Genomic DNA, 55,164 nt, shown 5'->3' with positions numbered 1-55,164 from the left:
CTTGCGAAACCCACCAGTGCCCGGTATCACAACACCCATTTCAGGGTTGTCCATCAGTTTGTGCTGCAATTCGCGGTAACTATCATCGGTCAGGTAGTCCCTGAGGTGCCGAGTGAAAGAGGGTGTCTCTAGGAAAACCAACTTCATGCGATGAATGGTACGCAATTTGCGTATATTTGCAAGGTCCAAACTGACGTTAAAACGTTTAACCGCTAAACTGAGTATTAAGGCTAATCAGGAGGTGAGTCATGACGGACTCCGCGCGGCGCTCAACCATTTACTTCGATCCACAGTTGCATGCTGCCCTGCGCATCAAGGCGGCTCACACGAATCAAACGGTCTCGGAGATTGTTAACGAGGCCGTGCGTTTGTCTTTGGCGGAAGATCAGGAAGACCTCGCCGCTTTTGAGGATCGAGTTGCAGAACCGACCATCTCCTACGAAGCGTTGTTGAACGATCTGAGGGCGCATGGAAAGATATGAGCTGCTTTTCAAGCGTTCAGTCGCAAAGGATCTGCGGCGAATCCCAAATCCCGACGTTGCAAAAATTCTTGAGCGTATTTATGCGCTAAGCAATGAGCCCCGACCGTCAGGGAGTCAGAAGCTGACTGGTGAGGAGCGGTATCGGATCCGGCAAGGCGTTTATCGGATTATCTATGAAATTGCTGATGGCGCTTTGATTGTTACTGTAGTTAAAGTTGGCCATAGGGGCCAGGTCTATCGGCGCTGAGGCATCAACAGATTAATGAGCTGGATATTGGCGTGTCTCGCTAGAGATTGTAGTCTCCTACTTTGATCCTAAATCTGAGGTTCAATTCATGCCCTATGTGAATATCAAGGTCACCCGTGAGGGTGTGACGTCCGAGCAGAAAGCGGAGCTCATCGAAGGTGTTACCGATTTGCTCGAACGCGTACTTAACAAGAATCCGGCAACCACTATGGTGGTCATCGACGAGGTCGAAACGGATAATTGGGGCATCGGGGGCGAGCAAGTTACCCACCGGCGCAAGCGAGGCGAGTAGGTAGCCACTTCCCATGTGCGGCCGCTACGTTATTAATACCCCAGGCAATCAAATCGCGCGGGTGGTGGGGGCGGCGGAGGCCGCAGCACCGGAGGTCACGCCGTCGTTTAACATCCCGCCTGGTACGCAGCAGTGGGTTGCGCGCACGGGTGCCGATGGCGATGTGGCGTTCAATCAATTGTGGTGGGGTTATCGGCCGATTTGGGCAGACAATAAGGCGCCGCAGCCCATCAATGCTCGAGCAGAAAAGGTGGCGGCATCGCCGTTTTTTCGCGATGCGTTTGCGCGCTATCGCTGCGTGGTGCCTGCCACAGGCTGGTATGAGTGGCAAAGTCACCAGGGCAAAAAGCAGCCGTACTACATCAGCAGTGATGCCGGTTTAATGCTGTTTGCAGGCATTTATGACCCGCCGCGGGAGGATAGCGACGGGTGCTTTGCCATCATTACCCAGCCTGCAGCTCAATCCATTGCGCAAATCCACTCTCGCATGCCCGTGGTACTAGACCCCGCTTGCGTGGAAGGGTGGCTCGATCCATCACACAAGACCCGCGATGAGGTCAAAGCCGTTACACAGGCGCTGGACCCGGCTCATCTGCTGGCCTGGCCTGTTGACCCGCGAGTCAATCGCCCAGCCAATGATGATGCAGGGTTGGTTGAGTCGGTATAGCGCACAAGTTCTGCGGCGTTTACAAGGCCAAGCTCTAGGCCGATGGCGTAGCAGCTGGTAATCGAGAAGTCGCTAATTTTGCTGTCTGTATGTGCAATTGTAATGCCTCCGCAGACCAAGCGATGCGAGTAGGGTACTCAAGAATCACATTACTCCGATCAGCATCGCGCGGGTGATAAGGAGCAATGTGTTCATCCAAACATTCAAGGCCTTCATCACGTAACCGCAGTGGCAATCACGCCTTCGCCAAGGGCGGGATCGTTTTGTAAAGCATCAATTAGCTTTTCCAGATGCTCGGAAAGTGTTGTGTCGGGCATGATGTTTTCGTTTTGTGATTAACCAATTGGTTTCCAAAAATCCTTTTTAAAAGGATTTAGTGCGTTTTTATTTTTGCCGTAGTTAAGCTGGGGCTCTATTTTTTGTAATGCGTAAGCGGTGGCGCCGAGCCAGCCGCCACTCACCTCATCCAGCGCTTCATCCGATAACGCATCGTCTGACAGCGCGTTGTTGAGCCATTCAAGATCCTCCGCACTGATATCAAACCCAGCCTCAGTGGCAAAGGCGATAACCGTCTCAGAGGTGGCGCTGTCTTCGACATTGGCCAGTGTGGCTGAGAGCTGCTCGCGCAGTGTGGGGTCATTGCTGAGTTGACTCAGAAAGGTTTTAACGGTTTGTTCGGACATGATGTTCCCCTTGTTTGCAGTCGGGTGGTTGAATTTAAGGATGGTTCCATGGGTTCTTTTTCTCGTCCTTCGAGATCCGGTGTGGCAGAAACCAATCTTTCAGCGAACGCCCCGCATCGGTTAAGAAAGATCCACCCGTCACGCTATCTAGCGCTTCATCAGATAGCTTGTCGTTCAGTGCGAGAAGGTCGTCAGCCGTGAATTCAAACCCGGCATCTGCAGCAAAAGAGATGATGGTTTCGTTGATCGTTGCGGATAAACGCGCTTGCATCGCCGAGTCATCGGCGAGGGTATTTAAAAAGGTTTCGATATTTTTCTCTGTCATTGCGAGCACCTCTTAGCTTTGATTACCACCAAAAATCCTTTTTAAAAGGGTTTAGTGCGTTTTTTGATTTGGCCGGAGGCTCTGTCCGGTAGGGATGGAGTTTGTCGCCGAGGTAGGAAATCGCGCCCATCACGCCGCCACTCACCTCATCCAGAGCTTCATCCGGCAAGGCATCTTCTGACAGCGCGTTGTTGAGCCATTCAAGATCCTCTGCACTGATATCAAACCCCGCCTCAGTGGCAAAGGCGATAACCGTCTCACCGGTGGCGCTGTCTTCGACATTGGCCAGTGTGGCTGAGAGCTGCTCGCGCAGTGTGATGTCATCAGTGAGTTGCTTAAGGAAATTTTCGACGTCTTGCTTAGACATGGTGATCTACCTCAGTCATCTCCAGGCCCAGGCGGCCGTAGTCCACAGCATGGTATCCAGATGGCATCACCATCACGGCTTCAGGCATCACCTCGGCCACTTCGTCGGCCATCACACCGCGAAAGCGGCGGGAGGGATGGCTGCGATAAGCAAACTCGTACTGCATCAGGCCAGTGCGCGCATCACGGCCCGCTTCGGTAATGGATACCTTTAGCCGCCGATCTGAAACAAGTGAGGTGGCCAATTTTCCTGTTGCCCATAAATTACGTGGCAAATTACTGAAAAAGTTGCTCCCGCCACCTGCCACTAAATCGAGCTCGGCATCACTCAGGGCATCGCCCACAGCGTTCTTGCGGGCGATCTCCAGTGCGATGAGTTCCTCAGCCGTTACGGGATAGCCGGCTTTGTTGTAATAGCTTGCGGCAGCTTCAGCGGCAGCGGTGCCTTCATGATCACCCACCGCGGCAATCACGCCTTCGCCAAGGGCGGGATTGGTTTGTAAAGCATCGATTAGCTTTTCCAGATGCTCGGGAAGTGTTGTGTCGGACATGATGGTCTCCTTGTTGGCTATTGCCAAAACTCTTTCTTAAAGGGGTTCAAGTAGTCTTTTTCGTTGGTGACCCCTGTACGGAGCGTGGCGCCTGAAAAGTAGTTAAAGGGCCCCGTAAAGCCCCCACTCACCTCATCCAGCGCTTCATCCGATACCGCATCTTCTGACAACGCGGTATTGAGCCATTCAAGGTCCTCAGCACTGATATCAAACCCGGCCTCGTTGGCAAACGCGACAACCGTTTCGCCGATGGCGCTATCTTCGGCGTTCTTCAGGACGTTGGAGAGTTGCTCGCGCAGTGCCGGTTGATCAGTGAGTTGGTTGAGAAAGGTCTCAACGCCTTGTTCAGACATTGTTGGCTCCTTGTCGATCTTGTTCAGTTTCAGCTCAGTGTTACCGCTGAGTTGTCCGCACATTTGATCGTTTGTCCTGCATTGTTGGTAGGACGTTTTTGATTAGCTCAGATGGGATTTGGTGGTTTGCATTCCCATAAATTAGGGGCTAGCGTCAAGTTAGCTGTCGTCAGTAGGGAGGGCGGGATGGAACATAACCGTACTACTCAAAATAACGCCAAGGCCCAGGCACTGCCGCATACGCGCTTCCAAGTGGATGAGGTGCCTAATAAAGAGCGCTATGATGTTTGGCACGAGAGCATCTCCTGTATTTTCGAGGTTAATGCAGCGCGCGAACGGCGTGAAAAAGACTTTTTTGCGCAGGTTGATGCGCACATGCTTGGGCCGCTGATGCTGGCGCGCGCAGCCACCACAGCGCATGACTGGCAGCGTAATGAATCTGTGATGGCTCGTGATGGGATGGATCATTTTATGATTCAACTCTTCGAGCGGGGACAGATGACGTGGCAAACCGCTCAGGGTCGTTTTGACCTCCCACGGGGTGGACTGGTTGTTTTTGACTTGACTCGCTCGGCCGTCAGTCAAACCTCTGATTTTTCTAATCTCTCACTCATCATTCCTCGCGATCTGCTTGAACCGCATCTTAAACAACCCGAGAAGCAACATATGCGGATGTTGGCGCCTGGTCAGCCAATGGTGCAAATGCTCCATGAGCATATGTGTATGCTCAAGCGCTTTGCCGATGTGCTGTCTTTCCAGCAGGTTGGTGAGCTGGTGCCTGTAACGGTGGGTATGGTCAGTGCTTGTTTGAACAATGCCGTCAATCAGGAGTCATCGACCGAGCCTGATGCCATCGCGCGGGTGCGGCTAGCCGCTGTTCGCCGATTTATCGAAGCGCATCTTGCCAACCCACAGCTTGGCGCCGATTGGATTGCTGGGCAGGTGGGTATGTCACGCTCAAAGCTTTATCAGCTTTTTGAGCGTTTGGGTGGGGTGGGAAGTTATATTCGGGAGCGTCGTCTGCGTTTGGCCATGCTCGCGTTAACAAACCCAAATGAGGCGCACCGCACGCTGTTAGACATTGCTTTGGTCAGCGGTTACGCCAGCGATGCAGCCTTTAGTCGGGCTTTTCGGCGCCGTTATGGGGTATCACCAAGCACCGCACGTCGCGAGGGGTTGGGGGTTGTGGGCGCGCAAATTGGTCAGGATCGCGTTGATCGGCGCTATGAGCGCTGGCTGCACCACCTTTCGACCTGATGTAAGCGATGACCGCCTATGCCTAAATCGGGGATCTTTCGCCAACAAGCGCTTGACCAGCTTTCTGCGCCTGAGCAGTTAGACGCGATGATGGTGGCCACCTCGCGCCGCGGTTGGGTGGCGCTCACTGCAGTCTTATTGCTGCTGACCAGCGTGGTGCTGTGGGGGTTTTACGGGGTTGTACCTACGCGGCTGGACGGCGAAGGCGTCTTTATTCGCACCGGCGGGGTAGAGGCGGTCACGGTCACTACTGCGGGCCGGATTAGCGAATTAGAGTTGTCGGCTGGTGATGAAGTGGAGCAAGGGCAGGTGATTGCGCGGCTTGCTCAGCCTGAGTTGCGGGCCGAGTTGCGTGTACAGCAAACGCGTGTTGATGCGTTAACTGACAGGCTGGAGCAGTTGCGACGTCATCAAGCGCGGCAGGCCGATTTACAGGCTGCGTTTAGCGAGCAGAGGCAGACAAACCTAGAAGATTTGCTGGCAATTAATGAAGAACGCTATGCGATGCAAAGTGATCTTGAAGCCAAGGGGTTGATTCCGCGGCGCAATCGCATTGAAACCGCAGAGGCTATCGCCAATACCAAAGCCGATCTTAAAGAACTGGCCCTGAACAATGCGCAGCAAGCACAGGAGCGAGCAAACCGGATTGAGACGGCACAGCTTGAGTTGGATCAGGCCCGCGCTGAGCTAGAGGGGATTGCCGCGCGGTATCGCGTGGCGGTGGAGGTGCTCGCCCCCCAAGCGGGCCGGGTAGTAGAGCTTAAGTATAACGTTGGCGCTTCAGTAAGTGCGGGCGCGGAGATTCTTAGTCTGGAGCGCAGCGGGCGTGACATCAATGCACTTGAGGTTGCCATGTTTTTGCCTGCGAAAGATGGCAAGCAACTCAATCCCGGGATGACGGCATTGGTATCGCCCACCATTGTCGAGCGCGAAGAGCATGGCTATTTGGTGGGTAAGATTACTTGGGTGTCGGAATTTCCTGCCACCTTTAATGGAATGATGCGTTTGCTCGATAATGAGTCATTGGTGCGTCAGTTGATGCGGGAGGGCGCAGTTTTTGAGGCAAGCGTCAATCTGATTCGCGATGCTCACACCCCCAGTGGGTATCGCTGGACTTCTGGCCAGGGCCCAGAGATGCAAATTCGCACGGGTGGTTTGGCTGAAACCCGTGTGACGGTGGCCGAGCGACGCCCGATCACATTGGTGATTCCCACACTACGTCGGTGGTTGGGGCTTTGAGTGGCCGGCCACGCAATTGGCGGGTGCGCACGCCCACGCTTTTGCAGATGGAAGCGGTTGAATGCGGGGCGGCGGCTTTAGGGATCATACTGGCGTATTACGGGCGCTTTGAGCCGCTTGAGCGTTTGCGGATTGACTGTGGTGTTTCCCGTGACGGTAGCAAGGCGAGTAGCGTTGTGCGCGCTGCGCGCGCTTTTGGTTTGCAAGCGCAGGGCAGGCGCTGGCAGCCCGAGGCGGTTCGTGACTACGGTAGGCCCTGTATTGTTTTTTGGGAATTTAATCATTTTTTAGTGGTGGAAGGGTTTCGTGGAGATCGGGTTTATTTAAATGACCCGGCAACCGGTCCACGCGTCATCACGCAAGCCGAATTCGATGCTGGCTTTACTGGTGTTGCCCTTGAGATGGCGCCTGATGAGGGTTTTGAACGGGGTGGGCGTGTTCGCGGCGCCCGCGAGGCCATACTTGACCGCCTGCCCGGGAACTGGGGCAGCGTGGGCTTTTTGGTGCTGGCTGGCTTGGCCTTGGTCATTCCCGGATTACTCGTGCCGGTCTTCAGTAAGGTGTTTGTGGATGAGGTGCTCATTGGGGGGCTTGACGATTGGGTGATGCCGCTGCTGGTTTTTATGGCTGGTACGCTGGTCGTGATGGCGCTGCTGCACTGGTTGCAGTTACAAGTTTTATTGCGCCTGCGCAGCAAGCTATCCATTAGCCACTCGGCGCGTTTTCTCTGGCATGTGCTGCATTTGCCGCTGGCATTTCATAACCAACGTTCCGCGGGCGAGATGGGTAATCGCGTCACCATTAACGATGCGGTGGCCGATGCGCTGGCAAATGACCTTGCTAAGAGCGTGCTGGCGATTATTACCGTGGTGTTCTACACCGCGTTGATGATGCTTTTCGATCCATTGCTGACGTTAGTGGCCGTTGCCATTGGCGCTTTTAACTTGGTGGCGCTGCGAGCGGTTGCGCGCCGGCGTAAAGATGGCAATCAGCGTTTGCTCATGGATGAAGGAAAGCTCATTGGGACTTCGATGAGCGGCTTGCTGGCCATCGAATCCCTAAAAGCAACCGGCGCGGAGGATGACTTTTTTGCGCGCTGGGCAGGTCAGCATGCACGCACATTGGCGGCCCGGCAAAGTCTGGGCGCGTCCGGGGTGGTTTTGTTATCTGTGCCGCCATTTTTAATGGCCCTGAATGCAGCGCTGATCCTGTCGGTAGGTGGGTTGCGGGTGATTGAAGGCGTATTAACTATTGGCGGATTGGTGGCTTTTCAGGCACTTGCAGCCGCTTTTATTCAGCCAATTAATGAGTTGGTGGACAGTGCTGAGCGTTTGCAAAAGCTTGGTGGCGATATGCGCCGTTTGGATGATGTGTTTGATTACCCCGCGACACGAGAGACTGACGAAGCAATCGATACAGGGCCTGTGCGCTTGACAGGTGAGCTTGAGCTCAAGGATCTAACCTTTGGTTATAGCCCCCACCAAGCGCCCTTGATTGAAAACTTTAATTTAACGCTTGCGCCCGGCCAGCGCGTGGCCCTAGTGGGTGGTTCGGGCAGCGGTAAATCTACGATCGCGCGGTTGGTGATGGGGCTGTACACGCCCTGGTCGGGCGAGGTTCTGCTTGATGGTAAGCCCCGAGATTTTTGGCCCCGTGCCGTATTAGCCAACTCGCTAGCGATGGTTGATCAGAGCGTGGCGGTGTTTGATGGCAGTGTGCGCGATAACTTAACGCTGTGGGATGACACGCTGCCTGAGGAGCGCATGATTAATGCCGCCCATGATGCGCTGATTCATGAAGAAATCGCTGGCCGGGCGCATGGCTATGAGAGCCCCCTGCGCGAGGGCGGGAGCAATTTTAGCGGTGGGCAATTGCAGCGGCTTGAGATTGCCCGTGCGCTGGTGACTGACCCGAGTCTGCTGGTACTTGATGAGGCCACCAGTGCGCTTGACCCGGTCAGCGAAGCCACCGTCGAATCAAATTTGCGCTGCCGCGGTTGTGCCGCGCTGATCGTGGCCCATCGGCTCAGCACGGTTCGGGATTGTGATGAGATTATTGTGCTCGATGAAGGGCGCGTGGTGGAGCGGGGCACGCATGCCGAGTTAATGGCAATGAACGAAGCCTATGCCGCATTGGTCGGAGAGATGGCATGACCGACGCGGCGCACGATCGGCTGGCACGTCGCCAAGCGCGAGAAAAGGCGCGCATGGCAGATCATTTGGCTGAGTTGGCGGGGCTAGTCCGTCCGCTGCCTGGGCAGGCAAGTGTGGCCAGTCATAATCCTCTGCAGGCCGCGATCAGCCTTGTCGCCGAAGCGTTAGGCTTTACCTTGCGCGTGCCAACCTTGCCCGATAATGCGAGTGTGCGGGTGATCCTACGGGCCGCCGGCTGCCGGTATCGCCGCGTGGCGCTGGTGGGGGATTGGCCTGCACAGGCTGCTGGGCCTTTATTGGCATTTTATGGCCCTGAGGCGCAGCCCGTGGCGTTGCTGCCGGCGCATCGCCCCGGTGCGGCGTGGCGCATTCACGCACCCAACCAAGCACCAAGGGCGCTCACCGCGGCTGATCGGGCGGCTTTGCAAAGCGGTGCGGTGCAGATCTATCGCCCGTTGCAGGCGCGCCTTGGGGGGATGTTTGCGATTTTGGGTTTTGCCTTAGATGGGCGCCAACTCGACCTCACGCTGATTGGTATGCTGGCACTGGCCGTGGGCCTGCTTGGGCTGGTGGTCCCGGTGGCCACTGGGTATTTAGTGGATACGGTAATTCCGAGCGCAAGTCACTACGAGCTGTTGCAGCTTTCTTTAGGGTTGATTGCTATTGCCATTGCTTCCGCGATGTTTCAGTTAACGCAACGCTTTGCCCAGTTGCGCTTGGAAGGTCAGGCCGATGCGCAGTTACAGTCAGCGGTGTGGGATCGGATGCTGCGCCTGCCGGCCACCTTTTTCCGAGACTACACCGCGGGTGATCTTGCTGGCCGGGCCAACGGGATATCACAGATTCGCGAGGCACTCTCAGGCACCACCCTGAGTAGTGTGCTGACATCGGTCTTCGCGTTGCTGAGTTTGGGCTTGATGTTTCTCTATAGCCCAATGCTGGCTCTGGTTGGCCTGATGCTGGCGCTGGTTTTATTGGTAACTAGTGCGGTTTTTACACTAGCAGCGCTTCGTCATGAGCGTGAGTTGGCGGGTATTGCCGGGCGGATTGACGGGATCTTACTTCAGTTGCTCAGCGGTATTGGCAAACTGCAGGCCGCTAATGCTGAGCTCCGTGCTTTTTTGTGCTGGTCACAGGTCTTTGCTCGGCAGCAACATCACGTGATTGCCGCTGGGCGCATCCAAAACATCACAGAAACCATTCAGGCGGTCTATCCGGTGCTGGGGAGCATGGCGTTATTCGCCAGTTTGGCGTTTTTGTTAGGTGATGATGCGATCACGACTGGTGGCTTTTTGGCCTTTAACGCGGCGTTTGGGGTTTTCTTAGGCGGGCTGCTTGGTTTGAGCCAAACGCTGATCGGCGTGCTGAATATCGTCCCCCTCTATGAGCGCGCCCGTCCAATCCTTGAGGCTGAGCCGGAGGTTGATTTCAATAAGGCGGATCCGGGCGAGCTTACTGGCGATGTTGAGGTCAGCGAGCTGCGTTTTCGTTATGAGCGGGACGGGCCGCCAATTTTAGATGGAATTTCCTTTCGCGTAAGCCCGGGGGAGTTTGTTGCCATCGTGGGCGCCTCAGGCGGAGGTAAGTCGACCCTACTGCGCTTACTGTTGGGTTTTGAGCAGCCTGACAGCGGCGGGGTGTATTTTGATGGACAGGATCTGGCTGGCTTGGATGTGAGCGCGCTGCGCCGGCAATTAGGCGTTGTGCTTCAGCAACAGCACGTGATGAGTGGCGATATTTTGCGCAACATCATTGGCAATACTGGGCGAACCCTGGCCGATGCAGAGGAGGCTGCCCGCCGCGCTGGGTTGGATGCGGATATTGCCCGCATGCCCATGGGAATGCATACGCTGGTGGGGGATGCCGGCGATACTTTATCGGGCGGGCAACGGCAGCGCTTATTAATTGCCCGAGCCATTGTTGATCAGCCGCGATTGTTAATTCTGGATGAGGCCACGAGTGCGCTGGATAACGCGACTCAGGCGCGGGTGAGCGAGAGCCTTGCGGCATTAGACTGCACCCGAATCGTCATTGCGCACCGGCTCAGTACGGTGCGGGAGGCGGATCGGATTCTGGTGCTGTCTGACGGGCGTTTGGTTGAAGAGGGCAGCTATAGCGTACTCATGAAGCAAAACGGGCTTTTTACGCACATGGCAGAGCGACAGATAAGCTAAAAGGAGATTTTGTGATGCCGACAAAACAGTTGTGGATAGCCTTTGGTGCAATGCTATTAATGCCCGGTGCGATCTCACTGGCACAGGCCTTACCCCCGGTGCCAATGGTTGTGCTTGAAGAAATCGACTGTCCATTTACACCCCCGCTTGGCGAGACACCCACTTGCTTAATGGCTGAGCTGCCAATGGACCATGGGCTGGTGCAGGCGGATGGAAGTCTGCCGGCAGACGCGGCAATGATTGGGGTGCATCTAACGATTCTGGATAATCTCTCCTCAAGCCCCGACCCCGATCCCTTTGTTTATTTGAGTGGTGGCCCAGGTCAAGCTGGCTCAGAGGCAATCGCTGGGTTTGGGGGTGCGGTTGAGTTAAGGCGAAATCGCGGCATGATTTTGGTTGATCAGCGGGGCACGGGGCTATCTGAGCCGGCGCTTGATTGCCCGGAAATCGCGCCATCTGAGCTTGATCAAAACCGCTTTAATGACCCCAGTACCGAAGAGGCCGAATTTGACGCAGATCAGGCAGATCGAAGACGTTTTACCGCTTGTCATGACCATTGGGTAGAGGCAGGGGTCGATCTCTCATTGTTTGATACGCGGGCGGCCGCTTTGGATCTGCGTGCGATCCGCCAAGCGCTGGGGTTGCGGCATTGGAATGTGCAGGGCACCTCTTATGGGGGACGGCTTGCGTTAGATTTGCTGCGCGTTGACCCCGCTGGGGTTCGCGCTATGGTGCTTAACTCTCCGCTAACACTCGGATCACAGGCAACAGCCGAGGCGGTTGCTGAGCGTCCGCGGCTTTTTAAGCAGCTTTTCGCCGACTGTGCTGCGGATGCTAACTGCACGGAGCGCTATGGCGACCTCGAGCAGAAATTCAAAGCGGTGGCCGCGCATTTTCAAGAAGAGCCGGTATTGTTGCAATTTCAAGATCCCCAATCCGGTGAGACGGTTCGCGAAGCGGTGAGCTGGCCGGATGTGATCGAGGCGCTATCTGGGCATCTGGCATTTAGCGAGACTGCAACCCATTTGCCGCGTTATATCGCCGAACTGCACGATATGGTGCAAGGCCGCTTGTCACTAGATGATCAAGAGGTATTGGCAATTTTTTCAGCGGCACTCAATGATGTGGTTGCTGGGTTGAAGCTTGGGCAGCATCTTTCAGTCAAATGTCGTGAGGACTTTCCTGTTGACGACCCAGCGGCGCTTGAATCGGTGGTTGAGGCTAATCCGCTCTACTACCCGGCCGGAGATGGTTTTCAAAGTTATCGTTTAACCTGCCCCATTTGGGATGTGGGGCAGGCACCTGAGTCTTTTGAAGTGCCTGTGGCAACTGACCACCCAGTACTCATCATGAGTGGTGATGCGGATGGGTTAGTCCCCCATGCTGTTGCGCAGCGGCTTGCAGAACAGTTTTCGAATAGTCAGTTTGTTGCCTTTCGAGGCATGGGGCATGATGTGCATTTGAATTTACTCTGTGGTCGCAGCGTCGTTGCTAACTTTCTAGATGCTCCGAATGAGCCCATAGATCGCAGCTGCGTTGATGACGTCGGGAGACGATTTGAGTAGTACACGAGGCCTTCATCACGTAACCGCAGTGGCGGCTGACCCACAGCGCAACCTCGATTTTTACACCCGAGTGCTCGGCTTGCGGCTTGTCAAAAAAACCGTCAATCAGGATGATCCGTTTACCTATCATCTGTATTACGGTGATGAGTTGGGCCGGCCCGGTACGGCCATGACGTTTTTTCCCTTCCCCGGTGTGCCAGCTGGTAAGCCGGGGCGAGGGCAGCCCATTGAGACCCAGTTTTCTGTGCCGCTAAACACACTGGTTGAGTGGGAGGCGCGCCTGCGGGATGCAGGCGTGGCCTTTTCCGGCGGCCCCTCTAGCGGCCAGTCTGATCGTTTGCAATTCACTGACCCTGATGGCCTGCCGCTGGCTTTAGTTGCCGAGGCGCCTGAGCCAGCAGAGGCAGCAGAGCCAGCCTCTGCGCTTGCGATTCGTGGCTTTGCAGGTCTGACGCTCGCCAGCCATCGGCCGGATTCCACAGCGCGCGTGCTTACCGAGTTGCTGGGCTATACCCCCGTTGATTCAAACGCTGGCGTGGTGGGGCGGTTCAAAAGCCAAGGCAGTGCGCGGGCGGATCATATCGAATTAATTGAATCATCAGCGATGGGCCAGCCTGGCTATGGCACGGTCCATCACATTGCGTTTCGGGTGCCCAATCGCTCTGCATTGCTGGAGATGCTTGATCAGGTGCAAGCAGCTCGCCTGCCATGCTCTGGTGAGGTAGATCGATTTTATTTTCGCTCCGTTTACTTTCGTGAACCCGGCGGCATGCTCTTTGAGATTGCTACCGATGCCCCCGGCTTTACCGTAGATGAGCCCGCCGAATCACTAGGGCAGTCACTCAAGCTAACCGCCGAGCATGAGCCCATGCGCGCGCGCATTGAGGCGGCGTTGCCGGTGTTGGAGGGGTGAGCGGCTGTCATCGCCTTGTAAGCTCCCCAATCTAGGCTATGTTTTAAGAACTAGCCGCGTGCAAGGAGAACACCCATGGCTGAAATGATGAAAGCGACCATTTTTGTGGAGCCCGGCCGCGTTGAGGTAGAGGAAAAGGCCATCCCCAATATCGGCCCGAATGATGCGTTAATGCGCATTACCACCACCACGATATGTGGCACGGATGTTCATATTCTCAAAGGCGAGTACCCCGTTGAAAGCGGGCTAACGATTGGGCATGAGCCGGTGGGGGTGATTGAGAAGCTCGGTGCGAATGTTCAGGGTTATCAAGAAGGTCAGCGGGTGATTGCGGGGGCAATTTGTCCAAGCTTTAGTTCGTATGCTTGCCAAGACGGTTGTAGCTCGCAGGATGGCGGGCATCACGGGCACGGTTATAAGCCCATGGGTGGCTGGCGGTTTGGTAACACGATTAACGGGGCGCAGGCGGAATACCTGCTGGTGCCTGATGCACAGGCCAACTTGGCGCCTGTGCCGGATGGTCTAACTGATGAGCAGGTGCTGATGTGCCCCGATATTATGTCGACCGGGTTTGCGGGCGCTGAGTCGGCCAACATTAAAATTGGCGACATTGTAGCGGTGTTTGCGCAGGGCCCGATTGGTTTGTGCGCTACAGCCGGCGCAAGACTCCGCGGCGCGGGCATGATTATTGTGGTGGACGGCGTAGACGCCCGGCTTGATATGGCTCGTCAAATGGGCGCAGACATTGCCTTGGATTTTAATAAGGTGGATGTGGTTGAGGAGATTCTGAAAATTACCGGTGGCCGGGGTGTTGATGCCTCGATTGAGGCGCTGGGGCTGCAGTCTACCTTTGAGGCGGCATTACGTGTGCTTAAACCCGGGGGCACCCTATCGAGCTTAGGCGTTTACTCCGAAGACCTGAGCATTCCGCTGGGCGCTTTTTGTGCGGGCTTGGGCGATCATAAAATCGTGACTTCCCTATGCCCCGGGGGTAAGGAGCGAATGCGGCGGCTAATGAACATCATCGCGCATGATCGCATTGATCTGGGCCCACTGGTTACTCACCGCTACGCGCTGGAAGACATTGTTGAGGCCTATGATCTTTTCTCCCATCAGCGTGACGGCGTACTGAAGGTGGCGATTACGACTTGATCAGTCGCTCCTTAATGGCTTCGATGTGCCGCGGGCCGATTTCACAGCAGCCACCAATAATGGTGGCGCCTTGGGCAACCCAGCGTGCGGCATAATCAGCATACGCGGTGGGGGTGAGCTCTTGACGCGCGCTGAGCGCATCAACGGTACCGCCGGCCGGAAGGTTGGCGGCGGCTTCAAAGCCGTTGGCATAGGCGCCAAAAGGCGTGTTTAGCTCGGCGAGCATGCTCAGTGCAGTGGTCACGGCTTCAGGCGTGGAGCAATTAATGAGGACGGCGTCCGCACCCGCAGCAACAACTGCATTAGCCGCTTGTGCGAGCGATTCCCCTGAGCGTAAGTGAGTGCCGTTTTGATCATCAACGCTAAAGGCCGTCCACACCGGCAGGCCACTTTCTTTAGCCGCGCGGGTGGCGGCCATGGCCTCGCGTGTCAGGCTCATCGTTTCGCAAATAAAAAGATCAACGCGTGCCGCTTGTGCGGCCACTAAACGGCGATAGTCCCGTAAGCAGGTGTCATCATCCGGCACTAACCCTGCGTGGTAGCTGGCAACCAGCGGCGGTAGGCAGCCGGCAATTTGCACCGGATGTGGGCTGTCTTTGCAGGCTTGATGCGCGGCGTCGAGTGCGGCGGTATGAAGGCGCTCGAGCCATGCTTCTTGACCGTCCCGGGCTAAGCGCGGCGGCGTGGCTACATAGGTGTTGGCGGTGATGACTGCTGCACCGGCACCAATAAAGTCGCGATGCACCGCAACGACTAACTCCGGTTCATCTAGCATGACTTGTGCTGACCAAAGCGGGGTGGCGGGGCGAGCGCTGCGGCGACGCAGCTCCTGGCCCATGCCGCCATCAAGCAGGGTAATGTTTTGGGGTTTCATAGTCGTCCTATAACGGTGTATTCGCCATTTGGCTCAAGCCGCAGCACGATGCCTTCTCCGGAGCCTACGCTTTGCCCGGTGATGGCACGTATGTTGACGAGGTGGGTAACTAGCACGGCACTCGGGCCACCCTCTAGGGAGGCAAGTAAAGCCTGCAGGTCGTTCACAATTGCGTCTTGTTGGCTGCGGTTTTGAAAAAAGCTGTTTAAGCCGATGTGGGTTGCCGGGGTGCCAATCTGCATTTCTATGGCGGTATCCCAGCATCGACACCACTGGCTGGAGTAAACAACCAAGTCATCTAAGCCAGCATCGTGCAGGGTTTTACCTAATTCGCGGGCTTGCTGGCGTCCTTCAGTAGAAAGGTTACGCTGGGTGCTGCAATCGCCAATGGTAAATTCCGGCGGATCACCAAACCCAGGTGCAAGGGCATGTCTTAGCAGCAGCACGTGGCTGTCTTGCTTCATGGCGGCAAGTGCGGTTTCTGATGCCGTGCTAGCGGTGGTAACACACAGCAAAAAAACACTCAGGACTATGAGTAAATATCGGCGCATGTTGCCTACGATAACCCAACAAACACCATGGCTGTTATCCTTTAGGCATGCTGCATAGCATCGCGCCATCGCTGCGGGGTTGGTCTGCCGGTAAAGGCGGAATGGGCAGTATAGCCCTTGTGGTATTAGCCGCGTTTTTTTGGGGATTGTCCGGCGGCATTGGCGGGTATCTAACGGGCCAAGGTTGGGATCCGATTGTTGCGGCGTTTTTCAGAGGGTCGGTTGGGCTTTTCTTTGCGGTGGCCTGGTTGTTGGCAAGGCCTGATGGTAGCGGCCTTCGCAACATCCGGCTTTGGTTATTCTCGGCATTGGCAGGGTTGGGTGTTGCCGGCAATTTCACCTTTTACTATCTCAGCATTGCCGAGGGTAGTGTAGCCGTTGCCGCTACGTTGATGTATTCAGCGCCGGTTTTTGTTTATCTCGTTTCGTTGGTTTTTGGTTTTGAAACAATAAGCGGGTCAAAAATCGGGGCCATTGGGTTGGTGTTGCTCGGCATGATTCTGCTAACCGGGGCTTACGATCTGAGTGTCAGCCAAGTCACCCCAATTTCCGTTGCGGCGGGCTTAATGGCGGGTGTCTCTTATGCAGTTTTTATCTTTGGTTTTAAATCAGCAGCGCCGCGTGGTAGCCCGCAAGCTATTTTGGTGATCGCATTTGGGGTGCTGAGTGTGGTGTTACTAACGGTTAGTAGTACCGACGCGGTGGCGCGAGTTTTTGCCGCACCAATCTGGCCGCTATTTGTGGTGTTAGGCGTGTTTGGGGCGGGGCTATCGTTTATGTTTTATATTGTGGGCCTGCGGCAAATATCACCGGTCATCGCTTCGATTATTGCCATGGTAGAGCCCATTACCGCAGCGGCATTTGGTGTGGTGTTTTTGCATGAAATACTTACGACGATTCAAATCCTCGGTATGGTGATGATTTTGCTGACAGTCACGGTAATGGCAACAAGTTTTAAATGAAATACGGCGCATTTATTTTTTTAAGTTGGATCTTGCTGGCCACACCGGCAGTGGCATCCGAGTGCCGCGCTAATCTGCCGGAGATGCCTTTTGATTCGCTGCGCACCCTGCATATCGCCATAGACGGTGAGGTTGTGGTGGCCAACGGTTATCGGGGGGTGTCACCCACGGCGGCGGCGAATGTGAAGTCGGTGTCTAAAACACTGATGGGCGCGATGGTGGGGGCGGCAATTGCCAAGGGTGTAATCAGCGATGTCAATGCGCGCGTTGCTGATTTGCTGCCTGATGCGCTGCCGGCAGACCCCGATCCACGGCTCAGCCACCTCACGGTAAGTCATCTACTGAGCATGCAATCAGGGTTACGGCGCACATCGGGGCAAAACTATGGCGCTTGGGTGGCAAGTAACGATTGGACGCGCTCGGCACTGGGGCAGCCGGTAGAGCAAGCCCCTGGCGGCCAAATGCGCTACTCCACCGGCAATACGCATGTGTTATCTGCCATTCTTGAGGCGCAAGCGGGCCAAGCGAGCTATGCCCTCGCTAATGAATGGCTGGCGCCGGCCGACATTCGCGTTGCAGATTGGATGACAAGCCCCGAGGGCGTGGCTTTTGGTGGTAATCAAATTGCCATGCGGCCAGAGGCGCTGATTGCACTGGGTGAGCTGTATCGTAACGATGGCGTTGCACCAAACGGTCAGCGATTGCTGCCAGAGGGCTGGGTTACCGAGAGCTGGCAAGTGCGCGCGCATTCGCGCTGGACCGGTGATGGCTATGGTTATGGGTGGTTTACCCGGTCCTTTGCTGGCTATGCCGGTTATTATGGTTGGGGTTATGGTGGGCAAATGCTTTATGTCATTCCCGATTTAGCCATGACCGTGGCAATTACCTCAGACACTAATCGCCCATCCGGCCGCACCGGTTATCGTGACGCTCTGCATGACTACGTGGCCAATTTAATTCGAGTAGGAGTGTGTTGATGGAAAGAGTTAAACCCGCCGCAGGCCAAGAATCGGTATGGGATTATCCGCGTCCGCCGGCTCATCTGCCCGATAACCGGCCCGTTGAGATTTGGTTTGACAACCTTTGCATTGCCAAGTCTGATCATTCCATTCGTGTTTGTGAAACCGGCAGCCCACCCGCGTTTTATGTGCCGCCGGATGCCTTTGATCAGAGCGTGTTAAAGGCTTCAACCGCGCATACCTTTTGTGAGTGGAAGGGCCATGCGCATTACTTTGATGTAGTGGGGCCGCAGGGCGTGGCTGAAGCGGCGGTTTGGTATTACCCCAACCCCTCGGCCGAACCAGCTAAGGTAATTGCCGGTTGGCTTTCTTGCTATCCCGAAAAGCTCAATTGCTTTGTGGCGGGTGAGCCGGTGCATGCACAGGCAGGCCGTTATTACGGGGGCTGGGTGACTAACGAGATTGTGGGCCCTTGGAAGGGCGAGCCGGGCACCGAGCATTGGTAGCGTCTGCGTACCAAGCGCAGCTTTGGGTAGATGCAGATGCCTGCCCCGTCGCTATTCGGGAGATTTTATTCCGCGCCGCCGAGCGTGTTGGCATTCGCCTAACACTTATTGCTAATCAGCCGGTCCGATTGCGGCCTTCGCCACTGATTAGCCAAATTCAGGTCGGTGCTGGGTTCGATGTGGCGGATGATGAGATTGTGCGCCGAGTAAACGCTGGCGATTTGGTTGTCACGAGCGATATTCCGCTGGCTGCTGAAGTGATTGAAAAGGGCGCGCTTGTGCAAACCCCTCGCGGTGAGGCGCAAACCAAAGAAAATATCCGTGCCAAGCTGCAAATGCGCGACTTTATGGAAACCCTGCGCAGCAGCGGCGTTCACACCGGCGGCCCGCCGAGCTTTAGCACAACAGATCACAAGCGCTTTGCCGATGCGCTTGATCGGTATCTTGCGAGGTTGGTCACAGAGTAATCGCTCTAGTCTCGATAACCTCTCCTGCATGGAACAGTCAGGCCACGATCACAGCTACAAACTATTGTTTAGCCACCCAGAGATGATTGCGGATCTTATCCGCGGGTATGTGCGGGAGCCGTGGGTAGAGCGCGTTGACCTAAGCACCCTCGAGAGAGTTAGCGGTAGTTACGTCACTGATGATTTGCGTGAGCGACAGGGCGATATGATTTGGCGTCTGCGCTGGGCTGATGATGAGCGGTGGGTTTATGTGTATCTGTTGCTGGAGTTTCAGACAACCTCAGAGCCCTTTATGGCCTTACGTGTGCTCACCTACTTGTCTCTCCTTTATGAAGACCTGCGCCGCCGCAATGAACTGACGGCCAACGGATTATTGCCCCCCGTGCTGCCAGTCGTACTGTATCGAGGCTCCAGACGATGGAGTGCTTCAGCGAATGTCGCAAGCCTTATTGAAAGTGTGCCAGGTGGGCTCGAGGTCTATCGTCCGCATTTGCGATATTTATTATTGGATGAGCGCCGATACAGCAATCAAAAAATGGGGAAGGCCAAAAATCTGGTAGCTGCCCTTTTTGCCCTTGAAAATAGTCGTGACCCATCTGATGTAGAGTCTGTTCTGGATAAACTCATTGAGTGGCTTCAGACGCCTGATCAAACAGAGTTGCGCAGAAACTTTACGGTTTGGATAAAAAGAGTGTTGCTACCGACCCGTGTGAGCGAGGTACACTTTAAGTCGTTAGATGACCTTCATGAGGTGCGCAGTATGTTGTCTGAAAGAGTGGAAGAGTGGACTAAATCATGGGAGGAGCAAGGCCGTGAGAGAGGCCGCCAGCAAGGCCTCCAAGAAGGCCGCCAAGAAGGCCGCCAAGAAGGCGAGGCACTGCTCCTTATGCATCTGATAGAAAAGAAGTTTGGTGCGGAGGCGGTAGAAACCTACCGCGAGCGCGTTGACCTTGCTCAGGCCGATCAGCTTTTGGCATGGTCAGAGCGGATTTTAACGGCAGGGTCAATTGAGGAGATGTTTGACCCTGCAGACTGATTGGCCGTTACGTTAAAACTCGTAGCGGTAGGCAATAGCTGTACTTGTGGCCTCTGAGTCATCAGCACAGTTCGTTAGATTACAGACCTCAACTTCACTGCGAATAAAATTCACCGAAGCCGAAAAGTCTGTTGCCCCGCTAATGGGAGTTGCGAAACCAACACTCAATGACCCGCTTGACTCTTCAACCTCGGTGCCGAGCTTGCTATCTGATAAGTAGCTGCTGCTCAGGCCAAGAATCAGATTGTTTTCTAATTGTAGTGATCCTGAGACGTTTGCACCGGTCAGGCTGGAGTAGCTCACAAATCGGTTGGTGAATCCGCCCTGAGGCACAACAATATCGTCGAAGGTAAAAATTAACTGCATGAGTAGAGGAACACTTGGAAGCGACAGAATGTGTCGGAGGAATTAACCCGTGAGCTGCCTCACCGCATAGTCGGCAGCGTCATCAAAGGGGCGGAGCACAACACTGGCGCCTTGTTGGAGAAGATAATCGGCGTCGGCCATTTTTTGCACGGAAAGAAAGACACGCCCTTGATAATTAGCCGAACGCAGCCCGTGTAAAAGCGTGAGCTGCGGATCAGCTTCGGTTAATGCGCCGCGGTCTCGTGGTACCGCTGAAACAACAGCCTTTACATCCGCAAGATTAAGACGGGAGACGAATTCTGGATCGGTTGCATCACCGTAACTGGCATCCATGCCCATGCTGCGCCAGTGAGTGAGTGCCTCTGGATCGAAGTCGATACCAAGGACGCGATAGTTCAGCTCTTTAAGTCGGGCGCCGATACGACAGCCATAGCGGCCTAGGCCGAAGATAATAAAATCGTGGCCAGTGGCGTCTTCAGCGCCATCGGTGTCAGCCGCCTCGCGATGCGCATGGCGTCGCTCAAAAATGCCCAACCAAGGCTCCAGCCAGTCAAAGAGCTTATGCGAGAAGGTGATCATGTAGACCGATAGCGCAATGGTGACTAGACCTACGAGGGTCACTAGGCCCATTGCTTCTTGGCCAACATGCCCGATGCTAATGCCCATTGCCATAAAGATTAGCGAGAACTCGGAAATTTGGGCAACCGTTAAACCGGCAAGAAAGCCGGTGCGTTTTCGATACCCCATGTAGCCCATAATTGCGAGCACGATTAGTGGGTTACCGATTAAAACAAAGAGCGATAAGACAATCGCCGGACCAACCTGATCGCCCATGGTAGAGAGCTGCAGACTTGCGCCAAGATTAATGAAGAAAAATAGCAGCAGAAAATCACGCAATGAGGCCAACCGGGAGCCAATTGCCTCTCGATATTGGGTTGATGCCAGTGATACGCCTGCCAGTAACCCCCCAAGTTCTTTGCCAAAGCCTAGGGCATCGCCCGCGGCAGCTAGACTGATGGCCCAGCCAACGGCAAAGATCACCATAAGTTCTGAGGAGCGAGCAATTTGACCGAGCAGCGGATCTGCAATATAGCGGATGAATAAGACAACGGCGGCAACCATGGCCATGCCGCCTAAAAAGACCTGTGCGACTTGCCAGAGGCTACCTGTGTCTTCGCTCATGCCCACACCAATGGCGGAAAGGGTAACCATGGCAAGGACCACGAAGATGTCTTGAACAATTAAAAAACCGAGTGCGATTTTGCCGTGAAGCGCCCCAATCTCCTGCTTATCTGATAACAGTTTGACGATGATGATGGTGGAGGAGAACGTCAGGGCAACCGAGATATACAGCGCGGTGAGCGCGTCAATGCCGAGCATGAGGCAAATTAAAAAGCCGAAAAATGCGGTAAAGGTAACTTGGCCCAGGCCAGTGGCTACGGCCACCTTGCCTAAGTTGCGGACTAAGCTCACATCAAGTTTTAACCCCACTAAAAACAGCAATACGGCGATAGAAATCTGGCTTAATGTCTCAATAAATTCTTCTGATGAAACAAGGCCGAGCGCGTCGGGGCCAACCAGCACGCCCACGGCGATAAACGCTACAACAAGTGGCTGACGCAGTAATAAGCCAACAAAACCCACCCCTGCCGCTAGCAGCACTAGCAGGGCAATTTCGTAAAAGATGGTGGCAAATGCGCCGTCCACGGTCGTTTTAAACTCCTTGTTTTTTCAACCTATGGAGATAAGCGTAGCAGCTCTCCGTTACGCTGGTCAGTCAACAGATAAAGTAAGTTATCGGGGCCTTGGGCGATGGCGCGTATCCGACGATTAAGCTCGCTCAGCAGTTGGGTCTCCTGCGTCACCGTCTCACCATTGAGCTCAAGGTGTGCTAGGTGGGTTTGGACTAACGCGCCAACAAAAAGATCACCCCGATAAAACGCCATACCAGAGGGTGCGATGGATGGGGTCCATTGATAAATTGGGTCAACCATGCCGGGGATTGATTCCTCGCCAATTTGAGGCCCCCAGTACTCACGACCATAAGTGACCTTTGGCCAGCCAAAGTTGCCGCCAGGCACCGGCAGATTGATTTCATCGCCGCCTCTTGGGCCATGTTCATGAATCCAGAGCGCACCGGTGTCGGGGTAAATGGCCACGCCTTGGGGATTGCGGTGTCCGTAGCTGTAGATCGCATCCGCGCCACGTGGGTCATCCACAAACGGGTTATCAGAAGGGATACTGCCGTTATCATTCAACCGCAGCACAGCCCCATTATGGTCGGTGAGGTCTTGAGCCCGATCGCGCTCGCCCCGATCGCCAGTGGTCATAAAGAGATAACCGTTGGTGTCAAAAACAATGCGTGAGCCAAAATGCCGCCCGCTGTCCACGCAGGGGGTGGCAACAAATAAGGTCTCAAAGTCTTCGAGGGCATTGCCTACTAATCGCCCACGGCCCAAGTGAGTTGCGGTGCCGGTTTCGCAGTGCCCAGCCCAGGTGAGATAAACCCAGCGGTTATCGGCAAAGTTAGGATGTAAGGCGATGTCCAAGAGCCCACCTTGGCCGCTGGCGGATACGGTGGGTGTGCCTGGAATGATTGTTTGCCGACCGGTAGCGAGCTCAATGCGCTGCAATCGCCCGGGGCGCTCGGTTACAAGCACATCGCCCTCAGGCAGGAAAGCCAACCCCCAGGGGTGCTCTAACGAGTCGGTGAGTACGCTGATAGTTGGAGAGGCGATCGCTGGAGTGGCGATCATGCCAAGGAGTAGAAATAACCGTCGTATACAAACCATCATTCAATCCGATAAAATTCGCGCTGCTTTAAATATTGCACTGCGTCATTCAGCCGCGGTCTCGGGCGGCAAAGGACGCATGATCTCAATTAAAAATACTTGGTTTTCAAATACACGCAACGACCTCATTGCTGGCGTGGTTGTTGCGCTTGCCCTCATTCCAGAAGCGATTGCTTTTTCCATTATCGCGGGTGTTGATCCAAAAGTCGGACTCTACGCCTCGTTTTGTATTGCCGTGGTTACCGCATTTGCAGGCGGCAGGCCAGGCATGATTTCTGCAGCGACGGGCGCCATGGCGCTGCTGATGGTGGTGCTTGTGCGCGACCATGGCCTGGAATATTTGTTAGCCGCCACCATTTTAACCGGTGTTCTGCAAATTATCGCGGGCTGGATTCGGATGGGATCTTTAATGCGGTTTGTTTCACGCTCGGTGATTACGGGTTTTGTGAATGCCTTGGCAATCCTCATCTTCTTGGCGCAAATTCCTGAACTGACTAATGTGGGATGGCCCGTATACGCGATGACCGCTGGGGGTTTGGCGATTATTTACCTATTTCCTTATCTCACACGGGCTATCCCTTCACCGTTGGTGGCGATTGTGGTGCTCACGGGTCTAGCGATGTTTCTGGATTTAGAGATTCGCACCGTGGGTGATATGGGCGCTTTGCCAGATACCTTACCGGTATTTCTATGGCCTGATATCCCGTTAACACTTGAGACGCTTTGGATTATTTTGCCGGTCTCGCTCACTTTAACCGTGGTTGGATTGCTGGAATCTTTAATGACGGCATCCCTCATCGATGATTTAACCGACACCAAAAGTAACAAGAACCGCGAGTGTGTGGGGCAGGGCGTGGCGAACATTGGCTCTGGCTTTTTGGGTGGAATGGCAGGTTGCGCGATGATTGGTCAGTCGGTGATTAACATCAAATCTGGTGGGCGAGGGCGGTTGTCGTCGCTAGCGGCTGGCGTTTTCTTGCTGGCTATGTTGATTTTTATTGGAGATTTGGTGGCTCAAATTCCCATGGCGGCATTAGTGGCTGTCATGATTATGGTGTCGATTGGTACGCTCAATTGGCAGTCGCTACGAGATCTTAGAACTAACCCCAAAAGCTCAAGTGTGGTGATGCTCGGTACGGTGGTGGTCACAGTAGTTACTCACGACCTCGCGATGGGTGTGCTAACCGGCGTACTGCTCTCTGGCTTTTTCTTTGCCCATAAGGTCGGCCGTGTGTTGGTGATTCGTTCGCGTACAGATGATCAAGGGCACGCACGGCATTACCACGTGGTAGGTCAGGTCTTTTTTGCCTCTGCTGATCGATTTGTCGATTCCTTTGATTTTCGGGAGGTGATCGACAAGGTGGTCATTGATGTGAGCCGGGCAAACTTTTGGGATATCACCGCCATTAGTGCTCTCGACAAGGTGGTTATCAAATTTCGTCGTGAGGGCACTGAGGTAGCCGTAGAGGGCTTGAATGAAGCGAGTCGCACCTTAGTGGATAAATTTGCGATGCACGATAAAGACGGGGCAGAGGATATTCTACTTGGCCATTAAAGAGGAAAAAGTGCTTGCCTGTGTAGACCGGTCGCAGTTTGCCGAGCATGTAACCGACTATGGCGCGTGGGCAGCCCAGCGTATCGGCCTTCCCTTAGAGCTATTGCATGTGATTGATCGCCACCCTGAGGTAGCAAGAGATACCGATCATAGTGGGGCCATTGGCATTGGTGCTCAGGAGCAGCTATTAAATACGCTATCGGACAGCGATGAGGCGCGCAGCCGCAGCGCGCGTGAGCAGGGCCGTGTGTTTTTGAATGCCTTACGTGAGCGGGCCGAGGCCGCTGGTGCAAGGCAAACGGACACAAGGCAACGCCTAGGTGAGTTACAAAGCACGCTGAGCGAGCAAGAGGCATTGGTGAGTCTGTTTGTGTTGGGTCGACGCGGCCGCTCGGCGGAGGCCACTCAACGTGATTTGGGCCGCAATGTCGAACGGGTAGTCAGAGCGCTGCGTAAGCCAATTTTGACCGTGACTGATCAATTTAAAGAGCCACGTCGTGCCTTAATTGCCTTTGATGGCGGCAGCATGACGCGGCGTGGTGTGGAGATGATTGCCGGCAGTAAGCTCTTTCGCGGTTTGCCCATGCAATTAGTGATGTCAGGAAAGCCCGCGCGCGATGCCGAAAAGCAGCTGGAGTGGGCAAAGACGACGCTAGAAGCTGCCGGCTACGAGGCTGAATCTGCAATTATTCCAGGCGATGCAGAGCGGATTATTGCCGAGGAGCTGATCGCGCGCGAGGCGGATATTTTGATTATGGGTGCTTACGGGCATTCTTTTATGCGTGCGTTGTTTATGGGCAGTAAAACATCGGATTTGTTGCGCTCTGCACGAGTGCCTACGCTGCTATTACGTTAAGTTGACGGGGTAACTATGAACCACCCAATCGAACCTGATGTGTTTGCCGCTTACATGGCAGTCAGCCAGCGACTGCCAAAAGCGCCGCGTGCCGGTGCATGCCTTACGGCCAATACGCTGGCTGAGATTAGCGAGCATTTTGATGCCGTACTACTAGATGCTTATGGTGTGTTGAATGTGGGGCAGCAAGCGGTGCCGGGGGCCCCTGAGCGTATTGCAGCACTGCAGGCGGCTGGTAAACGGGCCATCGTGGTGTCGAATGCTGCCGGTTTTGCGCATAGCGCTATTGAAACGCGGTTAGCACGGCTGGGTTATACCTTTGCTAGTGATGACATTATTACCAGCCGCAAGGCCTTGCTGCGCGCGTTAAGCGCCGAGCCACCGCGGCATTGGGGCGTGGCTGCAGGCGATCAATACGGGCCCGAAGAATTTTCAGGCCTGCAATTTACGCGATTGGGTGAAGACCCTGAAACCTACGATGTGGTAGACGGATTTTTGTTTGTTGGCGCTAGCAGTTGGACAGAAGCACAACAGGCACACCTAGTTGCCAGTCTGCAGCGTCAGCCGCGCCCAATTTGGGTGGCCAACCCTGATTTGATGGCGCCCCAGCCCGTGGGTGTATCCATTGAGCCGGGCTATTACGGGCATGACATCGCAGAGCGTGCCGGCGTGATGCCGGTTTTTTATGGCAAGCCGTTTCCCAATATTTATGAACTGGCGCTTGAGCAGTTGGGTCCAAAGTTCGATCCACAACGGGTATTGATGGTGGGCGATACGCTGCACACCGATATTCTAGGGGGCTTGGTTGCAGGCGTTAAAACCGCGCTGGTGGTGGAGTCTGGCGTGATGGCGGGCAGCGATGTGGGGCAAGCTATTGCGCAAGCGAGTATTGCGCCCGATTGGATTTTAAATCGGCTGTAATGAGGTGAGGTAATGCGTAGATTAATTTGGCTAGGTTGTGTTGCGCTCTTAGCGTTTAGCACCGCTGCACTGACGCATTCAGAAAAGCGTGAAACAACGCCGGTAGAGGGAGAAACGCTAGCAGAATCGCCAGCAGTTATTGAGCTTGCATTTGATTCTCCCATGCGGATTATTAGTGTCAGTTTAACGAGTGATACGGGTGACGATTACTCGGTGTTACCGGAAGCAGGGCGCGCAGCAAGCGATACCCTCACGGTTAATCCCCCTGAACTTCCAAAAGGTAATTACACATTTGAATGGCGCGGGATTTCTGATGATGGGCACACCCTGTCCGGGCAACTTAGTTTTACTGTTGTTAGTGATTGATGTTTGAGATTCTTGAGATTGCGGCGCGTGCAGGTTTTTATCTCAGTGCCTTGCTAGCGGTTGGGTCAGTATTATGCTTGCGGCTTTTGCCCCAATGGTCGGCTGCAGAGCAGCGAACATTGCATGTAACTGTTTGTATCAGTTCACTCATCGCATTGGGTTTAGCAGCCGCGGGGGTAGCCTTAGAGGCGGTGTTTCTGGCGGGTAATCATTGGGCAGCGGCCGGTGATTTAGAGCTGCTAGGGTTCGTGCTGGAGGGTCCTCGAGGGCTTTCATTTGCAGTGTTAGCTGCCGGTCTTTGTTTGCTTTTTGCTGTTTTGGTGCCCATTCGTGGCGCAGAGATCGTTAGCCTTGCAGGTGGCGTTTTGGTGGCAATCAGTTTTGGTTTAACCGGGCATACAACGTCTGCACCGGGCGGGCTGCTCAGTGTGCTGGTGATTGTACATGTTCTACTGCTAGCGTTTTGGATAGGGATTTTTATTCCGCTTTACCGCGTGAGCTATCGCAATCGAGAGATAACAGCCCAAGTGGCTCATCAATTTGGGCGCATTGCCGTGTGGACTGTGCCGGCATTGGCTGTGTTTGGCATCGTGGTGCTGCAGCAACTCACGGGGGGGTTGGTTGCGGCGCTGAGCACGGATTACGGTCGGCTATTTGCCCTTAAGGTGTCACTATTTGCCGTGGTGCTTGGCTTTGCGGCATATAACAAACGCGTGCTTACGCCGGCGCTGATGCAGGGTGAATCTTCTGCAATGGATCATTTGCGGCGATCACTTAGGCTTGAATCAGGGGTAATTTTTGCGATTTTGCTGGTAACAGCGACCACCGTAACACTGACAGGGCCTTAAGAGCCATTTGCCCCTAGGGCAACGATTCAAACCACTAATGGTGCCCAGGAGAGGACTTGAACCTCCACAGGGTTTCCCCTACTAGCACCTGAAGCTAGCGCGTCTACCAATTCCGCCACCTGGGCAGGTGAGCCGCAGGAGAATACTGCCGCTTGTTATAGGTGTCAAATGACGGTGCATGCCGTATCCTGTGACTCATGTCTAAAGAGCAAAAAACCGCTGATCCCGGCAACGATCCTTTTCTTGAGCGCGAACGTGATAAATACGGCAGCCCCGTACCCAGCCGCGAATATATTCTTGACCAACTTGAAGCGCAGGCAAAGCCCATGGGCCGCAAAGAGCTGGCTGTGCTATTTGGTCTTGATGAAGACGAAGAAGCCGTTGAGGGCCTACGCCGCCGGCTAAAAGCGATGGAGCGAGACGGCCAGTTAGTGCGTAATCGCCGCAACGGTTACATGATTGTTGATAATGAAGAGCTGATTCGTGGCCGCGTACGTGCCGCGCCGGATGGGGCAGGCTATGTTCACCCTGACCGTGCTGGAGATCCGGTGTATCTGCCGCCCAAGGAAATGCGCCGTTTGCTGAATGGTGACCGAGTTGTTGTACGACTCACTGGCGAGGATGAGCAGGGGCGTACGAGCAGTGAGCTGGTTGAAATTATCGAGCATGCCAATAAGACCATCGCCGGGCGATTTTTTGAAGAAAGCGGCATCGGCTTTGTCGTACCAAACAACAAACGCCTGCATCAGGATGTGATTATTCCGGTGGGTGACCGGGGCGGGGCGCGGCACGGCGAGCTCGTGACGGCGGAACTACTCAGTCAGCCCTCAGAGCGCCGGCAACCGATTGGGCGGATCATTGAGGTTTTTGGTACGCAGATTGCGATGGGTGATGAGGTAGCGGTGGCTGCCAGAACGCATGGCATTCCGGTGGAGTGGCCAGAAGAAGTACTCAGCGAAAGCGCGCACTTTAGCGATGTGGTGCCAGAAGAGGCCAAGCAAGGCCGGCGTGATTATCGCAAAGTACCCCTAATTACGATTGATGGCGCAGATGCCCGCGACTTTGATGATGCGGTTTATGCTGAACCCGTTGAGGGCGGCTGGAAAGTGATTGTAGCCATTGCTGATGTGGCCGCTTATGTACAGCCAGACACCGCACTGGATACGGAGGCTGCTGAGCGGGGAAACTCGGTGTATTTCCCGCAAAACGTGGTGCCGATGCTGCCCGAGATTCTCTCTAACGGGCTTTGTTCGTTAAACCCGCACGTTGATCGGCTGTGCATGGTCACCGAGATGGTGATTGATCATGCGGGCGAGCTTAAGCGCTCACGGTTTTTTGAGGGCATGATGCGCTCTGCGGCCCGCCTGACGTACGAGCAGGTAGATGCCATTCAGACCGGGGCTGATCCCGCTTTAAGAGAAAAGCATCAAGACTTGTTAACCCAGATCGAGCATCTTTATGGCGCTTATGAAGCCATGCGACTTGGGCGTGAGGCGCGGGGTGCGATTGATTTTGAAAGTACCGACTCAGTGGTTGAGTTTGGTGACGATGGGCAGATTTTGGGCGTACACCCGATTCAACGAAATGATGCCCATAAGCTCATCGAAGAGTGCATGATTAAGGCCAATGTGGCCACCGCACGGTTTTTGCGGCGGCATAAAATACCGGCACTGTATCGGGTGCATGAAAAACCGGCGCCTGAGCGGCTAACCAAACTGCGCACATTTTTAGAGCAAACTGGATTGCGGCTTGAGGGGGGTGATGAGCCCACGCCAAAAGACTACTCAGCACTCATGAAAGAAGTGGCGGGTCGGCCAGATCGGCATTTAATTGAAACGATTATGCTGCGCTCTATGATGGCGGCTGAATATCGCCCGGACAATGCCGGGCATTTTGGGCTGGCACTCGATGCTTATGCGCATTTCACCTCACCCATTCGCCGCTATCCGGATTTGGTGGTGCACCGTGCCATTAAGCATGTGCTAGCCAAAGCGCCGATTGAATCCTTCCGCTATACCGAAGATTATCTGGTTACGCTCGGTGAGCATTGCTCAATGACCGATCGCCGCGCAGAAGAAGCGACGCGTGAGGCCATGATGACGTTGAAATGCCGATTTATGCTAGATCGGGTGGGGCAGGAATTTAACGGCGTGATTAGTGGTGTGACCGGATTTGGGCTGTTTGTGGAGCTTGATGAGCTTTACGTTGATGGTTTGATTCATATTACTAACCTTGAGCAAGACTTCTTTCATTTCGATGCCATTGGCCATCGCCTAACCGGCGAGCGGACCGGTAAAGAATATCGGCTGACCGATCGGATTCGGGTGCGCGTAGCGCAGGTGAACGTTGATGACGGGAAGATCGACTTCGATCCGATAGCGCATCCGTTAGGCCCGGATGGCACCCCGATGCCTCAGCCAAAAACTCAGCCTAAGGCCAAGCAGCAGCGCGGCGGTCCGCCCCGCGGAGGTCGTAAGCGGCGTCGTCGATGAGTGATATTGATCTGATATATGGGTTGCACTCGGCGCGTGCCGCGTTGGCGTTTGATGCGGCACGGGTTACCGAAGCGTGGCTGGATAAGCGCCGGCGCGACGCCCGACTTCAGCGCCTGCGAGAGAAGCTTAGAGCGGCCGGTTGTGCGATGCATGAGGTTGAGGTGCGAGATCTGAGGCGCTTGGTGGGCGAGGTCGCGCATCAAGGCATTGTGCTGCGATACGCGGGTGCACCACCGCAGGATGCAAGCGACCTTGATGACTTTCTTGATCGAATGGTGGGCCCGCCCTTGTTACTGGTGCTTGATCAGGTACAAGATCCACACAACTTAGGCGCCTGTTTGCGTGCAGCTGATGGCGGCGGGGTAGACGCGGTGATCGTGCCGCGCGACCGCGCGGTGGGTTTGACCCCCGTGGTGCGGAAGGTGGCGGCGGGGGCAGCGGAGACGATGCCGTTTTTCCAAGCCACTAACTTAGCGCGCTGCTTGCGTGAGCTTAAAGATCGCGGGATATGGTTGATTGGCGCAGCGGATGAGGCCGAGCAGTCACTGTATTCGGCCGATTTAACAGGCCCGCTTGCCCTGGTACTGGGGGCAGAAGGGAAGGGCTTGCGGCGCTTAACGCGTGAGCACTGTGATGTGTTGGTTGCGTTGCCAATGGCAGGCACTGTTGAGAGTTTAAATGTGTCGGTAGCCACCGGTGTAACGGTTTATGAGGCATGGCGGCAACGCCATCCTTTGAACCCGGGTGCGCATTGAGTATACTAGCCGGCTTGCCAGCGTAGCCTGGCAATACTCCTTGCTTCCGGCGTAGCCGGGGGCTTTTCCCGGCCGAGCCGGAATAACCGTAAGGAGCCACAATGCGGCATTACGAAATTGTATTTTTGGTCCATCCTGATCAAAGCGATCAGGTTCCTGCCATGATTGAGCGCTATCGCGGCCTGATAGAAGGCAACGGCGGTAGTATTCATCGTCTTGAAGATTGGGGCCGGCGTCAGCTTGCTTACCCAATCAATAAACTCATCAAAGCCCATTACGTGTTGATGAACGTTGAGTGCGAGCCGTCGGATATCGAAGAGCTTGAGTCGATGTTCCGCTTCAACGACGCGGTCATTCGTAACATGGTCCTACTCCGTAGCGGCGCGGTTACCGAAGTCTCTCCATTGGCCAAGAGTCAGGAAGAAGAGCGCGAGCGCCCATCACGTCGTGAAGATGACTATGAGATGCCTGATGAGTCTGATGAAGACGATGATGATGTGCTAGAAGAGGTTGAGGACGATCACGAGCCATCGTGAGCGCAACGAAGTGGTGATCACCGGTTGTCTGCTTCAGCCAGCCGAGATGCGCTACTCACCTGCCGGTATTCCCATTGCCCGTGCATTGCTTGAGCATGAGTCGGAGCAAGAGGAGGCAGGCGTTAAGCGCTGGATCAGGTTTCGGGTAGGTATTAGAGCATCTGGGGCGCCCATTGCCGATCAGCTAACTGAGCTGGAGGTGGGGGCAAAGATCAAAGTGGCAGGAATGCTGTTGCGATCACGCCAACCAGATGCGGATACACACCCACTTATTATCAGCATTGGCCGCCTTGAGCGGTTGCCGACTGACAGTTAGAGGAAGACACGTTATGTCTCGTTTTTTTCGTCGCCGTAAATTTTGTCGTTTTACCGCTGAAGGTGTGAAGGAGATTGATTACAAAGATCTCAACACCTTACGTCAGTATGTAACGGAAACCGGTAAGATTGTGCCTAGCCGTATTACCGGCACCCGCGCTAAGTATCAGCGTCAGCTGTCCACCGCCATTAAGCGGGCGCGGTATTTGGCGTTGCTGCCTTACACTGATAGCCACTGACAAACATGCTTGCATTTGTCATGCGCACCCGGCTTGCCGCCATTGGGGTGATCGCGTTAGGGGCGCTAATGCCTCTGCTGTTCTGGCTAAGCGCCGGAGTGATCGCCTTAATTACGTTGCGGCGGGGCCTTCGTGAGGGCGTTTTGGTGCTGGCAGGGGCGGTGGCAATTTTGCTGCCTGTTTATGCCGGTTTGCTGGGTGCGCCGATGGCGCTACTTCAGCCCATCGCCCTAACATGGGTGCCTGTGATGATTTTGGCGCAGTTACTGCGTAGCACGGTCTCGCTAGGGCGCACGCTGGAATGGGCGGGCGGCATTGCCGCCATTGCGGTGGGGTTGTTTTATTTGATTCAGGGCGACCCTGCGCTGTTTTGGCAGGATCTTCTCGGCCAGCTCGTTACATTGTTGGATACCAACGGGGCTGATTCCGCTTGGAATCAAGCGGCCGCAGAGCTCGCTCCAAGGCTGACTGGGTTATGGATTGCCAATATGCTTGGCATTTCGGTGCTCTGTCTGCTGCTGGGTCGGTGGTGGCAGGCCGTGTTGTACAATCCCGGTGGTTTTCGGGAAGAGTTTTACGCGCTGAGGCTAAGCAAGGCGTTTGCCATGCTCACGTTAGCCGCAGTGGTGGTGGGGCTGTTTACCGGGCCGGGGATTTTTGCTGACCTTGGAACAGTGCTGGTGAGTGTGTTTTTGCTGCAGGCCCTAGCGCTTGCACATCATCTTGTGGCGCGTCGCGGTTGGCATGTGGGCTGGCTGGTCGCGCTTTATGTCATGCTGCCATTGGCAATTCGGCCAGTGGCATTAATCGGCCTTGCCGATGCATTTGTCGATTTTCGTAACAGAACGGGGTTTGGAGATGGAAGTCATTCTGCTTGAAAAAGTCGCTAATTTAGGCGGCCTTGGCGATACGGTAAAAGTTCGCGCTGGTTATGGGCGTAACTACTTAATTCCTCAGGGTAAAGCAAAGCCTGCTACTGAAGAGAACATTGCGTTTTTTGAAGCAAAGCGTGCTGAACTTGAGAAAAAGGCAGCTGAAGAGCTCAGTGCAGCCCAAGGGCGCGCAGCACAGTTGGAAGCCTTGGCGTTAACCATTACGGCTAATGCCGGTGAAGAAGGTAAGCTCTTTGGTTCGGTTGGCCCTGCTGAAATTGCTGAGGCTGCCACAGCCGGTGGTGTTGAAGTGGATCGTCATGAAGTCCGGATGCCTGATGGCCCTATTCGCGCGGTTGGCGAGTTTCAGGTTCAGGTGCATTTGCATGCCGATGTGAATGCCACGGTAACGGTCACCGTGACTGGCGAGAGCTAAACCGCCCGCGCATGGTGGATTCGCTCAAGGTACCGCCGCATTCTCTGGAAGCTGAGCAGGCTGTCCTTGGCGGTCTAATGCTTGAGAATGGCGCCTGGGATCAGGTGGCGGACCGTGTGGTAGAGGGCGATTTCTACCGCCGCGATCATCGTCTGATTTTTGGGGCAATTGCTTGGTTGGCTGAGGCCGGCCAGCCGATGGATGCCGTCACCCTTTCAGAGCGATTAAAGTCGAGTGGTGAGCTTGAAGACGCCGGCGGGCTTGCGTACCTTGGTGCGCTGGCGAGAGACACTCCAAGTGCCGCAAACATTCAGGCCTACGCGGATATCGTGCGCGAGCAATCGGTGCTTCGTCAGCTTATTCAGGCGGGCACCGCCGTTGCCGACACGGGCTTTAACCCCGACGGTCAAGACTCCGCAGAGCTTCTCGACTTAGCCGAGCGTAAAATCTTTGCCATCGCCGAGCAATCGGGTCGCAATCGAAGCGGCTTTGTTGGGGTGCGCGATGTGCTGCCGGCGGTGGTAGAGCGAATCGATACGCTTTATCACCAAAATAGCGATGTGACGGGTTTAGCCACAGGCTTTAGCGATTTAGATCGCATGACCTCAGGCCTGCAAAATGGCGATCTGATTATCGTTGCGGGTCGCCCTTCCATGGGTAAAACAACGCTGGCCATGAACATCGCTGAGGGCGCTGCGCTGCAGAAGGGCGCACCTGTTGCCGTATTTAGTATGGAAATGCCGGCGGATGCACTGGCGATGCGTATGCTGGCATCGCTGGGGCGTGTGGAGCTACAAAAAATTCGCTCGGGCCGGCTAACCGACGAAGACTGGCCGCGTCTGACCAGCACCATGAACCTGCTCTCGCAGGCCAATCTTTTTATTGATGATACGCCAGGCCTAACACCCACTGAAATGCGCGCACGTTGTCGGCGCCTTAAGCGTGAGCACGGCCTTGGCCTAGTGCTAGTAGATTACCTGCAGCTGATGCAGTTGCCTGGCTTTAAGGAAAACCGGACCAACGAAATTTCGCAGATTTCACGCACCTTAAAAGGGATGGCCAAGGAGCTCGGCGTACCGGTGATTGTGCTCTCGCAGCTCAACCGCAGTCTTGAGCAGCGGCCGAATAAGCGCCCAATTATGTCGGATTTACGCGAATGCGTAACCGGGGACACCCGAGTTCTTTTAGCCGATGGTTCTCGAAAACCCATTCGAGAGCTTGTTGGCCAAACTCCAGAAGTTCTTACGGTCAATGATCAAGGTACCGTTATTACTGGTAAATCAGATTTGGTTTGGGAGGTCGGTCAACGACCAGTAGTCAAAATAAATCTCGCGAGTGGCAGATCTTTGCGCTGCACCCGTGATCATCGACTAAGAACGAATGCTGAATGGCTGAAAGTGGAAGCATTAAATGTCGGTGACTTTTTGGATTGCTGGGAGAACACTTTTTTTGCGGATGAAATTGTCTCCATTGAAACTGCCGGCGAAGAGACGGTATATGACCTGACTGTTCCCGAGACTGAGTGCTGGTTAGCCGATGGCGTAATTAGTCATAACTCGGGCGCCATTGAACAAGATGCAGACGTCATCGTGTTTATCTATCGCGATGAGGTTTATAACGAAGATAGCCCCGATGCCGGGACGGCGGAAATCATCATTGGTAAGCAGCGTAATGGGCCAGTGGGAATGGTGCGGCTCACCTTCCTTGGGCATTACACGCGCTTTGAGAATTTTATTCAGGATAGCGCGGGCTATGGGGGCGGGGGCTGGGAGTGACCAGACCGACGCAAGCAACCGTTGATCTGAGCGCGTTGCGGCACAACTTTTCGGTGGCACGCCAGCTTGCCACGGGTGCCAAGATAATGGCGGTGCTTAAGGCAAACGCGTATGGGCATGGTTTATTGCCCGTAGCCCATGCATTAGCCGCCGATGCCGATGCGTTTGCGGTCAGCTGCCTTGAAGAGGCGCTGCCGTTGCGGTTAGCCGGGCTAAAGCAGCGAATCGTTTTGCTTGAAGGGGTGTTTGGGGTTGAAGAAATCCCAATTGCTGCCGCGCGGGGCTTAGATTTAGTGGTGCACAGTCTCTGGCAGTTGGAGGCGCTAGAGCAGGCAATGCTACCCAATCGCATTGATTGCTGGCTGAAAGTGGATACCGGGATGGGCCGGCTTGGGTTTGCGCCGGATCAAGCGGGAATGATCGCAGAGCGTTTGCAGCGGGCCGCTGGCGTGGGGAATGTGTACTGGATGTCGCATCTCGCCAGCGCTGATAATCCGGATAACCCAGCAACCGATGCACAACAGGCCTGCTTTGATGAACTCACATCACCGTCTGGCTGGCCAAGCTCTCTTGCCAACTCGGCCGGCACAATCGGCTGGCCACAAACGCATGGCGATTGGGTGCGCCCCGGCATTATGTTGTTTGGCTCAGCGCCGCTGGGCACACCAGGGTTGCGGCCCGTCATGTCCTTAGAAGCGCAATTAATTGCCGTTAAAAACCTGCCTGCAGGCCATGGCGTAGGGTATGGCAGTGTCTTTGTTTGTCCGCAGGATATGCCGGTGGGCGTTGTCTCAATTGGCTATGGGGATGGATATCCGAGGCATTGTGGTGAGGGCAGTGTGGTAGGCATTCAGGGCGCACTGGTGCCGGTGATTGGGCGAGTGTCGATGGATATGTTGTGCGTCGATTTACGCACGGTACCGGCCGCTGGAATTGGCGATCGCGTAATTTTGTGGGGCGATGCACCGACGGTGGATGAGGTGGCTGCCCGCGCAGGTACGATTAGCTATGAATTACTGTGCCAAGTTACACCACGGGTGCCCCGTGTTTACCGCTGGAAAGGGGGTGTTTAGTGGCTAAAAATGCAATACGCAGCGTGTTTGTTTGCCGTGAGTGCGGTGGGCAATCTGCCAAATGGGCGGGGCAGTGTCCTGAATGTGGGGCCTGGAACACGTTAGAGGAGCAACGCGCCGCCATGCCGGCATCGCCGAAAGGCACGCAACGGGCACAATATGCTGGTGATAGCGGTATTAAACGTCTGTCTGAAATTCCCCAAGATCAAGAAACACGCTTTTCAACCAGCGTAGGGGAGTTTGATCGGGTGCTCGGTGGGGGGCTAGTTGCCGGTGGTGTTGTGCTATTGGGCGGCGACCCCGGTATTGGTAAGTCCACCTTGTTGCTGGAGGTAGTGGCGAAGTTAGCGCAAAACCACTCTGCATTGTATGTGACGGGCGAGGAGTCGCTACGCCAAGTGGGTTTGCGAGCCAGTCGCTTAGGCGTTACCGAGGATGGCGGGCTGCGGCTGCTAGCCGAAACGGGTGTTGAGGCAATTTTGGCGCTGGCGGAAAAAGAACGCCCTGCCGTGATGGTGGTCGATTCCATTCAAACCATTTTTAGTGAAGCGCTGGGCTCAGCGCCTGGGTCAGTTGCACAGGTGCGTGAATCTGCTGCGCAGTTAGTTCGCTTTGCGAAGCAAACGGGTACGGTGTTGTTTTTGGTGGGGCATGTGACTAAAGAGGGGCAGCTGGCCGGGCCACGAGTACTTGAGCACATGGTGGATACCGTTTTGTACTTTGAGAGTGACTCAGGCAGCCGGTATCGACTGTTGCGGGCGGTAAAGAATCGTTTTGGTGCCGCCAATGAGTTGGGTGTTTTTGCGATGCTGGAGACGGGCCTCAAGGAAGTGCGTAACCCGTCTGCAATTTTTTTATCGCGCCATGAGCAGCCTGTGGCGGGCAGTGTGATTACGGTAACACGGGATGGCAGCCGGCCTTTATTGCTGGAGATTCAGGCCCTAGTAGCAGAAAGCCCGTTAGCCAATCCGCGCCGCTTGGCGGTGGGGCTGGATGGTAATCGATTTGGAATGTTATTGGCGGTACTGCAACGCCATGCCGGGTTGGCAACGGCGGGGCAGGATGTTTTTGTGAATGTGGTTGGTGGTGTTCGCGTTGCAGAGACAGCCAGCGACCTGCCCGTGCTGGCTGCAGTGAGTTCAAGTCTGCGTGATCGTGTGGTGCCTGCAGAATGGGTGATGTTTGGTGAGGTTGGGTTAGCTGGCGAAATCCGCCCCGTGCCGAATGGAGAAGATCGTCTAGCTGAAGCGGCACGGCATGGGTTTTCTCGGGCACTCGTGCCGGTTAAAAACCGACCGAGTCGCGGCCACATACCGGCTGGAATTGAGGTGATTGGGGTTGATCGGCTTGAGCAGGCGTTGGAGTTAATCCGTGATGCCTAGCGTTAGGATTCGCCTGCCTCAGCGGCAGCCAGTGTATTCTCCAGTAGCGTAGCGCGCGTTAGCGGGCCAACACCGCCGGGAACTGGCGTTATCCAAGCGGCGCGCTCAGCGGCGGCAGCATACTCAACATCGCCAACAAGGCGGCCATCTTCCAGCCGGTTTATGCCCACATCGATTACGGTGGCGCCGGGTTTGATCCAAGCGCCGGGGACGAATTCAGCTCGACCCACCGCCGCCACAACGATGTCGGCATCACTCACCTCTTTTTGTAAGTCACGGGTGCGGCTGTGACAAATGGTGACCGTGCAACGGGCGTTAAGTAGCTCAAGCGCCATGGGGCGACCCACAATGTTCGATTGACCGATAACAACCGCCTTAGCGCCTTCCAATACCGTATCGGTGCGTGCCAGTAGTGTCATCACGCCGTGGGGCGTGCAGGAGCGCAGTCCAGATAGGCGTAGTGTAAGTCGCCCAACGTTCTGTGGATGGAAGCCATCAACATCTTTGGCCGGATCAATTCGCTCAATTACCTCATTGGCATCCATGTGCGCGGGTAGCGGTAGCTGGACCAATATGCCGTGAGTTTCGGGATTGGCATTGAGTGTGTCGATCAGCTCTAGCAGTGCCGTTTGCGTGGTATCTGCGGGTAAGTCGTAATCCTGCGAAACAAACCCCACCTCCGCACAGTCTTTCCGCTTCATGCGCACGTAAACAGAAGAGGCCGCATCGCTACCCACCAAAACAACAGCCAGGCCGGGTGGCTTTAATCCACTAGCGATACGCGCGCTTACGCGTTGGCGAATGTGGTCACGAATATCTGCGGCGATGGCGTTGCCATTAATGAGTTGTGCGTTCATGGCCGGGCACTCTACCGAGTTGGCCGAATTTGTACCAGTTCTGAACGCGCCGTTTTTTTGCGAGTAAGCTACAATAAGCTCGCGCGGCGCCCGTAGCTCAACGGATAGAGCATCGGCCTTCTAAGCCGACGGTTGCAGGTTCGAATCCTGCCGGGCGCGCCATCTTTCAGCTTTTACGCCATTTTATCCGCGATCACGCATATTTTTGTTTTATCCGCGATCACGTGTATTCTTCTGATTGGAGGTGCACTATGTCGATTCGGGATGCCGTACAACTTGGAGCTGCGCTACAGCGAGAGCGAAAGCGTCAGGGCCTTACGCAAGCGCAACTTGCCGAGAAGGCCGGGCTGCGGCAGCAGACCATTTCAGCTGTTGAGGGTGGTAAGCCGCGTTCTGAGCTACGGGTTATTTTCGATCTTTTATTTGCGCTGGGTTTGGAAGTGTCAGTGCGCTCACGTAACAGTCAGGATATTCCAAGAATTGAGGATTTGTTCTGATGGGGCGAAAGCGTCAATCCGCCAGGCTAACGGTTGCATTAAATGGTCGCATTGTCGGTTACCTTGAGCGCGGCGCGGATGGTGCCACCCGGTTTGATTATGCAGCGGACTGGCTTAACTGGCGTTACGCGATACCTGTATCGCGATCAATGCCACTGCTTGATCGGCCATTTACCGGAGCACCGGTCCGCGCTGTTTTTGAAAATCTGCTTCCGGACGATGACCGCATTCGAACCCGGTTAGCGGCTCGAGTTGACGCAGATGGAACCGATGCTTTTTCGTTGTTAGCTGCGCTTGGGCGTGATTGCGTAGGTGCTCTTCAGTTTTTGCCTGAGAGGGTTGTGCCTGCCCCACCTTCGCTACCCGAGGGTATTCCGCTCAGTATGGAAGAGATTGGCCAGCGCATTCTGGCACTGCGAACCGCACCGCTGGGTTTGCGAGGGGGTGATGATGCGTTTCGAATCTCGTTAGCGGGCGCTCAAGATAAGACGGCGCTGCTCTACCATGAAGGGCAATGGAAAGAGCCGATCGGGGTGACGCCCACCACGCATATCCTTAAGCCGCAAATTGGAAAGGTTCTTACAGCAGATGGTGAGGTCGATCTGAGTCAGAGCGTACAGAACGAGCATTTCTGTATGACGCTTTGTCGAGAGCTTGGCCTAGACGTTGCCCGGACCGATATTTTAAATCTGGGCGATGATCTGTCTGTGTTAGTTGTGGAGCGGTTTGATCGCTTTTTTGATCAGGCGGGGCGGCTTCTGCGGCTTCCTCAAGAGGATATGTGTCAGGCGCTTGGCGTTGCGCCTATTGCAAAGTATCAAAGTGATGGTGGCCCAGGATTGGTTGATTGTCTGGAGCTTCTGAAGTCCAGTGATTCAGCGCAGCAGGATCGACAGACTTTTATGAAAGCACAAATTGCTTTCTGGATGATAGGTGCTACCGATGGGCATGCAAAGAACTTTTCGCTGTCCATAAGGCCGCAAGGCCGTTTTTCGCTGGCACCTCTCTACGACATTTTCTCAACGCAATGGCAGAATGATCGTCGCCAAATAAAACGTAACGCATTTCGGCTTGCCATGGCAGTCGGTCGGGCAAGGCGCTACAAAGTCATCGATATTCAGCCTCGGCATTTCGAACAGACAGCCACTAAGGCGGGTTTCGCTGTTTCTGCGTTGCATGAGGTGATGGAGGAATTAATTGATTTGCTCCCAACTGCTGCTAACACTAGCGCCCAAAAAATGGACGCTACAGTCCCTGAGGCAATGGTTGCGTCGATTCTAACAGCGGCAGCCGAGCGCGCCCGAGGGTTAGAAGCCTACCTAGCGGATTACCAATAGCGGGCGGGCCTCATCGAGAACCCGCAATTACTGGCGCCTCCTTAGGCGCTGGCACGCTCCAAGGGGCGTTTCAGCAGCCTCTCAATGCCTTTCAATAAACCAATTTCATCCGGTGCAACCAATGAGATCGCCTCACCAGGATTGCCGGCACGACCCGTGCGCCCAATGCGATGCACATAATCTTCGGCCACATTGGGGAGCTCAAAGTTCACCACATGCGGCAGATGATCAATGTCTAGGCCGCGCGCCGCGATATCCGTTGCCACTAACACCCGGACTGAGCCGTCTTTAAAGTCTTTTAGCGCGCGTGTGCGAGCGGTTTGACTCTTGTTGCCATGAATGGCGGTAGAGCTTAATCCATCTTCATCCAGCTGTTTGCTGAGACGGTTAGCCCCATGCTTGGTTTTGGTAAATACCAAGACCTGCTGCCATTCGCCATCGCGAATCAAGCGGCTGAGCACTTTGCGCTTGGCTGCCTTATCGAGCGTGTAGACCCGCTGGCTGACCATTTCCGTTGCGCTGTTGCGGGGTGCTACATCCACTTCCGCCGGTGCCGTTAAGAAACCCGAGGCAAGTTGCCGAATCTCTTTTGAGAAAGTGGCCGAAAATAGCAAAGTTTGGCGTTTTGCTGGAAGCAGCTTGAGCAGGCGCTTAATGTCGTGCACAAAGCCCATATCCAACATACGGTCGGCTTCATCTAAAACAACCGTTTCGACATGATCGAGCTTGGTGGTGCCTTGGCGTAGATGATCAAGTAGCCGCCCGGGAGTAGCAATCAGTATATCGACGCCGCGACGCAGCTTATCAACTTGTGGTTGCATGCCAACGCCGCCAAAGACCACAGCGGATCGCAGCGGCAGGCCCTTACCATAAATACGGGTGTTCTCGCCGATCTGCGCGGCCAGCTCGCGGGTGGGTGCAACCACCAGTACGCGCGTTGGGCGCCGTCCTGATGGTGTTTCTTTTTCCGCAAGGCGCTGCAGCAAAGGCAGGGTAAATGCGGCGGTTTTGCCGGTACCCGTCTGCGCGGCAGCCAAAAGGTCTTGCCCACTCAATACCAAAGGAATGGCCTTGGCTTGGATGGGAGTAGGGGTGGTGTATCCAGATTGTTTAATAGTTTCAAGCAGTTCGGCACGAAGGCCGAGTTCATCAAATGTATTCAAGTGTATTTCTCCAAAGTTCGGCGGAGAGTATACGCTGATTGACCGCAAGTTGGGGCACCGGTATGATTTTGCCTCCGCTGTCGAGGCGGGGTGTAGCGCAGTCTGGTAGCGCGCCTGCTTTGGGAGCAGGATGTCGGGGGTTCGAATCCCTCCACCCCGACCAACCAACTGGCAGGTCGGGGCGTTAGGTTTCTATGGTGGGCGTAGCTCAGTTGGTAGAGCTCCGGATTGTGGCTCCGGTGGTCGTGGGTTCAAGTCCCATCGCTCACCCCATTTTTCTGATGGGCCGTTAGCTCAATTGGTAGAGCAGCTGACTCTTAATCAGTAGGTTTGGGGTTCGAGTCCCTAACGGCCCACCATTTTCTGAGTGATATTGGCCACCCATTTTCCTTGATGACGAGCAATTTCTAGCTCGCGATCATCTGGCTGACGCGACCCATCACCCCCGGCAAGCGTTGATGCACCATACGGCGTTCCGCCACTGACTTTTGAGATGTCAAACTGTACCGGGTTCGTGTATCCCAGGGGCACGATCACCATGCCGTGGTGAGCCAATGTTGTCCACGTTGAGGTAATAGTTTGCTCTTGCCCACCACCGGTGCCGGTGGAAGTGAACACACTGGCAACCTTGCCAGCAAGCGCGCCGTTGGCCCAAAGCCCGCCGGTTTGATCGAGGAAGGTCCGCATTTGACCGGTCATGTTGCCAAATCGAGTGGGCGTGCCAAAAATGATGGCATCGTAATCGGCCAGTTCTTCGGGTTTTGCAACCGCGGCGGTTTGATCGGTTTTACCGCCGGCGGCGCTAAATGCCTCTTCGGGCATTGTCTCAGGCACACGTTTGATGTGCACTTCGGTGCCAGAAACGCTGCGTGCGCCTTCGGCCACGCGCTGCGCCATCGTCTCAATATGCCCGTACATCGAATAGTAAAGAACCAAGATCTTGCTCATTGGGAATACTCCTTTGTGTGAATTACTGGCGGATGCCTTCGACTTCAAGGGTTAGATAGACGGTTTCGCTATCGGGGCCGAGTTCATAGTCGATTCCGTAATCTTTGAGCTGAAAATCTGCAACCGCAGAAAACCCGACACGCTCATTGCCCCAAGGATCCGTACCCTGGCCAATTTTTTCGACGGTGAGTGTGATGGGGCGGGTCACGCCATTCAAGGTGAAATCGCCTTCCATAATGGCGGTATTGTCGCCAGTGGGCTCGTACGAGGTGCTGATGAAGCGCGCTTCGGGGTGCGCTTCAACATGCAGAAAATCAGCGCTGCGCAGGTGCTCGTCGCGTTCTTGATGGGCCGAGTCGATGCTAGCCGTATCGATCGTTACGTTGATTTGGGAAGCTTCTGGATTGTTAGGGTCATAATTAAACTGGCCGGTAAAGTCGTTAAATCGGCCGGTGAGCCAACTAAAGCCCAAGTGATTGACACGAAAGTTAATCGACGCATGCGCGCCTTCGGTGTCGATAATGTAATCAGCGGCTGTTGCTGACCCGGTGGTAACGGCGCCGGCTAGGGCTAGCGTGACGAGACTGGAGCGAAAAAGTGTTGAAATTGTCATGCAGTAAAACTCCTATTTAAGTGATGGAAAGAGTGTGGCATTGTTTAGCAAATGCGCCTAATGAATAATTTGCATTAAAACTATGCATCAAGTGAATTTAAGATCCGTCGATTTGAATCTTCTGGTAGTGCTAGAAGCACTTCTGACGGAATGTCATGTCACACACGCCGCAAAGCGATTGGGCATGAGTCAGCCGGCGGTGAGTCGTGCGCTGAGTCGGTTGCGGGTGGTATTTCAGGATCCGCTGCTGATTCGGGGGGCTGATGGTTTTGTCTTAACCGAGCGGGCTCAGCAGTTAAAACAACCGCTGGCGGACGTGCTGGCTGGTATTCAACATCTATTAACGCCCATGCGCTTTGACCCGGCCTTGTCTAAAGCGGCTATCCGTATTGGGTGCTTGGATTTGGAAGCGGCCGTGTATTTGAACGGGTTGGTACCATTGCTGCGGCAAAAAGCGCCAGGAATGCATTTAGATATTGACTCGCATCCTGATGATTTCTTTGGCCGACTGGCTGATGGCGATTTGCATTTGGCTATTAGCGGGCTGGAGCCGGATGCGCACCTAGATCAATTTCATCGGCGAATACTGGATAACAGTCACTTGGAATGCTTAATGGGGCAAAACAACTCATTGGCAACTGGTGAAATGACCGTTGAGCGATACCTAGCAGCAAACCACGGTGTGGTTTCGATTACCGGAAAAGGGCCGGCGATTATGGACGAGAGGCTCTCTGCGCTGGGGCTTTCGCGCAATGTTGTGCTGCGCCTATCGAGTTTTTTGAATGTGCCTGATGCCTGCGCACAGAGTGATTTGGTCTTTGCGCTGCCCGCGCGACTAGGCGCGCGCTTGGCCCGCGAGCACCCGTTGATGAGTCGACCTTTACCTGTGGAGCTTCAAACTGAGAGTTTGCCCATTTACTTATACTGGCATCACCGGCATCATCACGATCCCATGCAACAATGGGTTCGGCAGCAGTTTGATCAGCTTGCATGAGGATTGATGATCGACGGCTCCCGATGCATGCAGTTATACTTCCTGAATCGCGAAAGTGGCGGAACTGGTAGACGCGCTGGGTTTAGGTCCCAGTGGGGTTTGTCCCCCGTGCGAGTTCGAGTCTCGCCTTTCGCACCAATTCATTAGAGGTGAGTAATGCAAGTATCGGTGGAAACGGCCGAGGGCCTTAAGCGACGGCTAAAAGTTCAGGTGCCCTCATCCCGGGTAGAAGAAGCAGTTCAAAACCGGTTGCGCGATATGCGCGGCAAAGTAAAGCTGCAGGGGTTTAGGCCCGGCAAAGTGCCGTTTAAGGTGGTTGAGAAGCGCTACGGGCCGCAAGTGCGTGGCGAAGTGCTGGATGAGGTTGTCCGCAGTACGTATGCGGAAGCATTAGAGGAAAACGCGCTGCGTCCTGCTGGCGCGCCAGAAATCCAACCGCTTAACCTTGAGGCTGGCCAAGACCTTGAGTATGAGGCGAGCTTTGAGATTATTCCCACCATAGAAATCCAAGGCATAGAGTCGATTGAACTGACGCGTCCTGCGGTGGATATCGCCGATGAAGACATCGATCGAATTCTGCAGCGACTGCTGCGTCAGCATGCCGACTATTCTGAAATTGATCGCGCGGCTGCAGAGGGCGATCGAATCACCATTGATTTTGAGGGCAAGGTTGATGGTGAAGATTTTGCGGGCAACACCGGTGAAGATGTGCCTGTCCCGCTCGGTGAGGGTCAAATGCCTGGCCCCTTCGAAGAGCAACTGATTGGTTTGAAAGCGGGTGATGAGAAAACGCTGGATTATGAATTTCCTGAGGCGTTTCCTGACGAGCAGATTGCCGGTAAGACGGCGCAGTTTGTGGTGAAGGTTAAGCAGGTTGAAGCGCCTGAACTGCCTGAAGCAGACGATGCCTTTGCTGAAAAGTTAGGTATGGAAGGTGGCATCGAGGCAGTACGCAATCGCATTGCAGAAAGCTTAGAGCGAGAACGTGACCAAGCCGTGCGAACTCGGCTTAAGGGCCAAGTTATGGATGCGCTGCTTGAAAAGCATGATATTGAACTCCCGCAAACTTTGGTGGACCAAGAAATAGAGCAGATTCGTCAACAATCAGCCGCCACCGATGATGATTCACTGCAAAGTGACCATTACGAAAAAGAAGCCCGGCGGCGGGTGACTTTGGGCCTGGTTGTTAACGAAATTGTGCGGAGCAATCAAATTCAGCTCGACGCAGAGCGTTTGCAGCAGGCCCTGCGCCGTGTGGCGTCTGGCTACGAGCAGCCTGAGCAGGTCATGCAGTATTACGTGCAAAACCAAGAGCTCATGCAATCACTGCAGATGCAGGTAATGGAAGATCAGGTGGTTGATTGGGTGGTTGAGCAAGCACAAGTGTCTGACGAAACAATGAGTTTAGACGCCCTGACGAAAAACGAGGAGCAAAACGGATGAGCGATAGCCAGCACGGCGACCCAACAGTAGCCTCTGGTCTAGTGCCTATGGTGGTCGAGCAGACCGCCCGCGGAGAGCGTGCCTACGACATTTTTTCGCGACTGTTAAAAGAGCGCGTGATTTTTTTAGTCGGGCCGGTGGAAGACCATGGCGCTAACTTATTAATTGCCCAGCTTTTGTTCCTTGAATCAGAAAATCCAGATAAGGATATTCATTTTTACATTAATAGCCCCGGTGGCGTGGTTACCGCAGGGCTTGCCATCTACGACACCATGCAGTTCATTAAGCCCGACATTAGCACGGTGTGCATTGGTCAGGCAGCAAGCATGGGGTCGTTTCTGTTGGCTGGAGGTGCGCCGGGTAAACGGTTTGCGCTGCCAAATTCGCGGGTGATGATTCATCAGCCGCTAGGTGGCTTCCAAGGCCAGGCAACCGACATCGACATTCATGCCAAAGAAATTTTGAGCATGCGAGATCGGCTCAATCAAATTTTAGCCAATCACACAGGCCAAAGCGTTGAGACGATTGCGCACGACACAGAGCGCGATAACTTTATGTCGCCTGAGGCTGCGCGTGACTATGGCATTATCGATAAAGTGCTAACAGATCGGTCCAGCTTGCCAGTTGAGGCGTAAAGACGGTTGCGCGTTAAAGCAAAACCGGGCATGGTCAAAGTATTAATGACCCGAAGCTGCAGAGGTAGTCTATGACTGACAACGATAACAGCGGTCGTGGCGATGAGAGCGGAAAGCTGCTTTATTGCTCATTCTGCGGCAAAAGCCAGCACGAAGTTCGTAAACTAATCGCGGGGCCTTCGGTCTTTGTTTGCGACGAATGTGTTGAGCTGTGTAACGATATTATTCGTGAAGAGATGGAAGAGAAAACGAGCGAAGGCAACGCTCGGCTTCCCAAACCGCACGAGCTTAAGCTTGCACTCGATGAGCATGTAATTGGCCAAGAGCATGCCAAAAAGGTGCTGGCTGTTGCGGTTTATAACCACTACAAGCGGATGCACGCCAGCCACGGCAAAGAAGATGTAGAGCTGAGCAAGAGTAATATTTTGCTGATTGGGCCTACCGGCTCGGGCAAGACGTTGCTTGCACAGACGCTAGCGCGGTTGCTCGATGTGCCGTTTACCATTGCCGACGCCACCACGCTAACCGAAGCCGGTTATGTGGGCGAAGATGTTGAAAACATCATTCAAAAGCTGCTGCAAAAATGTGACTACGATGTTGATAAAGCGCAGCAGGGTATTGTTTATATTGATGAAATCGACAAAGTGTCGCGCAAGGCAGAAAATCCGTCCATCACCCGAGATGTCTCCGGCGAAGGGGTGCAGCAAGCCTTGCTGAAATTGATCGAAGGCACTACAGCCTCTGTCCCACCGCAAGGGGGGCGTAAGCATCCACAACAAGAATTCTTGCAGGTGGATACCAGTAATATTCTGTTTATTTGTGGTGGTGCTTTTGCTGGGCTTGAGAAGGTAATTCAACGCCGATCTGAGCCCGGTGGTATTGGGTTTTCCGCAGAGATAAAAGGCGAAGCACAGCGCCGCGGCGTTGGCGATACCCTTCGTGATGTCGAGCCAGAAGACTTGGTTCGCTATGGGCTAATTCCTGAATTCGTGGGGCGGTTGCCGGTGGTCGCAACGCTTAATGAGCTCGACGAAGAGGCCCTTATCCAGATTTTGCGCGAACCGAAAAACGCGTTGGTTAAACAATTCCAGCGTCTTTTCGAGATGGAAGGCGTAGAGCTTGAGTTTCGCGATGACGCGTTGCGTGAAGTGGCTCGGAAAGCCATTAAGCGCAATACGGGGGCGCGTGGGTTGCGCACCCTTGTCGAGCATGTGTTACTCAATACGATGTACGACCTACCCTCATTGGAAAATGTCAGCAAGGTGGTTGTAGATGACGCCGTGATTCGAGGCGAATCATCCCCCTACCTGATCTACGATGGATCGGAGCAGCCAGCGGCCGCTTCCGACTGAGGAAACTATGATCGATATCAAAAAGGGCGCCGGCAGCTTTGTCGCGCCCGTGCTCCCGTTGCGAGACGTAGTGGTTTATCCACATATGGTGATTCCGCTGTTTGTGGGGCGCGAAAAGTCGATTGCCGCGCTGGAATCGGCCATGGCTGAGGACAAGCGTATTTTGCTGGTCGCTCAGCACAGCGCTGAGGTTGACGACCCTGCCGCCGACAACATCTATGCCGTTGGCACGATGGCTAATATTCTGCAGATGCTCAAGCTGCCCGATGGCACCGTGAAGGTGCTCGTGGAGGGGGTTGAGCGAGCCACGGTTAAAGACTTGGATGTTGAGAGTGAATTCTATACTGCCACAGCCAATGTGGTTGTTGAGCCTAGCTTTGCAGACGATCGTGAAGTGGACGCGATGGCGCGCTCATTGCTCTCGATGTTTGAGCAGTACGTGAAGCTGAACAAAAAGATTCCGCCGGAGATTTTGTCCTCTTTGCAGGGGATTGATGAATTTGGTCGCCTGGCCGACACGGTAGCGGCCCACATGAGCCTGAAGGTGGACGATAAGCAAACCATACTGGAGATTCTCGATGTGCCTGCGCGCATGGAGCATCTGATCGGTCTGATTGATGGTGAGCTCGACATTCTGCAGGTCGAAAAGCGGATTCGCGGGCGTGTTAAGCAGCAAATGGAAAAATCGCAGCGTGAGTATTATTTGAATGAGCAAATGAAAGCCATTCAAAAAGAGCTCGGTGAGCTTGACGATGTGCCCAACGAAATTGAAGACCTTGAGCAGAAGATAGAAAAGGCCAAAATGCCGAAGGAAGCGCGTGAGAAAGCCGAGCAAGAGCTCGCCAAAATGCGCATGATGCCCTCGATGTCTGCCGAGGCCACGGTGGTGCGGAATTATCTGGAATGGATGGTTGCGTTGCCTTGGCATCACCGAACACGCGTGCGTCACGACTTAGCCCGGGCTGAGTCGATTTTGGATGCTGACCATTATGGCTTAGAGAAGGTCAAAGAGCGGATTTTAGAGTACTTAGCGGTCCAGCAAAGGGTTCGTAAGCTCAAGGGGCCGATTCTGTGCTTAGTTGGCCCGCCTGGCGTGGGCAAAACCTCATTAGGCGAATCCATTGCCCGTGCAATTAACCGCCGGTTTGTGCGAATGTCTCTCGGTGGTGTGCGGGATGAGGCGGAAATTCGTGGTCATCGGCGCACCTACATTGGGTCTTTGCCCGGCAAGATTGTGCAAAAGCTCGCAAAGGTAGAAGCTCGGAATCCGCTATTCCTGCTTGATGAAATCGACAAAATGGCGATGGATTTTCGGGGTGATCCGGCTTCGGCTTTGCTCGAAGTGCTCGATCCTGAGCAGAACGCCACGTTTAATGATCACTATCTTGAAGTCGACTTCGATCTCTCGGATGTCATGTTTGTTTGTACGGCAAATACGATGAATATTCCGGGTCCACTTCTGGATCGTATGGAAGTGATTCGTTTGTCGGGTTATACCGAAGAAGAAAAAGTTAATATCGCGCGCAACTATTTGGTACCTAAGCAGAAAAAAGCGAATGGTTTGCGAGATGGCGAGCTGGTAATTAGTGACAATGCGCTGCGCGACATGGTTCGTTTTTACACGCGAGAGGCGGGTGTGCGTGGACTTGAGCGTGAGGTAGCGAAAGTTGCCCGACGTGTTGTGAAAGATGTGTTAGTCACACCAAGAGATCGTGCGGTGCAAGTGGATACCCGTAATCTTGATAAGTATTTGGGCGTTCGTCGTCATCGGTACGGCATCGCTGAGAGCGAAGATCAGGTGGGCCGGGTCACTGGCTTGGCGTGGACAGAGGTGGGCGGTGAATTACTGACCATCGAAAGTGCGGTAATGCCGGGTAAAGGCCGCTTGCAAAATACCGGGCAGCTTGGCGATGTGATGAAAGAATCGATTCACGCGGCATTGACCGTGGTGCGCAGCCGAGCCCGTGCGTTAGGGATAGAGCCAGGCTTTCATCAGGCGCACGATATTCACATCCACGTGCCTGAGGGTGCGATTCCCAAAGATGGACCGAGTGCCGGGGTGGGGATGTGCACGGCATTAGTCTCTGCGCTTACCGGTATCCCGGTGCGAGCCAATGTGGCAATGACCGGAGAGATCACGTTGCGGGGCGAGGTTTTGCCTATTGGGGGGCTAAAGGAAAAGCTGCTGGCGGCCCTGCGTGGCGGTATAGGTACCGTGCTGATTCCTGAGGAAAACCGTAAGGATTTGGCAGAGATCTCCGCCGATATTAAGGGTAAACTTCGCATCTTGCCGGTTCAGTGGATAGACGAAGTGCTAGATGTTGCACTATCGGCTAAGCCCACACCGCTGGCCGAAGATGCCGATGGGCATCGCGATGAGACGACGCCATCGGATGCGAAAAAACCCGAAATCGCGCGTCCGCATTAAGCTGTACTCATATTCAGGTAATTGACATACTTGAGATGCGCCGGCTAAATGCTTACCTGTAATTGGGCGTTGAGCGTACCGGGTTTCAACGCTACAGTGAGAAACACTAGGGTGTTTAGCTTTTCGGGCTGCCTAGTTTATTTGCCTTCAACACAAAAGGGATGAATTGCATGAATAAATCAGAATTAATCGATGCCGTCGCCGAATCAGCAGGTATTTCCAAAGCAGCAGCTGCAAGTGCGGTTGATGGTTTTGCCGAGGCGGTTAAGGGGGCACTAAAAAAAGGTGACCAGGTTACATTGGTAGGCTTTGGTACGTTTACTGTGCGCGATCGCGCCGCACGGAGTGGTCGTAACCCGCGCACGGGTGCTGCGATTAACATTCCTGCTTCCAAGGTTCCTGGCTTTAAGGCTGGTAAGGCGCTTAAGGATGCCGTAAACTAAGGATTGCTTTCTTGGGTGGTTAGCTCAGTTGGGAGAGCGTCGCCCTTACAAGGCGAATGTCGGGGGTTCGAACCCCTCACCACCCACCATTAAGAAGATTCGGAGCGGTAGTTCAGCTGGTTAGAATGCCGGCCTGTCACGCCGGAGGTCGCGGGTTCAAATCCCGTCCGCTCCGCCATATGTCCCATCATCAAGAAGGCGCCGTTGGCGCCTTTTTGGTTTACGGAAAAAGGTTATGCTGCAAGCGATTAGAGACCGAACCCAGGGTTGGATTGCCTACGTTATCGTTGCCATTTTGGTTGTGCCGTTCGCTCTATTTGGCCTGTATAACTATGTAGGCGGCGGCGGGGCGCAGGAAGCCGCCAGCGTTGATGGTGAAGAAATCTCTCGGCAGCAGTTTGACCAGGCATGGCAGCAACGCCAATCCGAGCTGCGTCAAGTATTGGGCGATCAGTTTGATTTAAGCCAACTAGATAGCACAGCTCTGCGGCGCGATACACTGAATGAGCTGATCGATCGGCAGCTTTTGATTAATTTCTCTGAGGAATATGGGCTTCGTGTTAGTGATGCAGACGTTGTGCAGGCCCTTCGCTCCCAGCCACTGTTTCAGGTAGATGGTCGGTTTTCTTCTGAGCGTTACCGCGATTTGCTAGCGCAGAATCGTCTCTCAGCCGAAGCCTATGAGTCTCAGTTGCGCCGTGATTTAATTCTTGATTTGGTAGCGCGCTCTTTGGGCGTTAGCACGTTTGTTAACAGCCGTGAACTTGATCAAGTGATTGCGCTGCAGTGGCAAGAGCGACGCATTGGGTGGGTCGAAGTGCCGCAGTCGGTGTTTGTTGACGATGTGTCACTGTCGCAAAGCCAAGTCGAGGACTATTTTGCCGAAACCGCAGCGCAGTATCAGCAGCCAGAACAGGTTCAATTAGAGTATGTATTACTCGATCCTGCTGAGCTTGAGCAGCAGGTAGATATTACCGATGAACAAATCGCGGCGCGTTATCAGCAAATGCAAACCGCAGCACAATCGCAGTCAGCTCGCCAAATCAGGCATATCTTGACGGAGACTGAAGCAGAAATTACGGCTGCTCTTGAGGCATTAGAGCAGGGCGATTCCTTTGCGCAGGTGGCCAGTAACCTGTCCATAGATCGGGGCTCTGCGGGCAATGGCGGTGCGCTGGGGTTATTGCAACAAGGTGATGTTGAAGAAGCATTTGCCAATGCGGCCTGGGCGCTAGCAGAAGGGCAGCGCAGTCAGCCGGTCCAGACGTCAGCCGGCTGGCACATCATTGAGGTGACTGAGATTCGAGAATCCTCGCTGGCGCCATTAGATGAGATGGCCAACGAAATTGCTGATGAGCTAGCCGCTGCTGAGGCAGATCGGCTGTTATTCGAACAAGGCAATACGCTTGATACATTGGCGTTTGAGAATCCCGACTCGTTAGAGCCAGCGGCTAATGCATTGGGGGTTTCAATTCGCACCACTGATTGGGTGAGTCGTAACGAAGATGGCGATGGTTTTGTTAGCGAGCCAGCCGTGCTCAGTGCGGCCTTCAGCCAGCCTGTGCTAGAGCGCAGAGAAAACTCTCAGTTATTGGAGCTTAGCGGTGGGCAATACGCGGTTGTGCGTGTCAGTCAGTATCGAGAAGCGCGTGAGCAAACATTAGACGAAGTGCGTGAGCAGGTAGAGTCAAAACTACGCAATGAGCTGGCGAGTCAGGCGGCTCAAGAAGCCGCTGATCGAATTGCTGGCCGGATAGTGGCCGATCAGCCATTAACTAACGCCGTTGATGCTGATTTGATGGCAGACGCAGTGGTGGCTGAGCCCCGTTGGGTGCAACGAGGTGCTTCCGATGTACCAAGTGGCGTGCGAAGCGCGGCTTTCAGGCTACCACGCGTTGAGGGCAGCACAGCAGTTGATACCATTCAAACAGAAACCGGCTGGGCCGTTTTGCAGCTCAGCGGTGTGCGTGATGGGGATCAAGACGATGTCGATGAAGCGATGAGGGAGCAGTTGGTCCAATCGCTTCGGCAGATTGATGGGGAGATTGCTTTTGAAGCCATCCTCGCCGAGCTACGCGCTCAGGCGAGGATTCGGGTTAACGAAGATCTATTTAACTAATCTTCTGCGCTACCAAGTGCACTTCCAGAAAGTGCAATGGCATGGAAGCCACCATCGACATGCAAAACCTCACCAGTAATGCCCGAAGCCAGATTAGAGCAGATAAACGCGCTGGCATTACCCACCTCCTCGATGTCAACGTTTCTTCGCAACGGCGCTGAGGCGGCGTTGTGGTCGAGCATTTTTCGGAAGTCGCCAATACCTGATGCTGCTAATGTTCGAATAGGCCCTGCAGAAATGGCGTTAACGCGAATGCCCTCAGGCCCAAGATCATTGGCCATGTACCGCACGGCTGCCTCTAGGCTGGCTTTGGCTGGCCCCATCACGTTGTAGTTGGGCAGGGCGCGTTCTCCGCCCAGATAGGTCAATGTCAGCAAGCTGCCACCGCGCCCCTGCATTAATGGACGCGCAGCACGTGCCAATGCAACAAAGCTATAAGCACTTATATCGTGCGTTAGTGCATATCCAGCGCGAGTGGTGTTATCGACAAAAGAGCCTTCAAGCTCTTCTCTCGGCGCAAATCCCACGGCATGCACCACAATATCTAATGCACCCCAGTGCGTTTTAAGATGTTCAAATACAGCGTCGATCTGTGCATCGTCGCTCACATCCAACGGTAGAACCGGGCCATTGCCACAGGCGGCGGCGCACTGCTCTACACGACTTTTTAATTTTTCAGTTTGATAAGTCAGAGCAACTTCTGCTCCTTCTCTATACATTGCCTCTGCAATACCCCATGCGATGGAGCGGTTACTGGCAACACCAACAATCAATGCTTTACGGTTAGTGAGAAAACCCATGGGAACCTCTTTGCCCGAGTGATAATCCGAAGTACGTTACTTAAAACCGCTTCGATCGCCAAGCGGCCAATGTTATCGTTTACAGCAGGATGCAGGAAATAATGCGTAAAAAATTGATTAGATCCATCATCGTTGTTTTATTGGTAGCGTTATCTTTTGGCCTACCCGTGTTGGCCGAAGAGCACGCGCTAGCGCTTCATGGTACACCGAAATACCCTGCCGATTTTACGCATTTTGACTATGTGAATCCGGATGCGCCGAAGGGCGGCACAATGCGACTCGCCAATGTTGCTGCTGCTACCTTCGATAGCTTGCATCCGTTTATATTGCGGGGTACGCCCGCCCAAGGTCTTGGTCTTATTTATGACTCGCTTACTGAGCGTTCATTAGATGAAGCGTTTACTGAATACGGTTTAATTGCGGAGCAGATTACGGTGGCGCCGGATAATAGCGCCGTACGCTTTAAATTGCGTAAGGCCGCCCGTTTTCATGACGGAGTGCCCATTACCGCGGCTGATGTGCAGTGGACATTTGAAACGCTGCGCGAACAAGGTCATCCACAGTACCGCGCGTACTATCGAGACGTTGAGCGTGTTGAAGTGCTGGCCGACGACGAGGTGGAGTTTCACTTCGCGACAACGGGCAATGCCGAACTACCCATGATCATTGGCCAAATGCCCGTATTGCCCAAACATTATTGGGCCGAGCGAGACTTTAGCGCGACGACGCTAACGCCGCCGGTGGGCAGCGGGCCTTATCGGGTGGCTGAAGTTGACGCCGGGCGGCGCGTTGTTTATGAGCGTGTGGAAGACTACTGGGCGGCTGATCATCCGGTTAAGCGAGGCCGGCATAATATTGATCGCATCAGTTATGACTACTACCGTGATGGCACCGTTGCGCTGCAAGCTTTAAAAGCAGGCGAGTATGACTTGCGCCAAGAAAATGTAGCGCGCAATTGGGCCACCGCCTACGACGTGCCAGCGGTAGAGACTGGAGAGCTCTTATTAGAGGAAATTCCGCATAGCCAGCCTGCCGGCATGCAGGGCTTTTTCTTTAATACGCGCCGGGCCATGTTTGCTGATCCGCAGGTGCGCGAAGCCATTGGCTATGCGTTTGATTTTGAGTGGACGAATGAAAATTTGTTTTACGGGGCCTATCGGCGCACGCAGAGCTACTTTGAAAACTCGGAGCTTGCTGCTACCGAGTTGCCGAACGAGGCCGAGCAGGCTTTATTAGCGCCGTTTCAAGATCAACTACCGCCCCGAGTATTAACGGAAGTTTATCAACCGCCGCAAACCAATGGGCAAGGGGTTCGAGGCAATCTACGCATTGCAATGCGGTTGCTGCGGGACGCTGGCTGGGAAGTACAAGATGGCATTTTGACCCATGCCGACAGCGGTCAGACCATGGATTTCGAAATCCTACTGGTTAGCCCGTCATTTGAACGCGTGGTTTTGCCGTTCCAGCGTAATCTCGAGCGTCTTGGCGCAAAGGTTTCTGTTCGCACGGTTGACCCAACACAGTATCAAAATCGGATGAATGACTTTGACTTTGATATGACCGTTCATGTGGCGCCGCAGTCTTTATCGCCTGGTAATGAGCAGCGTGACTTCTGGAGCTGTGAAGCGGCGGAAATCAGCGGCAGCCGCAATGTGGCGGGCGTTTGTGATCCGGTGATCGATGAGCTAATCGAGCGTATTATCGATGCGCCGGATCGGGAGAGTTTAATTACCCGCACACGGGCGCTAGATCGGGTACTGCAGTGGGGCTTTTATGCCGTGCCTAACTGGTATATCGATCAGTTTCGCGTGGCGTTTTGGGATCGATTTGGACGGCCGCCGGCTAATCCGCCTTATGGGCTGGCCCTAGATACGTGGTGGGTAGATCCCGAAAAGGCCGTTGAGCGTTGAGCAGCTACATTCTTCGGCGCTTGTTGTTGATGATCCCAACACTCTTTGGGGTTTTGCTGATCAATTTTGCCATTGTTCAGTTTGCCCCGGGTGGTCCGGTGGATCAGATTGTGGCGCAAGTGCAGGGCACTGCCGATCAGTCAACGGCACGCTTTTCGGGGGTAGCCGCTGATGAAGTGGCCGGTGATAGTCGAGGCGGGCGAGGGCTTGATCCTGAGTTTTTAGCTGAGCTTGAGGCACAGTTTGGCTTTGATCGGCCCGCGCATGAG

58 protein-coding genes and 8 tRNA genes (2 of these 66 cut by a window edge) are annotated in these 55,164 nt (G+C 54.4%); 49 read left to right on the top strand and 17 right to left on the bottom strand.

Annotated features, from left to right (window positions below):
- A protein-coding gene (locus GH984_RS02640; protein ID WP_153718636.1) for a toxin crosses the window boundary here: on the bottom strand, positions 1 to 147 show its 5' portion. 198 nt of this gene lie to the left of the window's left edge; 147 of the gene's 345 nt are visible here — the first part of the coding sequence; it begins with the start codon at positions 145 to 147; its stop codon lies off the left edge, out of view.
- A gap of 101 nt (positions 148 to 248) precedes the next feature.
- Here GH984_RS02640 and GH984_RS02635 point away from each other — a divergent pair, with 101 nt between their 5' ends.
- From GH984_RS02635 to GH984_RS02620, 4 genes are all read left to right on the top strand, one after another.
- Complete coding sequence (locus GH984_RS02635; protein ID WP_153718635.1) at positions 249 to 482, top strand: RH3 domain-containing protein; 234 nt, start codon at positions 249 to 251, stop codon at positions 480 to 482.
- Positions 469 to 729: a type II toxin-antitoxin system RelE family toxin gene (locus GH984_RS02630; RefSeq protein ID WP_153718634.1), complete on the top strand. Its 261-nt coding sequence runs from the start codon at positions 469 to 471 to the stop codon at positions 727 to 729. The genes GH984_RS02635 and GH984_RS02630 overlap by 14 nt, the downstream gene beginning before the upstream one ends.
- A gap of 88 nt (positions 730 to 817) precedes the next feature.
- On the top strand, positions 818 to 1,021 hold the full coding sequence (locus GH984_RS02625) for a tautomerase family protein (protein WP_153718633.1): 204 nt from the start codon (positions 818 to 820) through the stop codon (positions 1,019 to 1,021).
- Positions 1,022 to 1,034: 13 nt separating this feature from the next.
- Complete coding sequence (locus tag GH984_RS02620) at positions 1,035 to 1,688, top strand: SOS response-associated peptidase (RefSeq protein ID WP_153718632.1); 654 nt, start codon at positions 1,035 to 1,037, stop codon at positions 1,686 to 1,688.
- Between the two features lie 335 nt (positions 1,689 to 2,023).
- Here the strand turns inward: GH984_RS02620 and GH984_RS02615 are convergent, their stop codons facing one another.
- Genes GH984_RS02615 through GH984_RS02595 form a run of 5 tightly spaced genes read right to left on the bottom strand, consistent with a single transcriptional unit; the run spans position 2,024 to position 3,966 of the window.
- A complete protein-coding gene (locus tag GH984_RS02615; RefSeq protein WP_153718631.1) occupies positions 2,024 to 2,371 on the bottom strand; it encodes a Nif11-like leader peptide family RiPP precursor in 348 nt (115 codons plus the stop codon).
- 34 nt (positions 2,372 to 2,405) lie between these two features.
- On the bottom strand, positions 2,406 to 2,696 hold the full coding sequence (locus GH984_RS02610; protein WP_153718630.1) for a Nif11-like leader peptide family RiPP precursor: 291 nt from the start codon (positions 2,694 to 2,696) through the stop codon (positions 2,406 to 2,408).
- Between the two features lie 22 nt (positions 2,697 to 2,718).
- Positions 2,719 to 3,063, bottom strand: a complete 345-nt coding sequence (locus tag GH984_RS02605) for a Nif11-like leader peptide family RiPP precursor (protein WP_153718629.1) — start codon at positions 3,061 to 3,063, stop codon at positions 2,719 to 2,721.
- Positions 3,056 to 3,613 carry a tail fiber domain-containing protein gene (locus GH984_RS02600; RefSeq protein ID WP_153718628.1) on the bottom strand — a complete coding sequence of 186 codons (558 nt, stop codon included), beginning with the start codon at positions 3,611 to 3,613 and terminating at the stop codon, positions 3,056 to 3,058. The genes GH984_RS02605 and GH984_RS02600 overlap by 8 nt, the downstream gene beginning before the upstream one ends.
- A 17-nt stretch (positions 3,614 to 3,630) precedes the next feature.
- On the bottom strand, positions 3,631 to 3,966 hold the full coding sequence (locus GH984_RS02595) for a Nif11-like leader peptide family RiPP precursor (protein ID WP_153718627.1): 336 nt from the start codon (positions 3,964 to 3,966) through the stop codon (positions 3,631 to 3,633).
- Between the two features lie 186 nt (positions 3,967 to 4,152).
- On the opposite strand from GH984_RS02595, the gene GH984_RS02590 reads away from it, so the two are divergent.
- The 7 genes from GH984_RS02590 (at position 4,153) to GH984_RS02560 (ending at position 14,419) form a co-directional block, all read left to right on the top strand.
- Positions 4,153 to 5,223 (top strand): helix-turn-helix domain-containing protein, encoded by a 1,071-nt coding sequence (locus tag GH984_RS02590; RefSeq protein ID WP_172973142.1) that lies wholly within the window; start codon positions 4,153 to 4,155, stop codon positions 5,221 to 5,223.
- 18 nt (positions 5,224 to 5,241) lie between these two features.
- Entirely contained in the window at positions 5,242 to 6,462 is a 1,221-nt protein-coding gene (locus tag GH984_RS02585) for an NHLP bacteriocin system secretion protein (RefSeq protein WP_153718625.1), read from the top strand.
- The gene (locus GH984_RS02580; protein WP_253939083.1) at positions 6,459 to 8,615 is read left to right on the top strand and encodes an NHLP family bacteriocin export ABC transporter peptidase/permease/ATPase subunit; all 2,157 of its coding nucleotides are present in this window, start codon (positions 6,459 to 6,461) and stop codon (positions 8,613 to 8,615) included. The genes GH984_RS02585 and GH984_RS02580 overlap by 4 nt, the downstream gene beginning before the upstream one ends.
- Positions 8,612 to 10,789, top strand: a complete 2,178-nt coding sequence (locus tag GH984_RS02575; protein WP_153718624.1) for an NHLP bacteriocin export ABC transporter permease/ATPase subunit — start codon at positions 8,612 to 8,614, stop codon at positions 10,787 to 10,789. Before GH984_RS02580 ends, GH984_RS02575 begins: the two co-directional genes overlap by 4 nt.
- 14 nt (positions 10,790 to 10,803) lie before the next feature.
- On the top strand, positions 10,804 to 12,354 hold the full coding sequence (locus GH984_RS02570; RefSeq protein ID WP_153718623.1) for an alpha/beta fold hydrolase: 1,551 nt from the start codon (positions 10,804 to 10,806) through the stop codon (positions 12,352 to 12,354).
- Positions 12,347 to 13,267 carry a ring-cleaving dioxygenase gene (locus GH984_RS02565; protein ID WP_216643606.1) on the top strand — a complete coding sequence of 307 codons (921 nt, stop codon included), beginning with the start codon at positions 12,347 to 12,349 and terminating at the stop codon, positions 13,265 to 13,267. The genes GH984_RS02570 and GH984_RS02565 overlap by 8 nt, the downstream gene beginning before the upstream one ends.
- A gap of 75 nt (positions 13,268 to 13,342) precedes the next feature.
- A complete protein-coding gene (locus tag GH984_RS02560) occupies positions 13,343 to 14,419 on the top strand; it encodes an NAD(P)-dependent alcohol dehydrogenase (protein WP_153718621.1) in 1,077 nt (358 codons plus the stop codon).
- Here the strand turns inward: GH984_RS02560 and GH984_RS02555 are convergent.
- Positions 14,409 to 15,293: a homocysteine S-methyltransferase family protein gene (locus GH984_RS02555; protein ID WP_153718620.1), complete on the bottom strand. Its 885-nt coding sequence runs from the start codon at positions 15,291 to 15,293 to the stop codon at positions 14,409 to 14,411. The genes GH984_RS02560 and GH984_RS02555 overlap by 11 nt on opposite strands.
- A complete protein-coding gene (locus GH984_RS02550) occupies positions 15,290 to 15,844 on the bottom strand; it encodes a histidine phosphatase family protein (protein WP_153718619.1) in 555 nt (184 codons plus the stop codon). Before GH984_RS02550 ends, GH984_RS02555 begins: the two co-directional genes overlap by 4 nt.
- A gap of 47 nt (positions 15,845 to 15,891) precedes the next feature.
- Here GH984_RS02550 and GH984_RS02545 point away from each other — a divergent pair, with 47 nt between their 5' ends.
- The 5 genes from GH984_RS02545 to GH984_RS02525 are packed head-to-tail and all read left to right on the top strand — an operon-like array spanning position 15,892 to position 19,774.
- Positions 15,892 to 16,806 (top strand): EamA family transporter, encoded by a 915-nt coding sequence (locus tag GH984_RS02545; RefSeq protein ID WP_439959276.1) that lies wholly within the window; start codon positions 15,892 to 15,894, stop codon positions 16,804 to 16,806.
- Positions 16,803 to 17,783: a serine hydrolase domain-containing protein gene (locus GH984_RS02540; protein ID WP_153718618.1), complete on the top strand. Its 981-nt coding sequence runs from the start codon at positions 16,803 to 16,805 to the stop codon at positions 17,781 to 17,783. The genes GH984_RS02545 and GH984_RS02540 overlap by 4 nt, the downstream gene beginning before the upstream one ends.
- Positions 17,783 to 18,271, top strand: a complete 489-nt coding sequence (locus GH984_RS02535; protein WP_153718617.1) for a DUF427 domain-containing protein — start codon at positions 17,783 to 17,785, stop codon at positions 18,269 to 18,271. The genes GH984_RS02540 and GH984_RS02535 overlap by 1 nt, the downstream gene beginning before the upstream one ends.
- Positions 18,265 to 18,738, top strand: a complete 474-nt coding sequence (locus tag GH984_RS02530; RefSeq protein ID WP_153718616.1) for a YaiI/YqxD family protein — start codon at positions 18,265 to 18,267, stop codon at positions 18,736 to 18,738. Before GH984_RS02535 ends, GH984_RS02530 begins: the two co-directional genes overlap by 7 nt.
- Before the next feature lie 28 nt (positions 18,739 to 18,766).
- Positions 18,767 to 19,774, top strand: a complete 1,008-nt coding sequence (locus GH984_RS02525; RefSeq protein WP_153718615.1) for an Rpn family recombination-promoting nuclease/putative transposase — start codon at positions 18,767 to 18,769, stop codon at positions 19,772 to 19,774.
- 12 nt (positions 19,775 to 19,786) lie between these two features.
- Here the strand turns inward: GH984_RS02525 and GH984_RS02520 are convergent, their stop codons facing one another.
- The 3 genes from GH984_RS02520 to GH984_RS02510 are packed head-to-tail and all read right to left on the bottom strand — an operon-like array spanning position 19,787 to position 22,932.
- Positions 19,787 to 20,140: a hypothetical protein gene (locus GH984_RS02520; protein ID WP_153718614.1), complete on the bottom strand. Its 354-nt coding sequence runs from the start codon at positions 20,138 to 20,140 to the stop codon at positions 19,787 to 19,789.
- 42 nt (positions 20,141 to 20,182) lie between these two features.
- Entirely contained in the window at positions 20,183 to 21,847 is a 1,665-nt protein-coding gene (locus GH984_RS02515; protein WP_369691899.1) for a cation:proton antiporter, read from the bottom strand.
- Positions 21,848 to 21,876: 29 nt separating this feature from the next.
- Positions 21,877 to 22,932, bottom strand: a complete 1,056-nt coding sequence (locus tag GH984_RS02510) for a PQQ-dependent sugar dehydrogenase (RefSeq protein WP_172973141.1) — start codon at positions 22,930 to 22,932, stop codon at positions 21,877 to 21,879.
- Positions 22,933 to 23,011: 79 nt separating this feature from the next.
- On the opposite strand from GH984_RS02510, the gene GH984_RS02505 reads away from it, so the two are divergent.
- From GH984_RS02505 to GH984_RS02485, 5 genes are read left to right on the top strand one after another with little or no spacing between them, the layout of a single operon-like run.
- A complete protein-coding gene (locus tag GH984_RS02505) occupies positions 23,012 to 24,487 on the top strand; it encodes a SulP family inorganic anion transporter (RefSeq protein ID WP_153718763.1) in 1,476 nt (491 codons plus the stop codon).
- The gene (locus tag GH984_RS02500) at positions 24,477 to 25,343 is read left to right on the top strand and encodes a universal stress protein (RefSeq protein ID WP_153718612.1); all 867 of its coding nucleotides are present in this window, start codon (positions 24,477 to 24,479) and stop codon (positions 25,341 to 25,343) included. The genes GH984_RS02505 and GH984_RS02500 overlap by 11 nt, the downstream gene beginning before the upstream one ends.
- Before the next feature lie 15 nt (positions 25,344 to 25,358).
- Positions 25,359 to 26,264 (top strand): HAD-IIA family hydrolase, encoded by a 906-nt coding sequence (locus tag GH984_RS02495; RefSeq protein ID WP_153718611.1) that lies wholly within the window; start codon positions 25,359 to 25,361, stop codon positions 26,262 to 26,264.
- Positions 26,265 to 26,276: 12 nt separating this feature from the next.
- Complete coding sequence (locus GH984_RS02490; protein WP_153718610.1) at positions 26,277 to 26,630, top strand: copper resistance CopC family protein; 354 nt, start codon at positions 26,277 to 26,279, stop codon at positions 26,628 to 26,630.
- The gene (locus GH984_RS02485; protein WP_153718609.1) at positions 26,630 to 27,478 is read left to right on the top strand and encodes a CopD family protein; all 849 of its coding nucleotides are present in this window, start codon (positions 26,630 to 26,632) and stop codon (positions 27,476 to 27,478) included. Before GH984_RS02490 ends, GH984_RS02485 begins: the two co-directional genes overlap by 1 nt.
- Positions 27,479 to 27,516: 38 nt before the next feature.
- On the opposite strand, the gene GH984_RS02480 is transcribed toward GH984_RS02485, so the two are convergent.
- Positions 27,517 to 27,603, bottom strand: a tRNA-Leu gene (locus tag GH984_RS02480).
- A 72-nt stretch (positions 27,604 to 27,675) separates the two neighbouring features.
- Here GH984_RS02480 and rnr point away from each other — a divergent pair.
- From rnr to radA, 10 genes are all read left to right on the top strand, one after another.
- Entirely contained in the window at positions 27,676 to 29,970 is a 2,295-nt protein-coding gene (gene rnr / locus GH984_RS02475; protein ID WP_153718608.1) for a ribonuclease R, read from the top strand.
- A complete protein-coding gene (gene rlmB, locus GH984_RS02470) occupies positions 29,967 to 30,728 on the top strand; it encodes a 23S rRNA (guanosine(2251)-2'-O)-methyltransferase RlmB (RefSeq protein WP_153718607.1) in 762 nt (253 codons plus the stop codon). The genes rnr and rlmB overlap by 4 nt, the downstream gene beginning before the upstream one ends.
- A gap of 101 nt (positions 30,729 to 30,829) precedes the next feature.
- Positions 30,830 to 31,264 carry a 30S ribosomal protein S6 gene (gene rpsF / locus GH984_RS02465; protein ID WP_153718606.1) on the top strand — a complete coding sequence of 145 codons (435 nt, stop codon included), beginning with the start codon at positions 30,830 to 30,832 and terminating at the stop codon, positions 31,262 to 31,264.
- Entirely contained in the window at positions 31,239 to 31,580 is a 342-nt protein-coding gene (gene priB, locus GH984_RS02460; RefSeq protein WP_253939082.1) for a primosomal replication protein N, read from the top strand. Before rpsF ends, priB begins: the two co-directional genes overlap by 26 nt.
- A 13-nt stretch (positions 31,581 to 31,593) precedes the next feature.
- The gene (rpsR, locus tag GH984_RS02455) at positions 31,594 to 31,818 is read left to right on the top strand and encodes a 30S ribosomal protein S18 (protein ID WP_153718605.1); all 225 of its coding nucleotides are present in this window, start codon (positions 31,594 to 31,596) and stop codon (positions 31,816 to 31,818) included.
- A gap of 5 nt (positions 31,819 to 31,823) precedes the next feature.
- A complete protein-coding gene (locus GH984_RS02450; protein ID WP_153718604.1) occupies positions 31,824 to 32,696 on the top strand; it encodes a hypothetical protein in 873 nt (290 codons plus the stop codon).
- The gene (gene rplI, locus GH984_RS02445; RefSeq protein ID WP_153718603.1) at positions 32,677 to 33,126 is read left to right on the top strand and encodes a 50S ribosomal protein L9; all 450 of its coding nucleotides are present in this window, start codon (positions 32,677 to 32,679) and stop codon (positions 33,124 to 33,126) included. The genes GH984_RS02450 and rplI overlap by 20 nt, the downstream gene beginning before the upstream one ends.
- 11 nt (positions 33,127 to 33,137) lie before the next feature.
- Entirely contained in the window at positions 33,138 to 34,901 is a 1,764-nt protein-coding gene (gene dnaB, locus GH984_RS02440) for a replicative DNA helicase (RefSeq protein ID WP_153718602.1), read from the top strand.
- Positions 34,898 to 35,974, top strand: coding sequence for an alanine racemase (alr, locus tag GH984_RS02435; protein WP_369691898.1), 1,077 nt, complete (start codon positions 34,898 to 34,900; stop codon positions 35,972 to 35,974). The genes dnaB and alr overlap by 4 nt, the downstream gene beginning before the upstream one ends.
- Entirely contained in the window at positions 35,974 to 37,356 is a 1,383-nt protein-coding gene (radA, locus tag GH984_RS02430) for a DNA repair protein RadA (protein ID WP_369691896.1), read from the top strand. Before alr ends, radA begins: the two co-directional genes overlap by 1 nt.
- A 2-nt stretch (positions 37,357 to 37,358) precedes the next feature.
- On the opposite strand, the gene folD is transcribed toward radA, so the two are convergent.
- On the bottom strand, positions 37,359 to 38,213 hold the full coding sequence (gene folD / locus GH984_RS02425; RefSeq protein ID WP_153718600.1) for a bifunctional methylenetetrahydrofolate dehydrogenase/methenyltetrahydrofolate cyclohydrolase FolD: 855 nt from the start codon (positions 38,211 to 38,213) through the stop codon (positions 37,359 to 37,361).
- Positions 38,214 to 38,299: 86 nt separating this feature from the next.
- Between folD and GH984_RS02420 the strand changes: the two genes are divergently transcribed.
- From GH984_RS02420 to GH984_RS02410, 3 genes are all read left to right on the top strand, one after another.
- A tRNA-Arg gene (locus GH984_RS02420) sits at positions 38,300 to 38,375 on the top strand.
- 89 nt (positions 38,376 to 38,464) lie between these two features.
- Positions 38,465 to 38,710, top strand: coding sequence for a helix-turn-helix domain-containing protein (locus GH984_RS02415; RefSeq protein ID WP_153718599.1), 246 nt, complete (start codon positions 38,465 to 38,467; stop codon positions 38,708 to 38,710).
- Positions 38,710 to 40,047: a type II toxin-antitoxin system HipA family toxin gene (locus GH984_RS02410; RefSeq protein ID WP_153718598.1), complete on the top strand. Its 1,338-nt coding sequence runs from the start codon at positions 38,710 to 38,712 to the stop codon at positions 40,045 to 40,047. Before GH984_RS02415 ends, GH984_RS02410 begins: the two co-directional genes overlap by 1 nt.
- A 41-nt stretch (positions 40,048 to 40,088) precedes the next feature.
- Here GH984_RS02410 and GH984_RS10765 read toward each other — a convergent pair whose 3' ends face one another.
- Positions 40,089 to 41,210 carry a DEAD/DEAH box helicase gene (locus tag GH984_RS10765; protein ID WP_172973140.1) on the bottom strand — a complete coding sequence of 374 codons (1,122 nt, stop codon included), beginning with the start codon at positions 41,208 to 41,210 and terminating at the stop codon, positions 40,089 to 40,091.
- An 86-nt stretch (positions 41,211 to 41,296) separates the two neighbouring features.
- On the opposite strand from GH984_RS10765, the gene GH984_RS02395 reads away from it, so the two are divergent.
- The 3 genes from GH984_RS02395 to GH984_RS02385 all read left to right on the top strand — a co-directional run bounded on the left by GH984_RS02395 (position 41,297) and on the right by GH984_RS02385 (position 41,569).
- Positions 41,297 to 41,373 (top strand) — tRNA-Pro (locus GH984_RS02395).
- Between the two features lie 34 nt (positions 41,374 to 41,407).
- Positions 41,408 to 41,483: transfer RNA gene (locus GH984_RS02390), tRNA-His, on the top strand.
- Between the two features lie 10 nt (positions 41,484 to 41,493).
- Positions 41,494 to 41,569 (top strand) — tRNA-Lys (locus GH984_RS02385).
- On the opposite strand, the gene wrbA is transcribed toward GH984_RS02385, so the two are convergent.
- Both wrbA and GH984_RS02375 read right to left on the bottom strand, forming a co-directional pair.
- Positions 41,556 to 42,158, bottom strand: coding sequence for an NAD(P)H:quinone oxidoreductase (gene wrbA, locus GH984_RS02380; protein ID WP_153718596.1), 603 nt, complete (start codon positions 42,156 to 42,158; stop codon positions 41,556 to 41,558). The two genes, GH984_RS02385 and wrbA, sit on opposite strands and share 14 nt — an antisense overlap.
- 22 nt (positions 42,159 to 42,180) lie before the next feature.
- On the bottom strand, positions 42,181 to 42,771 hold the full coding sequence (locus GH984_RS02375) for a YceI family protein (RefSeq protein WP_153718595.1): 591 nt from the start codon (positions 42,769 to 42,771) through the stop codon (positions 42,181 to 42,183).
- Positions 42,772 to 42,883: 112 nt separating this feature from the next.
- Between GH984_RS02375 and GH984_RS02370 the strand changes: the two genes are divergently transcribed.
- The 10 genes from GH984_RS02370 to GH984_RS02325 all read left to right on the top strand — a co-directional run bounded on the left by GH984_RS02370 (position 42,884) and on the right by GH984_RS02325 (position 52,185).
- A complete protein-coding gene (locus GH984_RS02370) occupies positions 42,884 to 43,765 on the top strand; it encodes a LysR family transcriptional regulator (RefSeq protein ID WP_172973139.1) in 882 nt (293 codons plus the stop codon).
- Positions 43,766 to 43,814: 49 nt separating this feature from the next.
- Positions 43,815 to 43,903, top strand: a tRNA-Leu gene (locus GH984_RS02365).
- 18 nt (positions 43,904 to 43,921) lie between these two features.
- The gene (gene tig, locus GH984_RS02360) at positions 43,922 to 45,208 is read left to right on the top strand and encodes a trigger factor (protein ID WP_153718593.1); all 1,287 of its coding nucleotides are present in this window, start codon (positions 43,922 to 43,924) and stop codon (positions 45,206 to 45,208) included.
- Complete coding sequence (gene clpP, locus GH984_RS02355) at positions 45,205 to 45,843, top strand: ATP-dependent Clp endopeptidase proteolytic subunit ClpP (RefSeq protein WP_153718592.1); 639 nt, start codon at positions 45,205 to 45,207, stop codon at positions 45,841 to 45,843. The genes tig and clpP overlap by 4 nt, the downstream gene beginning before the upstream one ends.
- A 71-nt stretch (positions 45,844 to 45,914) precedes the next feature.
- Complete coding sequence (gene clpX, locus GH984_RS02350) at positions 45,915 to 47,195, top strand: ATP-dependent Clp protease ATP-binding subunit ClpX (RefSeq protein ID WP_153718591.1); 1,281 nt, start codon at positions 45,915 to 45,917, stop codon at positions 47,193 to 47,195.
- Between the two features lie 7 nt (positions 47,196 to 47,202).
- The gene (gene lon, locus GH984_RS02345) at positions 47,203 to 49,623 is read left to right on the top strand and encodes an endopeptidase La (protein ID WP_153718590.1); all 2,421 of its coding nucleotides are present in this window, start codon (positions 47,203 to 47,205) and stop codon (positions 49,621 to 49,623) included.
- A 170-nt stretch (positions 49,624 to 49,793) separates the two neighbouring features.
- Entirely contained in the window at positions 49,794 to 50,066 is a 273-nt protein-coding gene (gene hbs, locus GH984_RS02340; protein ID WP_153718589.1) for a non-specific DNA-binding protein Hbs, read from the top strand.
- Positions 50,067 to 50,079: 13 nt separating this feature from the next.
- Positions 50,080 to 50,155: transfer RNA gene (locus tag GH984_RS02335), tRNA-Val, on the top strand.
- Positions 50,156 to 50,167: 12 nt separating this feature from the next.
- Positions 50,168 to 50,244, top strand: a tRNA-Asp gene (locus GH984_RS02330).
- A gap of 57 nt (positions 50,245 to 50,301) precedes the next feature.
- A complete protein-coding gene (locus tag GH984_RS02325) occupies positions 50,302 to 52,185 on the top strand; it encodes a SurA N-terminal domain-containing protein (RefSeq protein WP_153718588.1) in 1,884 nt (627 codons plus the stop codon).
- On the opposite strand, the gene GH984_RS02320 is transcribed toward GH984_RS02325, so the two are convergent.
- A complete protein-coding gene (locus GH984_RS02320) occupies positions 52,182 to 52,985 on the bottom strand; it encodes an enoyl-ACP reductase FabI (RefSeq protein WP_153718587.1) in 804 nt (267 codons plus the stop codon). The two genes, GH984_RS02325 and GH984_RS02320, sit on opposite strands and share 4 nt — an antisense overlap.
- A 101-nt stretch (positions 52,986 to 53,086) precedes the next feature.
- Between GH984_RS02320 and GH984_RS02315 the strand changes: the two genes are divergently transcribed.
- Both GH984_RS02315 and GH984_RS02310 read left to right on the top strand, forming a co-directional pair.
- Positions 53,087 to 54,895, top strand: coding sequence for an extracellular solute-binding protein (locus tag GH984_RS02315; RefSeq protein ID WP_153718586.1), 1,809 nt, complete (start codon positions 53,087 to 53,089; stop codon positions 54,893 to 54,895).
- Positions 54,892 to 55,164: the 5' end (the start) of a microcin C ABC transporter permease YejB gene (locus GH984_RS02310; RefSeq protein WP_153718585.1), read on the top strand. Its footprint extends 798 nt past the window's final position; 273 of the gene's 1,071 nt are visible here — the first part of the coding sequence; its start codon is at positions 54,892 to 54,894; its stop codon lies beyond the right edge, outside the window. The genes GH984_RS02315 and GH984_RS02310 overlap by 4 nt, the downstream gene beginning before the upstream one ends.

The organism is Spiribacter salilacus (genome assembly GCF_009649225.1).
GTDB lineage: Bacteria > Pseudomonadota > Gammaproteobacteria > Nitrococcales > Nitrococcaceae > Spiribacter > Spiribacter salilacus.
This window is presented reverse-complemented; position numbering and strand designations above follow the sequence as displayed.

Bases quoted from the DNA above. Each gene is read 5' to 3' on its own strand.
- GH984_RS02625 (WP_153718633.1), top strand. From the start codon at position 818: ATGCCCTATGTGAATATCAAGGTCACCCGTGAGGGTGTGACGTCCGAG.
- rpsF (WP_153718606.1), top strand. From the start codon at position 30,830: ATGCGGCATTACGAAATTGTATTTTTGGTCCATCCTGATCAAAGCGAT.
- GH984_RS02550 (WP_153718619.1), bottom strand. From the start codon at position 15,844: ATGCGCCGATATTTACTCATAGTCCTGAGTGTTTTTTTGCTGTGTGTT.
- GH984_RS02320 (WP_153718587.1), bottom strand. From the start codon at position 52,985: ATGGGTTTTCTCACTAACCGTAAAGCATTGATTGTTGGTGTTGCCAGT.
- GH984_RS02315 (WP_153718586.1), top strand. From the start codon at position 53,087: ATGCGTAAAAAATTGATTAGATCCATCATCGTTGTTTTATTGGTAGCG.
- rlmB (WP_153718607.1), top strand. From the start codon at position 29,967: ATGAGTGATATTGATCTGATATATGGGTTGCACTCGGCGCGTGCCGCG.
- GH984_RS02620 (WP_153718632.1), top strand. From the start codon at position 1,035: ATGTGCGGCCGCTACGTTATTAATACCCCAGGCAATCAAATCGCGCGG.
- dnaB (WP_153718602.1), top strand. From the start codon at position 33,138: ATGGTGGATTCGCTCAAGGTACCGCCGCATTCTCTGGAAGCTGAGCAG.
- tig (WP_153718593.1), top strand. From the start codon at position 43,922: ATGCAAGTATCGGTGGAAACGGCCGAGGGCCTTAAGCGACGGCTAAAA.
- GH984_RS02605 (WP_153718629.1), bottom strand. From the start codon at position 3,063: ATGTCTAAGCAAGACGTCGAAAATTTCCTTAAGCAACTCACTGATGAC.
- GH984_RS02415 (WP_153718599.1), top strand. From the start codon at position 38,465: ATGTCGATTCGGGATGCCGTACAACTTGGAGCTGCGCTACAGCGAGAG.
- GH984_RS02325 (WP_153718588.1), top strand. From the start codon at position 50,302: ATGCTGCAAGCGATTAGAGACCGAACCCAGGGTTGGATTGCCTACGTT.
- GH984_RS02630 (WP_153718634.1), top strand. From the start codon at position 469: ATGGAAAGATATGAGCTGCTTTTCAAGCGTTCAGTCGCAAAGGATCTG.
- GH984_RS02525 (WP_153718615.1), top strand. From the start codon at position 18,767: ATGGAACAGTCAGGCCACGATCACAGCTACAAACTATTGTTTAGCCAC.
- GH984_RS02490 (WP_153718610.1), top strand. From the start codon at position 26,277: ATGCGTAGATTAATTTGGCTAGGTTGTGTTGCGCTCTTAGCGTTTAGC.
- rpsR (WP_153718605.1), top strand. From the start codon at position 31,594: ATGTCTCGTTTTTTTCGTCGCCGTAAATTTTGTCGTTTTACCGCTGAA.
- GH984_RS02575 (WP_153718624.1), top strand. From the start codon at position 8,612: ATGACCGACGCGGCGCACGATCGGCTGGCACGTCGCCAAGCGCGAGAA.
- GH984_RS02520 (WP_153718614.1), bottom strand. From the start codon at position 20,140: ATGCAGTTAATTTTTACCTTCGACGATATTGTTGTGCCTCAGGGCGGA.
- wrbA (WP_153718596.1), bottom strand. From the start codon at position 42,158: ATGAGCAAGATCTTGGTTCTTTACTATTCGATGTACGGGCATATTGAG.
- GH984_RS02450 (WP_153718604.1), top strand. From the start codon at position 31,824: ATGCTTGCATTTGTCATGCGCACCCGGCTTGCCGCCATTGGGGTGATC.
- folD (WP_153718600.1), bottom strand. From the start codon at position 38,213: ATGAACGCACAACTCATTAATGGCAACGCCATCGCCGCAGATATTCGT.
- GH984_RS02410 (WP_153718598.1), top strand. From the start codon at position 38,710: ATGGGGCGAAAGCGTCAATCCGCCAGGCTAACGGTTGCATTAAATGGT.
- lon (WP_153718590.1), top strand. From the start codon at position 47,203: ATGATCGATATCAAAAAGGGCGCCGGCAGCTTTGTCGCGCCCGTGCTC.
- GH984_RS02590 (WP_172973142.1), top strand. From the start codon at position 4,153: ATGGAACATAACCGTACTACTCAAAATAACGCCAAGGCCCAGGCACTG.
- GH984_RS02535 (WP_153718617.1), top strand. From the start codon at position 17,783: ATGGAAAGAGTTAAACCCGCCGCAGGCCAAGAATCGGTATGGGATTAT.
- GH984_RS02615 (WP_153718631.1), bottom strand. From the start codon at position 2,371: ATGTCCGAACAAACCGTTAAAACCTTTCTGAGTCAACTCAGCAATGAC.
- rnr (WP_153718608.1), top strand. From the start codon at position 27,676: ATGTCTAAAGAGCAAAAAACCGCTGATCCCGGCAACGATCCTTTTCTT.
- GH984_RS02600 (WP_153718628.1), bottom strand. From the start codon at position 3,613: ATGTCCGACACAACACTTCCCGAGCATCTGGAAAAGCTAATCGATGCT.
- GH984_RS02510 (WP_172973141.1), bottom strand. From the start codon at position 22,932: ATGGTTTGTATACGACGGTTATTTCTACTCCTTGGCATGATCGCCACT.
- GH984_RS02495 (WP_153718611.1), top strand. From the start codon at position 25,359: ATGAACCACCCAATCGAACCTGATGTGTTTGCCGCTTACATGGCAGTC.
- rplI (WP_153718603.1), top strand. From the start codon at position 32,677: ATGGAAGTCATTCTGCTTGAAAAAGTCGCTAATTTAGGCGGCCTTGGC.
- clpX (WP_153718591.1), top strand. From the start codon at position 45,915: ATGACTGACAACGATAACAGCGGTCGTGGCGATGAGAGCGGAAAGCTG.
- hbs (WP_153718589.1), top strand. From the start codon at position 49,794: ATGAATAAATCAGAATTAATCGATGCCGTCGCCGAATCAGCAGGTATT.
- GH984_RS02375 (WP_153718595.1), bottom strand. From the start codon at position 42,771: ATGACAATTTCAACACTTTTTCGCTCCAGTCTCGTCACGCTAGCCCTA.
- GH984_RS02570 (WP_153718623.1), top strand. From the start codon at position 10,804: ATGCCGACAAAACAGTTGTGGATAGCCTTTGGTGCAATGCTATTAATG.
- clpP (WP_153718592.1), top strand. From the start codon at position 45,205: ATGAGCGATAGCCAGCACGGCGACCCAACAGTAGCCTCTGGTCTAGTG.
- GH984_RS02635 (WP_153718635.1), top strand. From the start codon at position 249: ATGACGGACTCCGCGCGGCGCTCAACCATTTACTTCGATCCACAGTTG.
- GH984_RS02560 (WP_153718621.1), top strand. From the start codon at position 13,343: ATGGCTGAAATGATGAAAGCGACCATTTTTGTGGAGCCCGGCCGCGTT.
- GH984_RS02555 (WP_153718620.1), bottom strand. From the start codon at position 15,293: ATGAAACCCCAAAACATTACCCTGCTTGATGGCGGCATGGGCCAGGAG.
- GH984_RS02485 (WP_153718609.1), top strand. From the start codon at position 26,630: ATGTTTGAGATTCTTGAGATTGCGGCGCGTGCAGGTTTTTATCTCAGT.
- GH984_RS02595 (WP_153718627.1), bottom strand. From the start codon at position 3,966: ATGTCTGAACAAGGCGTTGAGACCTTTCTCAACCAACTCACTGATCAA.
- GH984_RS02585 (WP_153718625.1), top strand. From the start codon at position 5,242: ATGCCTAAATCGGGGATCTTTCGCCAACAAGCGCTTGACCAGCTTTCT.
- GH984_RS02610 (WP_153718630.1), bottom strand. From the start codon at position 2,696: ATGACAGAGAAAAATATCGAAACCTTTTTAAATACCCTCGCCGATGAC.
- GH984_RS02540 (WP_153718618.1), top strand. From the start codon at position 16,803: ATGAAATACGGCGCATTTATTTTTTTAAGTTGGATCTTGCTGGCCACA.
- GH984_RS02505 (WP_153718763.1), top strand. From the start codon at position 23,012: ATGATCTCAATTAAAAATACTTGGTTTTCAAATACACGCAACGACCTC.
- GH984_RS02545 (WP_439959276.1), top strand. From the start codon at position 15,892: ATGCTGCATAGCATCGCGCCATCGCTGCGGGGTTGGTCTGCCGGTAAA.